33 protein-coding genes are annotated in these 46,813 nt (G+C 70.3%); 14 read left to right on the top strand and 19 right to left on the bottom strand.

The genetic code is table 11. From position 1 onward, the window contains the following. Both AB0H52_RS24870 and AB0H52_RS24865 read right to left on the bottom strand, forming a co-directional pair. The coding region (locus tag AB0H52_RS24870; RefSeq protein ID WP_357950324.1) for a molybdopterin-dependent oxidoreductase at window positions 1-1,796 on the bottom strand (1,796 nt) is incomplete at its 3' end. An 88-nt stretch (window positions 1,797-1,884) separates the two neighbouring features. Beyond that, entirely contained in the window at window positions 1,885-2,682 is a 798-nt protein-coding gene (locus AB0H52_RS24865) for a PrsW family glutamic-type intramembrane protease (RefSeq protein ID WP_357950321.1), read from the bottom strand. A 548-nt stretch (window positions 2,683-3,230) separates the two neighbouring features. On the opposite strand from AB0H52_RS24865, the gene AB0H52_RS24860 reads away from it, so the two are divergent. Then, window positions 3,231-3,464: a winged helix-turn-helix domain-containing protein gene (locus tag AB0H52_RS24860; RefSeq protein ID WP_151491423.1), complete on the top strand. Its 234-nt coding sequence runs from the start codon at window positions 3,231-3,233 to the stop codon at window positions 3,462-3,464. A gap of 158 nt (window positions 3,465-3,622) precedes the next feature. On the opposite strand, the gene AB0H52_RS24855 is transcribed toward AB0H52_RS24860, so the two are convergent. From AB0H52_RS24855 to AB0H52_RS24845, 3 genes are all read right to left on the bottom strand, one after another. Next, on the bottom strand, window positions 3,623-4,042 hold the full coding sequence (locus AB0H52_RS24855) for an ASCH domain-containing protein (RefSeq protein WP_151491422.1): 420 nt from the start codon (window positions 4,040-4,042) through the stop codon (window positions 3,623-3,625). Window positions 4,043-4,060: 18 nt separating this feature from the next. Then, a complete protein-coding gene (locus tag AB0H52_RS24850; RefSeq protein ID WP_225854648.1) occupies window positions 4,061-4,393 on the bottom strand; it encodes a carboxymuconolactone decarboxylase family protein in 333 nt (110 codons plus the stop codon). 163 nt (window positions 4,394-4,556) lie between these two features. Continuing rightward, the gene (locus tag AB0H52_RS24845) at window positions 4,557-5,441 is read right to left on the bottom strand and encodes a LysR family transcriptional regulator (protein ID WP_357950316.1); all 885 of its coding nucleotides are present in this window, start codon (window positions 5,439-5,441) and stop codon (window positions 4,557-4,559) included. Window positions 5,442-5,523: 82 nt separating this feature from the next. Here AB0H52_RS24845 and AB0H52_RS24840 point away from each other — a divergent pair, with 82 nt between their 5' ends. Next, window positions 5,524-6,768 carry an MFS transporter gene (locus AB0H52_RS24840; protein WP_357950313.1) on the top strand — a complete coding sequence of 415 codons (1,245 nt, stop codon included), beginning with the start codon at window positions 5,524-5,526 and terminating at the stop codon, window positions 6,766-6,768. 10 nt (window positions 6,769-6,778) lie between these two features. Here AB0H52_RS24840 and AB0H52_RS24835 read toward each other — a convergent pair whose 3' ends face one another. Continuing rightward, a complete protein-coding gene (locus AB0H52_RS24835) occupies window positions 6,779-7,024 on the bottom strand; it encodes a hypothetical protein (RefSeq protein ID WP_192580375.1) in 246 nt (81 codons plus the stop codon). Between the two features lie 166 nt (window positions 7,025-7,190). On the opposite strand from AB0H52_RS24835, the gene AB0H52_RS24830 reads away from it, so the two are divergent. Genes AB0H52_RS24830 through AB0H52_RS24815 form a run of 4 tightly spaced genes read left to right on the top strand, consistent with a single transcriptional unit; the run spans window position 7,191 to window position 10,442 of the window. Next, window positions 7,191-8,117 carry a hypothetical protein gene (locus AB0H52_RS24830; protein WP_151491419.1) on the top strand — a complete coding sequence of 309 codons (927 nt, stop codon included), beginning with the start codon at window positions 7,191-7,193 and terminating at the stop codon, window positions 8,115-8,117. Beyond that, window positions 8,114-8,566, top strand: a complete 453-nt coding sequence (locus AB0H52_RS24825) for an ABA4-like family protein (RefSeq protein WP_151491418.1) — start codon at window positions 8,114-8,116, stop codon at window positions 8,564-8,566. Before AB0H52_RS24830 ends, AB0H52_RS24825 begins: the two co-directional genes overlap by 4 nt. A 5-nt stretch (window positions 8,567-8,571) precedes the next feature. Further along, window positions 8,572-9,819, top strand: a complete 1,248-nt coding sequence (locus AB0H52_RS24820) for a histidine kinase (RefSeq protein WP_151491417.1) — start codon at window positions 8,572-8,574, stop codon at window positions 9,817-9,819. Then, window positions 9,816-10,442: a response regulator transcription factor gene (locus tag AB0H52_RS24815; protein ID WP_151491416.1), complete on the top strand. Its 627-nt coding sequence runs from the start codon at window positions 9,816-9,818 to the stop codon at window positions 10,440-10,442. Before AB0H52_RS24820 ends, AB0H52_RS24815 begins: the two co-directional genes overlap by 4 nt. Window positions 10,443-10,448: 6 nt before the next feature. Here the strand turns inward: AB0H52_RS24815 and AB0H52_RS24810 are convergent, their stop codons facing one another. From AB0H52_RS24810 to AB0H52_RS24795, 4 genes are all read right to left on the bottom strand, one after another. Beyond that, window positions 10,449-12,242 (bottom strand): gamma-glutamyltransferase family protein, encoded by a 1,794-nt coding sequence (locus tag AB0H52_RS24810; protein WP_357950308.1) that lies wholly within the window; start codon window positions 12,240-12,242, stop codon window positions 10,449-10,451. A 57-nt stretch (window positions 12,243-12,299) separates the two neighbouring features. Further along, complete coding sequence (locus AB0H52_RS24805) at window positions 12,300-12,686, bottom strand: hypothetical protein (RefSeq protein ID WP_151491414.1); 387 nt, start codon at window positions 12,684-12,686, stop codon at window positions 12,300-12,302. A 1,296-nt stretch (window positions 12,687-13,982) separates the two neighbouring features. Further along, entirely contained in the window at window positions 13,983-14,495 is a 513-nt protein-coding gene (locus AB0H52_RS24800) for a hypothetical protein (protein WP_151490675.1), read from the bottom strand. Then, window positions 14,492-16,363: a RyR domain-containing protein gene (locus tag AB0H52_RS24795; RefSeq protein WP_151490674.1), complete on the bottom strand. Its 1,872-nt coding sequence runs from the start codon at window positions 16,361-16,363 to the stop codon at window positions 14,492-14,494. The genes AB0H52_RS24800 and AB0H52_RS24795 overlap by 4 nt, the downstream gene beginning before the upstream one ends. 332 nt (window positions 16,364-16,695) lie before the next feature. On the opposite strand from AB0H52_RS24795, the gene AB0H52_RS24790 reads away from it, so the two are divergent. After that, window positions 16,696-18,846 (top strand): AAA family ATPase, encoded by a 2,151-nt coding sequence (locus tag AB0H52_RS24790; protein ID WP_357950304.1) that lies wholly within the window; start codon window positions 16,696-16,698, stop codon window positions 18,844-18,846. Here AB0H52_RS24790 and AB0H52_RS24785 read toward each other — a convergent pair. The 4 genes from AB0H52_RS24785 to fxsA form a co-directional block, all read right to left on the bottom strand. Then, complete coding sequence (locus AB0H52_RS24785) at window positions 18,781-19,920, bottom strand: hypothetical protein (RefSeq protein ID WP_151490672.1); 1,140 nt, start codon at window positions 19,918-19,920, stop codon at window positions 18,781-18,783. The genes AB0H52_RS24790 and AB0H52_RS24785 overlap by 66 nt on opposite strands. A gap of 93 nt (window positions 19,921-20,013) precedes the next feature. Continuing rightward, a complete protein-coding gene (locus AB0H52_RS24780; RefSeq protein ID WP_151490671.1) occupies window positions 20,014-21,015 on the bottom strand; it encodes a hypothetical protein in 1,002 nt (333 codons plus the stop codon). Between the two features lie 12 nt (window positions 21,016-21,027). Next, the gene (fxsT, locus tag AB0H52_RS24775) at window positions 21,028-24,858 is read right to left on the bottom strand and encodes an FxSxx-COOH system tetratricopeptide repeat protein (RefSeq protein ID WP_357950300.1); all 3,831 of its coding nucleotides are present in this window, start codon (window positions 24,856-24,858) and stop codon (window positions 21,028-21,030) included. A 61-nt stretch (window positions 24,859-24,919) separates the two neighbouring features. Further along, window positions 24,920-25,099, bottom strand: a complete 180-nt coding sequence (gene fxsA / locus AB0H52_RS24770) for an FxSxx-COOH cyclophane-containing RiPP peptide (RefSeq protein ID WP_357950297.1) — start codon at window positions 25,097-25,099, stop codon at window positions 24,920-24,922. 269 nt (window positions 25,100-25,368) lie between these two features. Between fxsA and AB0H52_RS24765 the strand changes: the two genes are divergently transcribed. Genes AB0H52_RS24765 through AB0H52_RS24755 form a run of 3 tightly spaced genes read left to right on the top strand, consistent with a single transcriptional unit; the run spans window position 25,369 to window position 28,709 of the window. Beyond that, window positions 25,369-26,577 (top strand): FxsB family cyclophane-forming radical SAM/SPASM peptide maturase, encoded by a 1,209-nt coding sequence (locus AB0H52_RS24765; RefSeq protein WP_357950294.1) that lies wholly within the window; start codon window positions 25,369-25,371, stop codon window positions 26,575-26,577. Then, entirely contained in the window at window positions 26,574-27,902 is a 1,329-nt protein-coding gene (locus AB0H52_RS24760; protein ID WP_357950291.1) for an HEXXH motif domain-containing protein, read from the top strand. The genes AB0H52_RS24765 and AB0H52_RS24760 overlap by 4 nt, the downstream gene beginning before the upstream one ends. Window positions 27,903-27,938: 36 nt before the next feature. Further along, window positions 27,939-28,709, top strand: coding sequence for a hypothetical protein (locus AB0H52_RS24755; RefSeq protein ID WP_151490666.1), 771 nt, complete (start codon window positions 27,939-27,941; stop codon window positions 28,707-28,709). A gap of 264 nt (window positions 28,710-28,973) precedes the next feature. Here the strand turns inward: AB0H52_RS24755 and AB0H52_RS24750 are convergent, their stop codons facing one another. From AB0H52_RS24750 to AB0H52_RS24740, 3 genes are read right to left on the bottom strand one after another with little or no spacing between them, the layout of a single operon-like run. Then, on the bottom strand, window positions 28,974-29,828 hold the full coding sequence (locus AB0H52_RS24750; RefSeq protein ID WP_357950288.1) for a serine/threonine-protein kinase: 855 nt from the start codon (window positions 29,826-29,828) through the stop codon (window positions 28,974-28,976). Window positions 29,829-29,880: 52 nt separating this feature from the next. After that, the gene (locus AB0H52_RS24745; RefSeq protein ID WP_357950285.1) at window positions 29,881-32,064 is read right to left on the bottom strand and encodes a UvrD-helicase domain-containing protein; all 2,184 of its coding nucleotides are present in this window, start codon (window positions 32,062-32,064) and stop codon (window positions 29,881-29,883) included. Then, a complete protein-coding gene (locus tag AB0H52_RS24740) occupies window positions 32,061-38,489 on the bottom strand; it encodes a DEAD/DEAH box helicase (protein ID WP_357950282.1) in 6,429 nt (2,142 codons plus the stop codon). The genes AB0H52_RS24745 and AB0H52_RS24740 overlap by 4 nt, the downstream gene beginning before the upstream one ends. 256 nt (window positions 38,490-38,745) lie before the next feature. Here AB0H52_RS24740 and AB0H52_RS24735 point away from each other — a divergent pair, with 256 nt between their 5' ends. Beyond that, entirely contained in the window at window positions 38,746-41,277 is a 2,532-nt protein-coding gene (locus tag AB0H52_RS24735) for a DUF262 domain-containing protein (protein WP_357950279.1), read from the top strand. Window positions 41,278-41,711: 434 nt separating this feature from the next. After that, a complete protein-coding gene (locus AB0H52_RS24730) occupies window positions 41,712-42,308 on the top strand; it encodes a hypothetical protein (protein WP_357950276.1) in 597 nt (198 codons plus the stop codon). A 4-nt stretch (window positions 42,309-42,312) separates the two neighbouring features. Here AB0H52_RS24730 and AB0H52_RS24725 read toward each other — a convergent pair whose 3' ends face one another. Both AB0H52_RS24725 and AB0H52_RS24720 read right to left on the bottom strand, forming a co-directional pair. Continuing rightward, complete coding sequence (locus AB0H52_RS24725) at window positions 42,313-42,780, bottom strand: hypothetical protein (protein ID WP_357950273.1); 468 nt, start codon at window positions 42,778-42,780, stop codon at window positions 42,313-42,315. Between the two features lie 3 nt (window positions 42,781-42,783). Next, window positions 42,784-43,014: a hypothetical protein gene (locus AB0H52_RS24720; RefSeq protein WP_357950270.1), complete on the bottom strand. Its 231-nt coding sequence runs from the start codon at window positions 43,012-43,014 to the stop codon at window positions 42,784-42,786. A gap of 239 nt (window positions 43,015-43,253) precedes the next feature. Here AB0H52_RS24720 and AB0H52_RS24715 point away from each other — a divergent pair, with 239 nt between their 5' ends. Both AB0H52_RS24715 and AB0H52_RS24710 read left to right on the top strand, forming a co-directional pair. Continuing rightward, the gene (locus tag AB0H52_RS24715; RefSeq protein ID WP_357950267.1) at window positions 43,254-44,798 is read left to right on the top strand and encodes a radical SAM protein; all 1,545 of its coding nucleotides are present in this window, start codon (window positions 43,254-43,256) and stop codon (window positions 44,796-44,798) included. Between the two features lie 178 nt (window positions 44,799-44,976). Continuing rightward, a complete protein-coding gene (locus tag AB0H52_RS24710) occupies window positions 44,977-46,146 on the top strand; it encodes a hypothetical protein (RefSeq protein WP_151492688.1) in 1,170 nt (389 codons plus the stop codon). Window positions 46,147-46,813 lie beyond the last annotated feature (667 nt).

Raw genomic sequence — 46,813 nt, 5'->3', positions numbered from 1 at the left:
AGCCAGTCCAGGTTCGCCATGCCCAGCCGCTGCGCCCGACCGTGCGCCGACCCGACCGCGGGGTTCTGCCCCAACAGGAAGTAACCCTTGATCTTGCCGTCGATCATGTTGAGCACCTGCTGGTAGGTGCCGTGATCGCCGGTGAGCCGGGGTAGATAGCCGTAGCAGTAGTCGTTGTCGGCGGTCGCGGCGTCACCCCAGTACGCCTTGAGCAGGTTGACGCCATAGGTGCGCGCGTTGCCCCAGAAGCCCTTCTGCCCGGGGTGCCGGATGCTGTCCACCCACTCGTCGAAACTCGGGTGGTCCGCGTGGTGTGGCATCGGCAGGTAACCGGGCAGCAGGTTGAACAGCGTCGGGATGTCCGTGGAGCCCTGGATGCTGGCGTGCCCGCGCAGCGCCATGACGCCGCCGCCGGGCCGCCCCACGTTGCCCAGCAGCAGTTGGATGATCGCGCCCGCGCGGATGTACTGCACACCCACGCTGTGCTGCGTCCACCCCACCGAGTAGACGAGCATGCTGGTCCGCTCCCGGCCGGAGTTCGCCGCCCAGGCCTGCGCCAGTTCGAGGAACTTCTCCTGCGGGATCCCGCAGACCCGCTCCACCATCTCCGGGGTGTAACGGGCGTAGTGCCGCTTGAGGATCTGATAGACGCAGCGCGGATGCTGCAACGTCTCGTCCCGCTCGGTCTCACCGCCGACCGGTGCGCCGTGCGACTCGTGCTCCAGCCCGGCCGCGGTCTCCCGCTGGGTCTCGGTGTCGCGGGTCGTCGCGTCCTGCGGGTGGCCCTCGTACCGCCAGCTGGCCTGGTCGTAGGAGGCGTTGTCGTTGTTGAAGCCGGAGAACAGCCCGTGCAGGTCCTCGGTGTCCGCGTACTCCTCGGTCACGATCGTCGCGGCGTTGGTGTAGGCGACCACGTACTCCCGGAAGTCGAGGTCGTTGTTCAGGATGTAGCGGATCACGCCGCCGAGCAGGGCGATGTCGGTGCCCGCCCGGATCGGCAGGTACGCGTCGGCCAAAGCGCTGGTCCGGGTGAACCGCGGGTCCACATGGAAGACCTTCGCACCCCGCCGCTTGGCCTCCATCACCCACTGGAAACCCACCGGATGCGCCTCGGCCATGTTCGAACCCTGAATGACGATCATGTCGGAGTTCGACAGGTCCTGCTGGAACTGGGTGGCACCGCCGCGACCGAAGCTGGTCCCCAGACCGGGGACGGTGGCGGAGTGTCAAATACGGGCCTGGTTCTCGATCTGCAACGCCCCCATCGCGGTGAACAACTTCTTGATGAGGTAGTTCTCCTCGTTGTCCAGCGTCGCCCCACCCAGGCTGGCGATCCCCAGCGTCCGGTTGAGCGGCCGGCCCTCGTCGTCGACGTCCTCCCAGGTCTCGTCCCGGGCGGCCAGGACACGGTCGGCGATCATGTTCAGCGCCGTGTCGAGGTCGAGGTCCTCCCACTCGGTGCCGTACGGTCGGCGGTAGCGGACCGTCGTCTGCCGCAGCGGACTGGTCACCAGACTCTTGCTCGCCGAACCCTTCGGACACAGCCGACCCCGCGAGATCGGGCTGTCCGGATCACCCTCGATCTGACTGACCTGCCCGTCCTTCACGTACACCCGCTGACCACAGCCCACCGCGCAGTACGGACAGACGGACCGGGCCACCGAATCAGCCGTCTCGGTGCGCGCGCTCAGCGCCCGGGAGCCAGCGGACTTGGCCGCCGCGCCCCGGCCCAGCGGGTCGGTGCCGGTGAGCTGCCGGTAGACCGGCCAACCCTCGATCCAGCTCCGCACCCCCATAGCCGCACCTTCCCGACTAATCCGACTAATGCGAACAGCCTGACATTAGTCGAGCTGTCGGATCGGGCGCAGTGGAACCGCGGGGCGGTCAGCTGGGCTGGAGCCGCCCCACCGCCTGGTCGCTGAAGGTCTTGTAACGGTGCAGCGTCCAGAACAACCAGCCGATGCTGATGATCGCCAACACGACGAAGACCAGCGAGCCGGACAACGTGTCCCAGAGGGTGTGCAGCACGACGACACCCAGGAACGTGCCGATGAACCCGAACAGCCGTCCGACGCTCGGGCTGGCCAGCAGCGCCCACAGCGCACCGGCGGTGAGCCCCGTCCAGGCGGTGTGACCGGCAGTCGCGGTCAGCCCGCGGATGAACAGCGTCTGCTCGACCGCCCCGATGTTGCCCTGAGAACTCAGCAGCGCCGTGAAGGCGTACCCCATCGTCTCCAGCGCGGCGAAACCCATCCCGGCGGCCACGCCGATGATCAGCCCGTCGGACGGCACCCGGCGGCGGTGCTGGGCCACGGCCGTGAACAGCAGCACCACCGGGACGATCAGCTTCGCCGACTCCTCGATCAACGCCACGAACAGCATCGGCAGGGCGCCCAGACCCCGCAGGGTGTCGTACTCCAGCGTGCCGGCGACCACCGTACCGATCACCCCGCCGAAGAACGCCGACGTCACCAGCACCGACGCCGGCACCTGCCACCGCCCGGTGCGGGCCTGCGCGAACGTCAGGAACGTCAGGGGGACCAGGGTCGCCCCGAGCAGGATCAACGCCGGTACGAAGTTCGGATTCTGCGTGCTGACGAGCGTCCGCAGCACCGCCAGATACAGAACCAGCCCGACGACGAACACGCCGAGCCACGCCCACCGGCGCGAACGATCTCCCATACCGCGCAGTTTGGCGGATCACTGTCACGAGGACCAGCCACGGTGCCAAGATCCGTACGACTCCGCGCGGAGGCGCGGTCCACCAACGATCGGCGGACTTCTGGTCATCTCTTCTGGAACATCAACGCCGTCACCTCTGTGGTCACCTTGATGGCCCAATCAAGCTGTGGACAGTCGTTGCGACCGCGACACTCCAGGCACCCACCTACCCGCCATGGTCGGTCGAGAGCCCGAGTCCAGTGCGCGTCCAGAACCCCCTTGGCGATGAACAGCTCAGTTGCCTTCGAGGCCGGCTCGTCGATCGGCATCGTCGCACCCTTCCCGCGATCATGGTTAGCCCCACCTGGGGGCAGAGTCCGCGCCCCGCACTCCCCAGGTGGGTCTGTCGCCGGGAACCTCGGAGTTTGCCGAAACCAGGGAACCCGACTAAGTAGGCAACTTATTCCTACTTGTAGGAGCAGGTCAAGCAAAAGCATGGAACTTGTTGGAACAGGTCCGCTCGTGATCGAATCAGGGTGCCGAAACCAGGGACCTACGGAGATCGATTCATGCCGACCGAGAGAGTGGACTACCGGCGCATCGCTACCGAGATCACCGAAAAGATCAAGTCCGGGAAGCTTGCGCCGGGTGAGAAGCTACCGTCCACACGCGAGCTGGCTGAGACGTACGGCGTGCACATTTCTACGATCAACCGGGTCATGACGATCCTCAAGGACCGCGAGCTGGTCGAGGGACATCCGGGCAAGGGTGTCTATGTGGCCGAGCCCATGCAGTCGCAGTAGAACGACCTTCGCGGCGTGCGTACGTTGCGAGTGGGTGGCCGACCCATCACATGATCGTTGGCAGTTGAGCTGTTCGACACGCCGAGCGCCGCCCTGCCGAGGTACCACTGATCGCCGCGACGATCCCGCACGCGTACGGCAGGCGACCCGGACGACGCTCAGACGACACGCACCAGCCGGAAGCGTTCGGTCACCACCAGGGTGTCGTCGTCGACCGTGAAGCCTGGATCGCCCAGCTCGGCGCGTACCTCGTCGCTGTGCCAGAACGCCTCGTGCCCCGCGCGCCACTGCGCCACCGACTCGTCGCCCTCACCCTCGTCCTGGGCGTGTCGCAGGTCGACGTCTCCGAGCCGGATCACCCGTACGTCGGTCAGCTCGATCACGGCGACCCGCCGGCCCTCGGAGTCCACCACGGCGGACCGTTGGCCCACCTCGGGCAGCGGCTCGTTCGCACGCTCATAGCCGACCAGCAGGCCGGTGGTGGAGGTCTTCGCGCCGGACAGGATCGCGGCCACGAGGGTGTCCCGCAGCGGCCCGGGAAACGCGAACTCGGCGAGCGGTAGATCATCGAGGTCCATTCGCGGAGGGTACCGACGTCAGCTTTCCCCGCTGCCCCGGAACACCTTCCTGGCGACGCTCATGGCGGACACCGCCCTCGGCCAGCCGGCGTAGAACGCCAGGTGGGTGATCGCCTCGATCAGCTCCGTCTCGGTGAGGCCGTTCTGCTTCGCGAAGTCGAGGTGAAAGGTGAGCTGCTCGGTGTTACCGCCGGCCACGAGGGCGGCAACGGTGACCAGGCTGCGGTCGCGCTTGGACAGTTCCGGGCGCTCCCACGCCTGCCCGAACAGCACGTCATCGGTGTACTCGACGAGAGCGGGCACGAAGTCCCCGGGCATCTTCTGGGCATTGGAGATTTCGTGTGCGTTCACGTCACCATTGAATCGGGGCGGGTCGCCGGGCAGGGCATGTTCGACCGAAGAGGGGTGTCGCCCGCCGAACGCTGCTTCCGATCGACCGACGACCGGGGCCGGCGGGGGTGGCGGCGTCAGGAAGCGGCGACGCCTTCCGTGGATGTGGCATCCGGCGAGGCCGTCAGGGCAGGAACTCGGCCGTCAGGCTGATCAGGGCGCGGGCGGCGGCTCCCACCGGACGGTCCACCGGGGTGGCGAGCGACGCCGTCCAGTCGAGGTCGGCGTCGGTGACGGTCAGCAGGCGCACGCCTTGCGCGTCGGCGACGGCGAAGCGGGGCAGCAGGGCGACGCCGAGGCCGTGCCGGACATGGTCGGCGCCGGTGGCGATGTCGGGGATCTCGATCGTGACGCGTCGGGTCAGTCCGGCGGCCGCGAACGCCCGGTCGGTCACGGAACGGTTGCCGTACCCGACCGGGGAGTCGATGAAGTCCAGCCCGGCGATGTCGCCGAGGGTGACCGCCTCGCGGGTGGCGAGCGGGTGGTCGTCCGGCACGACGAGGTCGAGGACCGAGCGGGCCAGTTCGGTGAGGTGGATCTCCGCCGGGGGTGTGCCGGGCAGGGACACGAACGCCAGGTCGAGCCGGCGTTCGGTGAGGGCGTCGATGAGGCCCTGGGAGCCGTGCGGGGCGACGCTGGTGTGCAGCAGCACCCCGGGGTGCCGGCGGTGGAACTCGCCGAGCAGGGCGGGCAGACGCAGGAGCCTGGTCGACGTCATCGTGCCGATGCGCAGGGTGCCACGGAGGCCGCCGTGCACCTCGGCGACCGCGTCGCGGGCGTCGCGGGCCGCGTCGAGGGCGATCCGGGCGCGCGGCAGCAGGGCGGCGCCGGCGTCGGTGAGGAGTACGCGTTTGGAGTTGCGGTCCAGCAGCGGCGCGCCCAGTTCGCGTTCGAGGGTCTTGACCGCCGCCGAGACGGCGGACTGGACGACGTGCAGGCGGGCGGCGGCGCGGGTGAAGTTCTGCTCCTCGGCCACGGCGACGAAGTACTCGAGTTGGCGGAGTTCCACACCATCAAGTATCACTCATCGCGATCGTTGCCAGCATCAACTTTCGTTGGACGTGATGCTTGGGTGGGGCGACAGTGGGGTCATGTCGTTGTCGACCCTGTCCCCCAGCACCGCCGCGCCCCACCGCACCGAGGGGACGTCCCGCCGCCACGGCCGTGGCTTCTGGGTGATCGCCCTGGCGTTCCTGACCGCGATGGCGTTCTGCACCGTGCCGACCCCGCTCTACCCGCTCTACATGGCCCGGGACGGCTTCTCCACGTTCATGGTCACCATCGTGTTCGCGGCGTACGCGGTGGGTGTGGTGATCAGTCTGCTGCTCGCCGGGCACGTCTCGGACTGGATCGGCCGCAAGAAGATCCTCATTCCGGCGCTGGCGTTGGAGCTGGTCGCCGCCGCGCTGTTCCTCGGCGATCCGTCACTGCCGGTGCTGCTGGTCGCCCGCCTGGTGAGCGGACTGGGCATCGGCATGATCACCGCGACCGCCACCGCGTACCTGCAGGAGCTGCACGCCGCGCACCGGCCCGACGCGTCCCGGCAGCGCTTCGAGGTGGTCTCCACCGCCGCCAACATCGGTGGCCTCGGCGTCGGCGCGCTGGTCGCGGGCGTCCTCGCCCAGTACGTCCACGCGCCGTTGCGCACCCCCTACCTGGTGTTCGCCGTGCTGCTGGCCGCGAGCATCGTGGCGGTCGTGTTGACCCCGGAGACCGTCGACGAACGGCTGGTCAAGCCCACCTACCGGCCGCAGCGGATCAGCGCCGACCACGGCGACCCGGCCGGGTACGTGGCCGCGGCGGCCGCCGGGTTCGCATCGTTCGCCGTGTTCGGCCTGTTCACCTCCGTCGCCCCGAGTTTCGTCTCCGGCGTCCTGCACCTGCCGTCGCGTGCCCTGGCCGGCGCGATCGTGTTCGCCGTGTTCGGTGGTGCCGCCGTGGCGCAGACCCTCACCAACCGGCTCGCCGCCGCGGCGAAGGTGCGGCTCGGGCTGCTCGCCCAGGCGCTCGGCGTGCCGACCCTGCTGATCGGGATGCACGTCGCCAGCCTGACCGCGTTCCTCGTCGGCGGTGTGGTCGCCGGCATGGGCGCCGGCGTGTTGTTCAAGGCCGCCGTCGGCACCGTCGCGGCGATGGCCGCACCCGCCAAGCGCGGCGAGGCCCTGGCCGGGCTGTTCCTCATCGCCTACCTGGGGATGAGTCTGCCGACCATCGGCATCGGGGTCGCCACCCGAAGCGTCAGCACCCTCACGGTCATGAACTGGTTCACCGGCCTGCTGGTGGTCGTGCTCGCCGGCGTGACGGCACTGTTCCGCCGCAGCACCGCAACCCGCTGACCGGGGGCGCTCAGCGCGGGTCGCGCCACCACGATCCGAGGAGGGCCGGGTCGGCGACGAAGCTTGCGACCTGCGTACGCTCCGGCTCGGTCACCGTCAGCGCGCGGAGGCGGGCGCCCCACTCGGGCACCTGGCCGGTCTTGCCCAACGCGACCGACAGCTCGATCAGCGCGGCCAGCGCCATCGCCTGCTCGATGGTGTTGCCCGACGGGTCGACGATGCTGAACCGCGACGCGCCGGCACGGAAGCGGGTCACCCGGGGCAGCCCCTTGACCAGAGGCCGGCAATTGTGCCAGCACCGGCGGCGGACCTCGACGGGTTTCCGTCTCCTACCCAGGGAGGAGGCCCGCTCCGACCGGCGGCCGCAGGCGGGGCTTCCGGTCGGACGCGAGCGGCGGGCACGGCCACGAGCATCTACAGACATGACTACCGTTCTGCGCCGGGCGACACGCTGGAACCGCCCACTGATGGCCCTGGTCTCCGTGATGACGGTGCTCGCCGTCGTCGCCGCGGTCGGCGTCCTCGTCGATCCGCGCGTCCTCGTCGGGGCGCCGATCTGGCTCAAGCCGTTCAAGTTCGCGGTGTCGTTCGTGCTGTACGGCGCGACGCTCGCCTGGATGCTCTCCCTGTTGCCTCGGCGTAGCCGGGTCGCCGAGACGGCGGTCACGGTCATCGTCACGGTGGCGGTCGTCGAGAACGCGTGGATCGTCGCTCAGGTGCTGCGCGGCCAGACCAGCCACTTCAACGCCAGCACCCCGCTGAACACCGCGCTGTTCGCGGCGATGGGCGCGGCGATCATGGTGTTGTTCGTCGCGCACCTCGTCATCGGCATCGTGGTCCGGATCCGCCGGATCCCCGACCGGGTCGCCGCGACCGCCGTCGGATGGGGGCTCGGATTGTCCCTGCTGGGCATGCTCGCGGCGGTGCCGATGGCGCTGCCGATGCAGGACCCGGGGATCGAGGGGATCGGCGGGGCGCACAGCGTCGGTGTGCCCGACGGTGGACCGGGGCTGCCGGTGGTCGGCTGGAGCACCACCGGTGGCGACCTGCGGATCGGGCACTTCGTGGGGCTGCACGCCCTCCAGGCGCTGCCGATCCTGGCGATCCTGCTGACCCGGTTCGCCACGCGGCTCGATGAGCGCACCCGCGTCCGGCTGCTGGTCGTCGCGGGCGGCGCGTACGGCGTACTCACGGTGGTGTTGACCTGGCAGGCCCTGCGCGGACAGCCGCTGCTGCGGCCGGACGCCCTCACGCTGGCCGTGGTCGCGGCCCTGGTGGTCGCGACGGCGACCGCCACCGGCCTGGTGCTGGCCCGCCCGCGCCGCCCGCAACTGGCGCTGGCCGCATGACCGCGACGCTGTTCTCCCTGACGTTCGCGGTGGCCGCGCCGTTCTGGGCGCTGATGATCCTGCTGCCCCGCTGGTCGTGGACCGCACGCATCATCGCCTCGCCGCTGATCGTGCTGCCGGTCGTGCTGATCTACGCACTGCTGGTGCTCCCGGCGTTCGGTGACGTGCTGCCGGCGGTGGCCTCGCCGACCCTGGCCGGGGTGCGGGACCTGCTCGGCACGTCCGACGGGGCGGCGGCGGGCTGGGCGCACATGATCGCGTTCGACCTGTTCGTCGGGCGGTGGGCCTGGTTGGACAGCCGGGAACGGGGGGTGCCGGCGCTGGTCATGGCTCCGGTGCTGCTGCTGACCATCCTGCTCGGGCCGCTCGGTCTGGCCGCGTACCTCGCGGTCCGGGGCCGGTGGCGCAGGTCGCCGGCCGCCACCACCGGCCCGCAGCACCTAGGCTGACCACCGTGGGCTGGCCGGGGCGACTGTTCGACATGCGGGACGCGCTCGTGCGGATGGTGCTGCTCGATCTCGCCGGGGTGGGCTACCTGCTCTTCGTCCCCCACGCCACCAGCGCTCCGACGCCGACACAGTGGATCCTCGCGGTGCTCGCGTTCACCGTGGGGCTGGCGGTGCATCGTTGGCCGTTGGTCAACCTGGCGGCGCAGGCCACCCTGCTGGCGGTCGCGATCGGCCTGGTCGACGACTTCACGATCAACCAGGTGGGTGCCAGTTGGGCCCTGCTCGAGGTCACCATGCGGGCGCGCCGCCACCGGACCATCTGGCTGTCCGCGGCGCTGCTCGTCGTGGTTGACCTGACCGACTCGATCGGCAACCCGCTCGGCCAGGTCGCCTCCGGTGCCGTCGGGCTGGCCCTGGAGGTCGGTGTGCCGGTGCTGCTCGGCCTCGTCATCCGCACCAACCGGGAGCTGAGTCGGCAGGCCGTGGAGCGGGCGGTGGCCGAGCAACGCCAGCACGAGTCGGAAAGCCGCGCGGCGCGCGCCGACGAACGCAGCGCCATCGCCCGCGAGCTGCACGACGTCGTCGCGCACCACGTGGCGTCGATGGTGCTGCGCGTCGGCGTGGCCCGGCACGTGCTCCCCGAGCTCGACCCCCGGGTGGGCGCGGTGTTCGACGACGTGCACGGCACCGGCACCGCGGCCCTCGCGGAGCTGCGCCGGCTGGTCGCGGTGCTGCGCGACCCCGATGGGGTACGCGGTGACGCGGCGCTGACCGCCATCGACCCGTCGGGGTTGCCGGCGGCGCTCGGCGCGACGGTCGACCGGGCCCGGCAGACCGGTGTCACCGTGGAGGCCGACATCGATCCGGCGGTCGGCGCACTCGACGCCGTACGGGGCCTGGCGGTGCTGCGACTGACCCAGGAGGCGTTGACCAATGTGGCCAAGCACGCCGGGCCTTCCGCGCTGGCGCGCCTCGTGGTCGCCGTCCGCGACGGCGCCGTGCACTGGGAGGTGTCGGACGACGGCCGCACCGGCATGCCGACGGCGGTGCCGACCGGCGGCGGCCACGGCATCACCGGCATGCGCGAGCGCGTCGAGGTCCTCGGCGGACGGTTGGGGGCCGGCCCGACGGAGACGGGGTTCCGGGTGCGGACCGTCCTCCCGGCGTTGACCCCCACCGTCGAGCCGTCGGCCCGGTCGGTGCCCCGCGACCGCGAGGCCACCGCCGGGTCGCCCGCACCGGAGCCGGCGTGATCCGCGTCCTGCTGGTCGACGACCAGCACCTCATCCGCTCGGGCCTGCGCATGCTCTGCGAGGCGCAACCCGACATCGAGGTCGTCGGGGAGGCCGACAACGGCCGCGAGGCCAGCACCCTCGCCGCGCGGCTCCTCCCCGACGTCGTCGTCATGGACCTGCGCATGCCCGGCGTCGACGGGATCACCGCGACCAGTCGGATCCTCGCCGAACGTCCCACCACCCGCATTCTGGTGCTGACCACGTTCGGCGACGACGACCATCTCTATCCCGCCCTGACGGCCGGCGCCTGCGGGTTCCTGCTCAAGGACGCGCCCCCCGCCGACCTGCTCGACGGCATCCGCCGGGCCGCCCTCGGCGACAGCCCGTTCAGCCCCGAGGTGCTGCACCGCCTCGTCCAGCGGGCGGTGCACGCCCGCGCCGAGACGCCGCGACCGGTGCAGGGGCTCACCGCCCGCGAACGGGACGTGCTGGCCCTGGTCGCGGAGGGCCTGTCCAACACCGAGATCGCCGACCGGCTGCACATCGGTGTGACCACGGTCAAGACCCACATCACCAGCCTGATGACCAAGACCGACAGCCCCAACCGGGTACGCCTGGCCCTGTTCGCGCGCGGCGTCTGAGGCGGGCTAACGACCGCAGGCGTAGCCCTGCATGCCGCGCGGGTTCGCCCCGGCGGCGAGCACCCCCGTCGCCGGGTCGCGGGTCACCGCGCAGAGCCGACCGAGACTCCACGCGTCGGAGAGCCGCACCTCGTGCCCGTACGACCGCAGAGCCGCCACCACGTCCTCGTCGAGCCGGTCCTCCACCATGAGGACGCCGGGCTCCATCTCGCGCGGATAGAACGACCCGGGCAGGCTGAGCGTGTGCCACGCGGGTGCGTCGATCGCCTCCTGCAGGGGCTGGCCGTCGATGAGATGACGCAGCAGCAACGGCACCTGCCACTGGTCCTGCTGGTCGCCACCGGGCGTGCCGCACGCCAGGATCGGCTCCCCGTCGCGGTGCACCATGGTCGGGCTGAGCGTCGTCCGCGGCCGGCGGCCCGGCGCCAGCGACGAGGCGAGGCCCTCCTCCAGCCAGAACATCTGCAACCGGCTGCCCAGCGGGAAGCCCAGCTCCGGGATCGTCGGCGAACTCTGCAACCAGCCGCCGCTCGGGGTCGCCGAGATCATGTTGCCCCAGCGGTCCACCACGTCCACGTGGCAGGTGTCCCCCCGGGTCACCCCGTCGGAGCGCACCGTCGGCTCCCCGGTGGTCGCGTCCGGGGCGACGGCACGACGGCCGGCGCCGGGGCGCACGTGGGCGGCCAGGTGCGGCTGCGCCCCGTCGGGGCGCCCCGGCCGCAGCCGCACCGACGCCTCCGCACCGATCAGGGCGGCCCGCTCCCGCGCGTACCGGGGGGAGAGCAGCGCCTTGGCGGGCACGTCCGCGCCGTCGCCGTACCAGGCCTCCCGGTCGGCGAAGGCGAGCTTGAGCGCCTCGACCTGGGCGTGGATGCCGGCCGCGGTCGCCGGGTCGTACGCGCCGGGGTCGTCGAGCGCGTCGAGGACCGCCAGTGTCTGCAGCAGCACGGGGCCCTGCCCCCAGAAGCCGGTCTTCGCCACCGAGTAGCCGTGCCAGTCGAGAGTGGCCGGCGCCTCCCAGGTCGCCGAGTACGCAGCCAGGTCGTCGCCGGTGACCAGGCCGGCGTGCGGGCGCCCGCTGGAGTCCTGGAACGCCTGCCGGCTGAACCGGTCGATGGCGTCGGCGACGAAACCCGTGCTCCAGGCCCGGCGCGCGGCCTCGATCTGCGCCTCCCGGTCGGCGCCGGCCGCCCGCCCGGCGTCGACGAGCCGGCGCAGGGTGCGCGCGTACGCCGGGTTGGTGAACCGCTCCCCCGCCGCCGGCGCGCTGCCGCCGCGCAGCCACAGCTGCGCGGACGTGGGCCAGTGCTCCTCGAACAGCGGGCGTACGGCGGCCACCGTGTCACCGACCCGGCCCAGCAACGGGTGGCCGGCCCCGGCGTAGTCGATCGCCGCCGGCTCCAGCACGTCGGCGAGGAAGAGCGTGCCGTGGTCGCGCAGCAGCAGGAGCCAGGCGTCCACCGCGCCGGGTACGGCCGCCGCGAGCGGCCCCGCGCCGGGAATGAGGTCCATCCCGAGGGACCGGAAGTGCGCGATGGTGGCACCGGCCGGCGCCGGCCCCTGGCCGCACAGCACCTTCGGGGTGGGGTCCTGCGCGGTCGCCACGATGGCCGGCACCTCCCCGCCGGGCCCGTTGAGGTGCGGTTCGACGACGTGCAGGACGAACCCGGCGGTGACCGCGGCGTCGAAGGCGTTGCCTCCGCGTTCGAGGGTGCCCATGGCCGACTGGCTGGCGAGCCAGTGCGTCGAGGACACCATGCCGAACGTGCCCTGCAACGTCGGTCTGGTCGTGAACGTCATGACAACACCTCGCACGGTTGCCGCCCGGGCTGGACTCGGGTGGCACGCTACCCGCAGTCAGCTGGCGGGACGCGCCTCGGACCGGCCCGACCCGCCTCGGGAGAGGCTGAGCAGGACGCCCAGCGCGAGCACCGCCACCACCACGCTGAAGATCTCGCCGGCGGGACGCAGACCGTTCGTCTGGATCAGCAGGCCGACCCCGACGGCGGGCACGCCGAGCATGGCGAACAGGATGGCGAAGAAGGTGGACACCGTCTCGGCCCGGTGCTGCGGAGCGGTCCTCATCGTGATCGTGGCGATGCCGTCGCCGACCGCCACCCCGGACGCGACGCCGAGGACCGCGGCGCTGATGACCAGCTCCGGTACGCCGCGCACCGCGATGATCGCGATCAGGGCCAGCGCCAGCACGATGACCCAGGGCAGCCGGAGCGGGTCGGGTGCCACGTCCGACACGATCCCGGCCAGCAGGGTGCCGGCGGCGAGACCGACCAGGGTTCGCGAAGATCGACACGGTGGTGGCCCGCTTCGGGTGCCGCGGGTCGATCAACTCGGCCAGGGCCGCGGTCGCCAGCCCGATGATCAGTGCGCCGAGAGGCCGGCGAGCACCCCGCCCCACGACGATCATCGCGAGGTCCACAGCGAACAGGAAGATGGCGTCGGCGACGACGGAGAGGATCAGCGCGGCAAGGATGACCGGGCGGCGGCCGATCTGGTCGGAGAGCCGCTTCCCGCACCCTCCCCCGTCGCAGCCCCTCTTCCCGCGTGCAGAATGGGTCCTGGCCCTGGCGGAGATGGGGTATCCGCGCTCTTTAGACGGGTCAGGGCCTACCTCGATTGCCCCGTGAGGTGCTGGACGACATCCCGAAGTGGCTCTCATGCCATGCCGCAGGCGGGTTCGGCGTGCCTCCGTGACCCCGGCCGTGCGCTCCCACCGCGCGCAGCCCCGCAGCCTCATAATACTGCCCGGGGACGGCGGCGGCATATCCCGACGGTCCGGGACCATGGCTTGCCGGCATGCCTCCGGGGACGGCGGCGGCATATCCCGACGGTCCGGGAACATGGCTTGCCGGCATGCCTCCGGGAACCGCGCCGTACGCCTGCCGCCGGTCCGCCCAGCCGGCCGCCGACTGGCCGAAGTACGGCATGCGGGCACGAGGCCCCAGGGCGTCCGACAGGCTCGGCAGGTTGTGGCCCGGAGCGGACGGCGGCGCGTCGGCCACCAGGGAAGGCTGCTGCGGGGCGGGAGTAGCCACCGGGGGCTGATTCGCCTCGATGCCCAGCTCTTGCAGGGTCGGACGGAGACTCGGGTCGTTCCGGCACTGATCGATCAGACCCCCGATGCGCGTCGCCAGAGGAATAGTTTGCAGTTGGACCGCGCTCTGACACATGCTCCAGCGCAGCCTGTCACCGTTCGCCTGCGCAGCCAGTTTCCAGCTCTCCAGGGTTCCTGGGGCTTGCAGCGACCCGGCTCGAACTAGATGCTTCTCGTCCTTCTTGTAAGTTCTTTCCATTTGACGGTGTTCGGTCTCGCTCAACATAATGCCATCTCCTTCGCTGCAGATCCGACCGGAGTGTTCCAGCACTACCCGAGGAACGTGACCATGAGACCTTGGGGTTCACGGTCGGAGTGTGTCCCAGGACAAACGAAGTCTGTTGGTAGCCGGCGCTGGCGCGGCCGTTTCATGATCGATAGTGGCGGTGAGTAACGTTGCCCGGCCGGCCCGACCACCGCCGGCGTGCTCAGCCCGCGGTCGCCGTCCGGCGCGCGCCGGGCGGCCACAGCACGGTGGTCGGGATGTGCCGCTGCCGGGCCCAGCCCACGGTCCGGTCGGTCGCCGCCTCGTGGCAGCCGGGCTCCCCGTCCCACACCGCCACCAACCGGTGCACCCGGCGCAGCAGTTCCCGGTTCGCGGCCACGTACGCCGCCGTGCCGGAGTGCCGGAACCCGGTGTGGATCACCTCGCCGGCCCGGCCGAGCAGGTCGTCGAAGGCGGCTCGGCCAGCCAGGGGAATCGCCCGCTCCCGGTAGTCGGGTGCCGGCAGCACCACCTCGTACGCGCCGCCGGAGGCCAGCACCGCCCGCGCGAAGATCTGGTCCGCACCGGCGGCCAGGCAGGTGACCCCCCGCACCGGGCGCTCGCTGATCCGGCGCAACTCGGTACGCAGAGCGTTGTACACGAGCCGTTCGGTGGCAGGGGTCAGGTTGATGTGCCCGGTGATGCCCACCCGGACCGGCCGCGGGTCCAGCGTCATCCGCCGATCCTCTCCCCCGACGCGCCGCCCGACGCACGCGGGGAGTCGTCCGGGCCGCCGGCCTGCCGGGGAGGACGGGCGGAGCGGTCGGGGTCGGCGGCGGTCAGTCGGATCATCTCGAAACCCGCGTCGGACAACACCTCCGGCAGCGCCCGGATCTCGTTGCGGTTCATCTCCTGGACGTCCGGCGCCAGCTCGTCCCACGGCCGCAGCGCGGGGTGCCGGCGGCGGGCGTCGTCGCGCGGCTCGCCGTACACCCAGCCCTCCCCCCGTCGCTCCCGGCACCACCGCTCGTGCTCCAGCCGGGCCAGCTCGTCGATCCTGTCGTCGATGACCCGGCTGGCGCCCGGGTCCCCCCGGCCGGCGGCGGGGCCGTGCCGGGGCGCCACCACACAACCGAGACTCAGCAGCTTCGCGGCGATGTCCTGCACGTGGGCGCGGTTGGCCCGGCGCAACGACTCGGGGAGCCAGGCCCAGTCCACCATGGCCGGCGCCGAGCCCGGGCGCACGCCGGCGCGCACCTGCGACTGGACGTACTTGTCGTGGATATGGCGGGCCAGCCGTTCGGTGAGATCCTCGGCGATCAGCTCGGCGTCGCAGGCCCGGGTCAGCACCGGGTACAGCTGGAGCCGGCCGTGCACCTCGTCGAGCAGGTCGTGCCGCCGGTCACCGTGGAACGCGGCCGCGAGCGCCGCCTGCCGGTACACCGGAACGAACACGGTGCTCTCCGCCCGCTGCCAGAGCGCCGGAGTGTCCAACGCCAACTGGAGTCCGTTGCGTTCGTCCGCGGCGCAGACGTAGAGCCGGTCGTAGCCGTGGCGCAGCATGCCCGACTCGACCAGACCGTCGAGGTCCAGGTCGTACGCCCGCACCTCGCAGGCGGCGGGCAGGAAGGGGTGCCGGGCGGTCGCCAGCTCACGTTCGACGGTAGCGTCCGGGGCCACCAGGTCGACGTGCAACGGCGGCACGGGCCGGTCGGCCGGCGCCTCGGCCTGGCGCAGCTGCCAGTGCCGCGCGCTGGCCACCAGCGCGGCGCGGCGGAAGCTGCCCCGACCGGCGATGAGGATCCGGACCGGTCGCTCCGTCGAGGAGGGCAGGGGGTGGTGCCGGTGCAGGGCCCGGGCGGCGACGTCGTCGACGTGGAAGTAGTCCAGTCGCAGCCGGCTGGAACCGGCCGCGCCCAGCCGTCGAGCCTGCAACGACAGGCACATCTCGGGGTCGTGCACCTGCACGTAGACCCGGGCCGGTTGCCGCCGGTCCTGGATCAGCCGGCTCGCCGCGTTGGCGATGGCGTGGTTGCGGTCGTCGTCGTCGGTGCAGGCGTACACGGTGTGGGCGCGTGGCAGACCGGCGCCGCGCAGCACCTCGGGGCTCGCCGGGTCGCCGGTGACCCCCAGGTAGCGGCGTCGGCGGTACTCCAGTGGCCCGAACGGTTCGGCGCGCACCACGACCACCCGCTCACCCTCGCTGAAGAGCCGGTCGGCGAGCATGTGGGCGAACTGGGAGTCACCGCAGACCACCGCGTGCCCCCGGGCCCGCCGGGCGCGCAACCTGCGGATCTCGGCGGCCAGCAGCAGCCGGCTGGCCTCCACCACCGCGAGCAGGGTGAACAGCGGGGCCGCGAACCGGGCGACCTGCAACTGCCACGGGTACGGGCCGGGATCCTGCAACGGCTCCGCGCCGAGCACGAAGAGCTGGATGTCGTAGTAGATGACGTCGTACAGGTCGTAGCCGCCGCCCGGCTCGGCCCGCAGCAGCAGGTCGAAGCCGACGTAGCCGAGCACCAGCGCGAGCAGGCCGATCACCGCGAAGACCATCCGCAGTGCCCTTCCGGCCGGGCGGTACGCGCCAGGGACCGGACCCGTCATCGACCAACTCCCTCGTCCGCGGGACCGTCGTCGCACCAGTGTCGCCCGGTGGAGGGCCAATGCCCACCGTCCGTGCGGCGCCAGCCCGCGATTCGGCGGGGCCGGGCCACCCCGAATCGTATTCGACGCAGTCGATCCGACCGGCCCATCGGCACCCCGGCTGATCGGCTCTTTTTGCAGGTGAACAGCGGAGTCGGCAGGTCCGTACGGGCCCACCTGGCTAGCCACCGAGGGTTACGATTGCAAGACGGGCCGGAGGGGGCGCACGAGTGGCTCGGCCTCGGTCCCCCGACACCTGGGGCCCAGGCCGGAGCTACCGGAGGATCACGGAGATGGACGCAATCGGAGGTCCACCGGCGACGGGCCCGGTCAATCCCTTCTCGCCGACGGCAGTGGCCCGGGTGACCGAGCAGGGCACGGGCGCGAGCACGGTGATCACCGCCGCCGTCCGCGACGCGACCGACCAGCTCGACGACTACCTGCGCACCGGCGACGGCGCCGTGGTCGCCCTCGTGGGTGACTACGGCACCGGCAAGACCCACCTCGCGGTCGAGCTGCTGGCCCACGCCCGTCGGGTCACCGGCGCCGCCGGGCAGGCGATCTACCTGGACGCGCCGGGTGACACCTTCCTGTCCCTGCACCGGCGGTTCCTGACCCGGCTGTCCCGCGACACCGTGCGTGAGCTGCTCACCGCATACCTGCCCGGCCCCGAGGGCCTCGCCTCCTCGACGGAGGAGGTGGTCCGGCGCCTGCGTGCGGACCTCGCGGAGGTCACCACCGACCCGGCCTTCGGCACCGCGCTGGCGATGCTGCTCGACCCGAGCACCGAGGCGGCCGCCTGGGACTGGCTGTCGGGTCACCCGCCGGGCCCGCCGTTGATCGCCGCCGGCGTGACTCCCAGCGCGGACGTGGAGGCCACCGCCGTCGAGGCGATGGGAGTGCTCGCTCTGCTGCACGGTCGACGACACGACCGTTTCGTGCTGGTCCTCGACGAACTCGACAAGATCCTCACCGCGGGTGGCCGGCCCGGCCCGGAGACGATGGCCCGCCTGCAACGGCTGCTCGGGGTGTTCACCTCCGCCGGGGCCCTCCTCGTGATCGCCGGGCTGCCCGACATGCTGCACCTGCTCAGCGCCGACGTGCGGCAGCGGATCGGGCCGATCGTGCGGATGTCGGCGCTGCGCGGCGAGGACGTCCGCACGTTCATCCGACAGACCCAGCTTCGGGCGTTCGGCGAGGCCCGGCTCGCGCCGTTCACCGTGGAGACCACCGAATACCTGGCCAACCTCGCCGACGGGGTGCCCCGGCGGGTGATCCGGCTCTGCTACCACCTCTTCCAGCGCGCCGCGCAGGCCGGCACGCCCGTCACCCACGTCATGGTCCGCGAGGTGGTGCGGGTCCAGTTCGACCTGGCCAACCGGCAGGACGTCGCCGCGGACGTGCGGCGGGTGCTCACCCAGGACGGCTGGTCGTACCAGCGGGATCACCTGGTCGGGTCGATGCGCGACCTGCCGGTGGACTTCTGGATACCCCTGGAGGAACGCAACGCCGGCTGCTGCGTGCTGCTCAGCGAGTCGGTCCTCAAGGCCGAGGAGGTCGACGACCTCAACCGGCGCGTCGTCGCGATCAGAGCGGCCGTCCCGGACAGCGAGGTGATCCTCGTCGTCGTCGGTCACCTGCCCGCGGAGTTCGCCGCCGAGCTCGCCGGCATGTTCAGCGTCGAACCGATCGTGCACGATCCGCAGTCGTTCGCCGAGGATCTGTCCGGCAGCGTCAAGGCCCTGATGCGCCGACTCGAACAGGCGATCGGCGCGGACGCGATGACCTCGGTACGCCAGCGCGTCGAGCGGATCCACCGGCAGCAGAGCAACACCCAACGCTCCATCGAGCATCTGTCGTACCAGCTCGACGAGATTCGGGGTGAGCTGCGCCCGGCGGGGCGGCTCGGCGTCGTGGCGGAGCGGCACGAGACGGCGACGGGGGCCCCGCCTCCGCTGCCGGGGCGGGTCGCGCGGGTGTTCGTCGAGGCCATCGCCGCGCTGGATCAGCTCACCGGTTTCGAGCGGCGCTTGCGCGACGCGTTCGACCCGCACCGGGTGGCGACCGTCGGGGGCGCCGACGGCGGGCAGGCCCTGCGGTCGCTGCTGCGCTCCCGGGACGTGCAACGGGCGGTCGGCACGTCGGTGGTCCTCCGCCGCCTCATCGAGGCGTTCCGGGAGGGGGTCGAGCAGTGGTACGACGGCCACCGCACGAACCCCCAACCGACCGACCTGGAACGGCTGGACCTGCTCTGCGAGACGTACGACGGGATCGCCGAGTATCTGCCGCTGTTCCAGTTGGACACCCTGAGCGGGCTCGCCGCCTCCGGCGCCGGCGGTGAGGACGGCACGGACCTGGCCGAGCGTTCGCGCACCTGGTCACAGGCGCGGTCGGTGTTCGACGGGCTGGGTGGTCGCGTCCGTCAGCTGCTGGTGGCCGGCTGAGCGTCGCCGGTCGAGCACCGCCGTGGCCAGGGCGTGGACGACGTTGATGACCACGATGGCCGTCGCCACGATCCCCACCGTGCCGGGGAAGTCCTGTTCGAGGACGAGGGCGAGGATCACCGCGGTGATGCCGTTCTGCTGCCCCCAGGCGAGGTAGCGCCGGTCGGCCGTGGGCAGGCCACGGGTGATCGGCACCGACACCACCAGCTGCGCCGCCACGGCCGCCAGCCCGAGCACCACACCGGGGACGACGTCGACGCCGTTCACCAGCAGCAGCCCCAGCAGGAAGGTGGCGACCAGGTACGCCGCCTGGGTGGACCGGCCGACGACGGGGCCGAGCCGGGGTCGGAAGAAGAGCCCGGCGACCGCCAGGCCGAGCATGAGGAACTGCCAGGCGGCCAACAGGACCAGCGCGATCAGCAGCGCCACGGCCAGCCAGTTGAGCGCCGCACGGACCCGAGGACCGGTCGTGTCCCCGCCGAGGCCGGCCGCTCGGAGCAGCCGCCACAGCAGCCAGGCACCCGCGGCGAACGCCACGTTGGCGAGCAGGTCGATCAGCAGCTCCAGAGGCCGGTCGCTGATCGCGCCGGCGAGCGCGCCACCGTCACCTCCGCTGAGGTCCAGGGCGAACGCCGAGACGTAGACGGTGAGCAGCACGGTGATCGGGTCGTCGAAGGACGCCCAGATGGACAGGATCGAGCGTGCCCGGGCGGAGGTGCGGTCGGGGCGGCTCATGGCGGCGACCGCGAGCGGGTCGATCTGTGCGACGGCCACACCGAGGACCAGGAACGCGGGATCGCGGAAGACCAGCACCATCACCCCGGCGATGAGCGCGGCCTTGGCGACCACGCCGACGGTGACGGCCAGCAGCACGGTGCGCAGGTGGGCGCGGACCTCGGCGAGGCTGATGTCCCGGGTGCTGCCGACCAGGCCCACCGCCAACAGGACGGAGGCGAGCAGCAGGTACGCGGGGGCGCGTTCGAGCCCGTCCACGTCGCCGGCCCAGGCCACGATGAGCCCGGCCAGGGCGGCGGCGACCACGGCCGCTGATCTCGCCAGTACGGTCACGGCCACCCAACCGACACGTCGAACCCCGTTGATCCGACATGAGGATATCGGCGCCGGCCGAGCGTCTCAATCACGAACCGCGTGGATCGGCGCGGCGGTTCAGCCCGCCGCCGAGAGTCGTCGCGCCACCGTCGCCATCTCCGCGTCCGCGACTGCGACCGAATCCTGTTCCAGGGTGACGCCGACCAGGTAGTCGTCCGGGGAGAGCCGGTAGTAGTAGACCGCGCCCATCTCCACGTCGAGCACCAGCCGGGTGACGTCCCCGGCGACGGCCCGCCGCAGATCCCGACCTACCTGCAGGGCCAGCAACGACAGGTCACCGGCGAGGCGCTGGTAGCGGTCCCGCCGATCGGCCACCGTGACCCCCCGGTTGAAGAACTGGTCCAGGTCGGGGTGGCCGAGGACGTCGACGGCCCACGCCTGGTCACCCATCCGGTGATGGCTCAGGTAGTGCAGGCCACCGGGGTGCAGCGCCGCGGTGACCGCCCCGTCGAGCGTCGTCGAGCCGGTCCGATGGGGCTGGAAATCGTCCGCCGACGCGACGGCCGGTGCCGGCTCGCCGTTCGGGTCGGCATCCCAGCCGCCGGGATTCTGCGACTGCTGCCGCAGCAGCCGGCGCAGGTCGGTGGCGAGGTGCGCGGCGGCCTGGTCGACCACGCTCACCCGGCTCGGGTCGGCCACCGCCTCGGCGTCCGCCCCCGGCACGGCGGCGAAGCCGACCACATGCTCGTTGCCGACCACCGAGTTGCAGAAGACGAGACCCGTACGGGTCTGCACGACCGTCCGGATCAGCGCACCGGTGTGCAGCTCCCCCAGTCGGCGGTTCAGCTCGCTGGCCCGGTACACCAGTTGCGCGCCGACGCGGCGGTGCGCCTCACGGCGTTGCGGCGGGTCCGCCTCGTCGTCCGGCGGCGGGGCCGACGGGTGGGCGAACAGGTCCAACGCGAAGTCGAGCACCCCGGTCGTGTAGTGGGCGACGTGGTAGACGCCGCAGCCGCTGAGCAGCAGCCCCCGGCAGAGGTCCCGCTTCTTGAGGAAACCCGGGACGTCCTGCTCGGCCGTCTCCTCGACCAGGGCGTCGCGCAACTCCGGATCGGTCACCAGGTCACTCCCTCAGCTCTGCGGCACGTCGATGTCGGTGTCGGTCAGCGCGGCGCCCGGGGTGCCGTCGCGCAACGCGCGGATCGCCGTGAGGTTGGCGGCGGCGTCCACGGTCACCGGGTGGGAGCGGCCGAGGTAGCGCAGGGCGACCCCGTGCGCCTCCTCCTGCATGGGCAGCGCGCCGTCCACGTCGCCGCGGGCGGCCAGATGCCCGGCCTGGGCGGTGGTCGCCGCCAGCGTCCACGGGTGCGCGTCGCCGAGCTTCGCCCGCAGTGAGCGCAGACCGCGCTCGCCGTACCAGACGGCCTGGTCGAACTCCTTCATGCCGCGCTGGAACAGGCCCAGATCGACCGAGCAGACCGCGGTGAAGGGGTGTCCCGGCGCCAGTTTCCGCTCGTAGCCGCGCAGGCAGCGCATGGCGCTCTTCACGGCGATCCCGGCATCGCCCGCGCGGTAGTAGTCGGTCGCCAGGCTGAGCAGGCTGCCCCGGGTGAGCGGGTGGTCCTCGCCGAGGTTCTTGACGTAGCCGCTGTACGTCTCGGTGCTGCGCTTCTTGGCCGGGATGGTCAGCCCGAGGCGGCGCTCGGTGACGGCGAGGCTGCGGTTGATCCGCAACTCGTCGAGCAGGCTCCCGGTGGGCAGCTCGTGAATGCGGGCGAGGGCCTCCCGCAGGGTGGCCAGCGACAGGTCGTACGCGCCGACCTCCCGCTCGCACGTGCCGACCTGGCACGACGCCCGCCAGGTCCGCGGGTCCTCCGGGCCGAACAGCAGCATCCGGCGATCCCGTTCCTGGCGGGCCAGTCGCAGGGCCTCCGGGGCGTCACCGGTGAGCAGGAACGAGATGCCGAGGTTGTTCACCGCCATCCGGGTGTTCGGGTGGTCGTCGCCGACCAGCTCACGGAAGCCCTTGAAGGTGGCCTGGTCCTCCACCAGGGCGTCCTCGAATCGACCCAGGCCACGCAGGTCACCGCCGCGACCGCGGCCGGCGACCAGGGTACGGAAGTGGCGCAGGCCGTAGCGGCGGCGCTGCTCGCTGAGCACCCGCTCGTCCAGGTCCAACGCCTCCTGGTAGTTGCCCAGCGCCCGGTGCAGGTTCGCGGTCTGGACGAACATCCGCATGGTCAACTGGTCGATCTCGTCGCCGTCGTCCCACCGCTCGCACGCCGCCGTGGCCAGCAGCAGCGCCGAACGCCAGGCGTCGCTGTCGTTGGACAGGTACAGGTGGCGCACCTGCTTGACGACCCAGTGCCGGACCGTCCGGTCGTCGGACTCCAACGCGCCGGAGGGGATGAGGTGCTGCTGCAACTCGTCGAACACGGCGGCGTAGCGGCTGTCGTCGGCCTCCGGGTCGGTTGGGGCGTAGCCGGCGAGGCCCCGCAGGACCTGCCGGTGCCGCTCGCACCGCTCCGCCTCGGGGGCAGCGCCCCGCAGCAGCACCTGGATGGCGCGGTGCATCCGCAGCGCCGACCCGTGCCCCCAGTCGACGTCGTAGAGCGCGAAGCGGGCGCCGACCGTGAGGACCAGGTCCACCTCACCGGCGTCGAGCAGCAGGTCGTCCGCGTCCCAGCCGGACGCGGCGGCGAGCTGGGTCAGCATCGAGGTGGACCGCAACAGCGGCAGCCCGATGCCCTCCGGGGAGAGGAAGGCGCTCAGCTCGGCCAGCCGGATGGCCAACTCCCCGAAGGGGGTGGCCCGCAGCGCCGCCAACGTGATCCGCAGGACCCGGGCCACGCTGGAGGTGTGCGATCCGGGGATGCGCTCACCGGGATCCTCGTCGGACTGGCCGTCCAGCGCGGCCAGCAGCTCCCGGACACCCTGGCCCACCGCCTCCAGGCTGGGCACCCCGCCACGCTCCAAGCCGAGGGCGCGTTGGCGCATCCAGGCCGTCGCGAGGCGCAGGGCCAGCGGCAGGTGCTCCAGCGCCACCGCTATCGACCGGGCGTCCTCGGTGCTGATGCCGAGCACCCGGCGCAGCATCGCCACGCTCTCGTCGCCGGTCAGGGCGGCGACCTCCAGCGGGGACGGCAGCCCGGAGGAGCCGTCGTCCCGCGAGGTGATCAGGACGTGTCCCGCGCCGTCCCGCGGCCGGAGGCCGGTCAGCACGTCGGCGTCGTCGGCGTTGTCATAGATCAGCAGCCAGCGCTGGAAGGCGCCGTCGGCCGCGGCGAGCGCCTTCAGGGCGGCCTCCGCCGCCCCCGTGCTGTCCACCGCCTTGATCTCGTTGGCGAGCGCCCCGAGGCCGGTCTGCACGGTCTCCCGATCCTGGGCGGGGATCCACCAGACCACGTCGTAGTCGTAGGCGAACCGGTGGGCGAACTCCCGAGCCAACTCGCTCTTGCCGACCCCCGCCCCACCGGTGAGGGTCACCGGGCCGTCCTCGCTGGTGAGGTGGTCGCGCAGCCGCTCCAGATAGTCGTCGCGGCCGACGAACGACGGATTACGGGGCGGCACGTTGAACCGCACCCGCCGGTCCGCCTCCGCCGGGAAGCGCGGCACGTTGCGCAGATCGCCGGCGGGTTGCGCGGGGGCGATCAGGCCGAGTTGGCTCAGCAGCAACGACTGCGCCCGGACGGCGTCGGCCGCCCGCAGGTCGACGACCCGCTCGGGGCCGAACGGCTCCCGCCACGCCTCGCCGGCCACCAGCACACCGAGCACCTCCGCCGACAGGTCGGCGGCGTTCGGACGCAGCCCGGCCAGGGCCGTCCCGGCGGTCTCCGCCAGATCCGGCGAGAGGACCGCCAGCACGGTGGTTTCCGGCCCGAAGTCGGGCTGCGCGCCGGGGCGTACCGCCCACAGGTGGGACCGGACTCCGGCGCGGCGCAGCTGCCCGCCGATCCAGTCCGCCCAGGGCCGGTCGACCGGGTCGTACGCGACGGCGATGTCGCCGAGGTTCTCCGCCGGCTCCAGCAGCACCGCGTGCCGGTAACGCCGGCGGATCCGCTCCGGCACCGGCGCCGCCCGGGTGACCTCACCCCCGGTGATCCACTCCGTGATCCGCTCGTACGCGGTCAGCGGGCTGTTCGCGTCGTCCGGCTCGTCGGCGAGCACGGACAACACGTCGTCGAAGGTGTCGTAGTTGTGCGCCGGCACCTCCACGATCCCCGCCGACGCGGGGCCGGGGGCGTCGCCGGCCGGCTTCTCCAGCAGCCAGGCGAAGGCTTGACGGACGTAGTCCCGGGAGCCGCCGTGCCCCGGTTCGGGGAACTCGTGCAGGGTTGGCGCGGCGAGCACCCGGATCCCCCCGGTGGCCCGCTGCTGCAGCTCCTTGGCGAGCCCCGCCGCGTGCTGCACGGACAGCCGGCGCGGTGGCATGCAGACCACCGCGACGTCGCTGAGCACCGCGCTGTGGGTGATCCCCGGCGCGCTCAGGTCCACCGGGGCGTCGATGAGGACGTAGTCGTAGTCGGTCTGCTGCAGCAGCTGCCGGATCCGGGCGGCATCCCCGGTGGGCAGCCCGTCGGTGGTGGCGCCGAGACCGACCATGCTGAACGTGGCGGTCGAACCGGACACCGCGTACCGGTAGAGGGTGCCCTGCTCGGGCGCCACCGGCGCGATCACCGTCGCCGGCGGCACCGCCGGCGCGTCCGTCGCGGGGGTGAGCACGGCGGCGAGGTCCTCGCCCAGCGTCCGGGCCGCCGCGACGGCATCCACCTGGACCGGACGCAGGAAGTCGCAGACCCGAGGGGTCTTCGGGCACCAGTCGACGGCGAGCACCTTCTTGCCGTTGCCGGCGAGGATCCAGGCGACGTTCGCCACCGCGCTGCTGCGGCCGGTGTCGTCGGCGGGTGACACGAACGAGACGATCGTGGCGACACCCGGTGTGTCATCCCTGCTGATGTTCATCGGTCTCCCCCCGGCCCGGGCGGTGGTGCGGGTCGCCGGCGTCGCCGCGGCGCCCGTGGGGTCAGTCGTCGCCATCGAGGGCACTCTCGAAGGCCGCGTACTGGTCGCCGGCCGCGGCACGGCGATCGAGCCGGACCAGCGCGGCGACGAGGACACCAGCCGGGAGGGCGTCCAGCTCGGCGAGGTCCAGTCCGGTCAGGTCGATCAGCTCCGACCGGAGGTCGTCCTCTCCGGTGTCCATACCCGACCACCGCCTGTCTCCGTGTCGCGCCGCGCCCGGTCGGCCCCACCGCCGGGCCAGACATTGACCGGTGGCCAGATCCGCTGAGTGTGCTCATGATAACCGTGCGCCGCTCCTGCGGCGGACACCCGGACGGCGGCCGGACCAGGTACGACGGGGCCACCCGGGCACCGGCCGGTCAGCGACGACACCCGGAACGTCACCTGTCGATGTATGCTCCAATCTGGTAGGTGGCCCGACCGGCGACCGACAAGACGGCGGAGCGTCTGATGCCCGGACCCGTTGGTGGCCACCCGCCGTCACTCGGCACGGTGGCCCGTTCCGCGCGATCAGAGCGTCCGGTCCCCTTCCAACAGTTCGTGGTGAAGCTGCACAGCCGCTGCGACCTGGCCTGCGACCACTGCTACGTCTACACGATGGCCGACCAACGCTGGCGATCCCGACCCCGGACGATGACGGCGGCGACCCTCGCTCGCACCGGTGAACGCATCGGCGAGCACGCCCGCCGGCACCAGATGGGCCGGGTGAGCGTCGTCCTGCACGGCGGGGAGCCGCTGCTGGCCGGGGTGGCCGGCGTCGAGCGGGCCGTCGAGCTGCTGCGGCGCGGCGCCGCCCCGGTGCCCGCGCGGATGACCGTGCAGACCAATGGTCTCCGCCTGGACGACTCGTTCCTGCGCCTGTTCGACCGACTCGACGTGGGGGTCAGCGTCAGCCTGGACGGGGACCGCACCGCGCACGACCGGCACCGGCGCGGGCCGGACGGTCGGGGCAGCCACGACCGGGTGGAGGCCGCGCTGCACCGGCTGACCGGGTCGTACCGGCGGTTGTTCAACGGGCTGCTGTGCACCGTCGACCTGCGCAACGATCCGGTCACCACCTACCGCAGTCTGCTGGCCCACCGGCCGCCGGTGGTGGACTTCCTGCTGCCGCACGGCACCTGGTCGGCGCCGCCCGCCGGTCGCCCCTCCGATCCACGGCAGGCCCCGTACGCGGACTGGCTGACCGCCGTCTTCGACGAGTGGCATGCCGACGGCGGGCAACGCACCCGGGTCCGCCTCTTCGACGAAATCATCCAGCTGCTGCTCGGCGGCTCCTCCCGCCTGGCCGGCGTGGGGCTCAGCCCGGTCGCCGTGGCGGTGGTGGAGACCGACGGGGCGATCGAAATGGACGACACCCTCGGCGCCGCCCACGCCGGCGCCGGAAGCACCGGCCTGCACGTCGACCGGGACAGCTTCGACGCCGCCCTCGACCAGCCCGGTGTCCGGGCCCAGCAGGCCGGCGCGGCCGGGCTCTGCGCGCAGTGCCGCGCGTGCGACCTGCACAAGGTCTGCGGCGGCGGCCTCTACACGCACCGGTGGCGCGCCGGCAACGGCTTCGACAACCCGTCGGTGTACTGCGCCGACCTGTACCGGCTCATCGGGCACATCCGCCGCACCCTGCGGCGGGACGTGACGGCGCTGCGGGGGGTGGCCCGGTGACGCCGGCCGGGCACCAGCTGCCCCGCACCGTCCTCGACGACCTCGCCGCAGGCGGCGGCGGGCCGGCCGCCCTCGAACTCCTGCACGACGCTCAGCACAGCAAGAACCTGCTGCTGGTCCGGGCACTGGTCATCCTCACCCATCGGGTGGACCATCCCGACCGGGCGGCGGTCGAGGCGGCGTACCACCTGGTGGGCGGCCTGTCCCGGGCCCAGCGCCGGGCGGCGTGGGGCCATCCACCGGTGGCCGCCTGGGCCTTCGGCACCGCGTCGCTGCTGAGCCGGGGCGAACGCGCGGGCGCGTACCCCGGTCTGCTCGCGGCAGTCGCCGCCGCCGCCGCGGTGCACGCCCGCGCGGACGCCGACCTGGACGTGCCGCTCGACCCGGCCATGCCGGGCCGGCTGAACCTGCCCGGCCTCGGCACCCTGCGGGTCGCCCGCACGGCGACCCGGGCCCGCGTGCGCTGCGCCGGCGGCCGCGCGGAGGTACGCTGCGCCGGCGAGCGGATCGAGATCGGGTACGACCATCCGCCCGACCACCGCTGGCGGCCCTTCCCCGCGCTGCGCGCCACCCACGGCGGCCTCCCGCTGCGGCTGCTGCTGGACACCGGAACGTGGCGGCACGTGCCGGTGGCCGTCGACGCCCATCCGATCGCCGGTTCCGTGCGCGACCCGGGCCGGTGGCAGCACCGGCTGCGCGCGGCGTGGCTCCTACTCACCGACGAGCACCGGACGCTCGCCGAGGAGGTGTCGGTGGCGCTGAGCGCGCTGGTGCCGCTCGTCGCGCCACGGAACGGCGTCCGCAGCGGCACCTTCCACCACGGGTTCGGCGCGGTCGCGATGTCCCTGCCACCGGACTCCCGCTGCGCCGCGGTCACCCTCGCCCACGAGATCCAACACCTGAAGCTGGCCGCGCTGACCGACCTGTTCCCGCTGGTGGAGCCCGGCCCGGACGACTCGTTCTACGCGCCGTGGCGGCCCGACCCCCGCCCGCTGGAGGGCCTCCTGCACGGCGCCTACGCCCACCTCGGCGTGGCCGGCTTCTGGCGCCGGCAACGGCACGTCGAACGGGACCGGACGGCCCGCCACCACGCCGAGGTCGAGTTCGTCCGGTGGACCCGGGCCGCCGCGCGGACCGTCCGGGTGCTGACCGCGCAGCCGCGCCTGACCCCGGTCGGCCGACACCTGGTCGACGGCATGGCACCCGTACTCGACCGGTGGGCGCGGGAACCCGTGGCGTCCGCCGCGGCGGACGACGCCGGACGGCTGCTCGCCACGCACCGCGCCCACTGGGACCGGGAGCGGACCGAAGCGCGACCGGCGTGACAGCGAGGCTGGCCGATCTCCTCTACGCTGTGCCGCATGGGGGACGCTAACGGGCAGCCCACCCGACGTGAATGCTTCGTCATCGCTCCGATCGGCCCGGAAGGCTCCGAGATCCGGAAACGCAGCGACCAGATCCTCAAGCACGTCATCCGCCCGGTCGTCGAGGAGCGGGGATTCCAGGCGATCCGGGGCGACGAGATCGAACGCGCCGGTCTGATCACGTCGCAGGTGCTCGACCGGATCATCCAGAACGACCTGGTCATCGCCGACCTCACCGACCAGAACGCCAACGTCTTCTACGAACTGGCCGTACGACACGCGCTGCGCAAACCGTTCGTGCAGCTGATGGCGAAGGACCAGCAGCTCCCCTTCGACGTGCAGGGCATGCGCACGATCCTGGTCGACCACACCGACCTGGACAGCGTGCACTCCGCCAAGGAGCAGCTGGGCCGCGCCATCGACTCGATAACCACCGACGCCGACATCGTCACCCCGATGTCGGTCGCCCTCACCCTGCAGGACCTGCGCGGCTCGTCGAGCCCCCACGAGACCGGCCTGTCGCAGATCATCGAGACGCTGCCGCAGATGATGGACATCCTCCAGGACCTGCAACGGCACATGGGCACCGGCGGCCCGGTCGAACCGTCCGAGGCCGACGACCACCGGCGGCTGCGTGGCCTCATCATGTCGCTGACCGACCGTGGAGTGGTCACCGAGCAGGACCTGACCGGGCTGCTCGGCGGGGCGAGCTCCAAGTTCGACAAGTGGGTGCAGCACCTCATCCAGCGCTCCGGCGGGGCTGGCTGAGCAGTTCGGATTCCGACGCGGACGCGGCGACGAGCGTGATGGCCGGGAGTCATCAATATGCCTGTGAGTCATCACGCTCACCGGCAGATCTGGCGCAAAACAGTGGCCTCGGCACCGAGCGGAGGGCCCGGTCCAACACCTCGGCAGCCTGCACGAACCGCTCGTCCTGGGCGGGCTTTCCCGCCAGCGCCCGCACCTGCTGCGGCGTCGGAGGAAGTGATACGAAAGCGGCGGGCGGTACCGTGCTGGAGGTTCCGGCGGCGATTAGCCAGGAGACTCACTGCGATCGAAGAACGGCGTGAGGAGTTGGCGAACCTCGGCGGCCGAGGCCGGCCTTTCCGCTGCATCCTTAGCCAGGAGGCAGTAGATGAGGTGTGCCAAGTCGTCGGGCACATCCGACCGATACTCAGTGATGATCGGGATCGGTGAATATAGATGGCGGCGCATCATGTCCGGGGCGTTCGCAGCCTCGTAGGGAGGGTTTCCGCCGAGCATCTCGAAAAGAATGCAACCCAAGGCGTACAGATCGGCGGCAGGCCCGACAGGGTCGCCCTGGGCTTGTTCGGGTGCGATGTAGGCGGGGGTGCCGAGCGTACGCCCGGTCGCGGTGAGGCGGGACGCTTCGACCGGGCCGAGCAGCGCGGCCACGCCGAAATCAAGCACCTTGACCACCCCCGCCGGGGTGATCATGAGGTTCTGCGGCTTCAAGTCACGGTGTACGAGGGAGGCGGCATGGGCGGCCACGAGCACCGAACAGACCTGCGCGGCAATGGAGGTCGCCTCACCGACCGGCAACCGTTCCTGCTCGGCGATGTGATCGGCGAGGACGATCCCCGGCACGAGTTGCATGACGAGGAAAAGGTCCTCATCGTGTACGCCCACGTCGTGTACGGCTGGCACACCGGGATGGTCGAGTCTGGCGGTCGCTCTCGCCTCCCGCCGGAAGCGCTTGCCCGCCGTCTCACGCTCGTCCTCCGGCACCTCCAACTGCCGGAGGAACTTGATCGCCACCGGCCGGTCGAGTCGCTCGTCAAAGCCGGCCCAGACCTGACCCATTCCGCCGCGACCAACCGGATACGTCAACTCGTACCGGTCGCCGACACGATCCCCCGCCTGCACCTACAGCCTCCCCCGCATCGCACGTCGACCCCGCCTGAGCAGGAGCCGGCAATCAGGCTAGCTGTCGCTGTACGAGCCGCCCGGTCAGAAACGGGCTGGGCGTGCCGTGCCAGAACACCGCAAGCTCGTCGCGCGAACGGGTGGCCGCGACGAAGAGCAGGGACCGGTCGCGTTGGCGTTCGCGCTGGTAACGCTTCGGGTCAGTGTCCCGGTATCTGCTGATCATTTGCCGAGGCACCAGGCCGTCACTGACCCCAGCGATGATCATCCGCTGGTACTCGAGGCCCTTGAACCGGTGCATCGTGCCGACGTGCACGCCGTCCGGCCGCTTCGGGCCATCCGGGCCGATCTCCACCACTACCAGCCCGTCGGCCTGCAAGTGGCTGATGACGTCCGCCGCCATATCCTTCGTCGGTACGCAGATGGCCACCGAGCCGTCCGTCGGGCTGCCCCAACTGCGCAACTGCTCGACAATCAGATCACGCTCCTGCGTCCACGTTGCGGCACCGTGGAAGACCGGTCGACCGCCACGAAGCAGCGACCGATAGCCGGCCAGGTCCTCCTCACCGCCGTCGAGGTCGTCATACACCTCGCCGGTCATGATCTGCAGCGCATCGGCGAGGATCTGGCGGGTGGTGCGGTAGCTCAGCGTGAGCCGGGACGACCGGCCGCGGATGTTGACACCGAGGCTGCCCAACGTGACGTGGTTGTCGTAGATGCGCTGGTGGGTGTCGCCGGTGAGGAACATGTCGTCTGGGCCTGGCGCAACCATGGCTCGGAGCATCTTCCAGTGCGCAGCGCTGAGATCCTGCGCCTCGTCGACCACCACATGGCGGTAGCGCGGGCGGTAGAAGCCGCCGGACGAGTCGTCGGCGACACCGGTGTTGTGGGCTGTGCGGTCCATCTCGAGACGGGCAGCCCGCTGTGCCACCTGACGCCAGGTCCAGACGCCGCGGTTTTCCAACCAGGTGGCGAAGCGCTCCGTCAGCTGCCAGATCTGGTCCCGCTCGATCCGGGTGAGACTGCGACCGCGGTTGGGGCGGCGGGCCTTGAAGTAGTCCGTCCGCGAGTTGAGAACCTGACCGAGGATCACCTGGGTCCACTCGGCAGCCAGGAACTCCGCCTCCCAGCCGGTCTCCCCGGTCTCAAGGAGGAACTCGTCCCACATATCAAGGACGCGATTGTCGTCTATCACGCGGCGGCTGCCACCCGCCTTGGCTTCGGCCACCACCCGGCTGGCCAACCGGTCGATGTTGACGATGTCGACGCGCGATACCAACTCCTGTCCGCCCAGCGCCATCAGTCGGGTCCGCAGGTCGGCGGCCAGGTTCCGGTTGTAGGTGGTGAGCAGGATCGGCCTGTCCACCCCCGGCGGCAACTGTCGGGCGAGATGCGCCACCCGGTGCAGTGCGACGATCGTCTTGCCGGTCCCCGGGCCACCACCGACTCGCGCCGGGCCCTTATAGGGATGCTCGACCAGCTTCCGCTGAGTGGGGTGCAGGAAGATCTGCCACCGCTCGAAGGCCTCGCCCAGCATCGCCTGCAGCGCCTCGTCGTCAGAGGTCACCTGCGTAGCGGGGCGTTCAACGGCGGCCTCGAAGTCCTCGGGGTCGACCGGCTCGTCGGCCCGGACTGGATCGGTGACCTGCTGGAGCACCTCGTCGTAGGGGGTGCCGTCGAAGAGCGCGAAGAGGACGTCGGTGGTGAGCTGGGGAGCCCGGTCGAGCAGCTCCAGAAGCTGCGCCTCGGTGGTCAACTCCCGGATTTGCGGCAGCAGCGGCTCAGAAACGCCGAGATCCAGCAGTTGGGCGTCGGTGTAGGTGTCGAAGAGCGGCTTCTGCGCAGGCTCAGGCTCGACCTCGCGCGGCACAACCCGGCCGATGATGCTGTCACCGACGGGTGCCATGTCGACGACCTCGATGCCGCCGGTGATCCGGTTGATGCGGTACGCGTACCTGGCGAGGTCGTCGTACACCTCACCGCGGTGCTTGACCGCGACGAGCAGGTAGTCGCGCCCGGCGATGTGCAGCAGGAGCGCCCGGTAGTCCTTGTTGACACGGGCGGACATCAACCGGGATTCGCTGTTGAGCGCCTTCAGATTGAGCCCGGGGTTCTCCGGATTGTGCCGAAACTTGTGCATGAACTCGTAGACCGCTCCGATGTCGGCGCGGGTGAGCTTCATGACCTCCTTGTCGGCGCGGTCCAGCATCCGCAGGGTCGTTGCTCCGGTGCTCATCGACGTTCTCCCCCGCTCGTCGCCTTGATCTCTGCCGCCAGCTCGTCCACCGACCATTCCCGAGCGGTACGGGCGTGCCAGCCCGCGTCCGCGTACGCCCGGTCACGATCTTCTGTCTCCGGGTCGCCGGACCGGCCGGTGAGCACAATGGCAATTCGCCGGTCGGGCCAGGCAAGCTCGGCCTGCCAGCCCTGATCGCCCAACTCGTAACCGATGACCGGTGCGGGCAGGTCCTGTCGGGCCAACTGCTGGACGAGTTGGTCCAGGGTGTTCTCGTCCGGGTCCAGGTAGCGCAGAATGTCCCGCCACGGGGACTCCTTGTCGAGCGTTTCGGGCTCGACGGCCACCGGCTGCGCCACGACGCCGAGCCACGTTGCCGTTTCCTCGTCGAGCGGCTGCGCGCGTTGGGCGAATACCAGCCCGGTGCCCTCGCTGACGGCCATCGAGGCCGGCTCGAAGACGTCGAGGCTGGACACAGCGAGCTGACCTGCGTCACCACCACCGTTGCCGAGGAACTGGATGACGTTGCCCCAGGCCAGCCATGCGGCCCAGCGTTCCTTGTGGCCCGCTCCGGCCACGGCGGCCGGAAGGTCGTCGACGACGGTCAACGCCGACCACGTCGGCAGGGGCCTGCTTCGCCCGTCGACGACGAGCGTCACCGGGCAGTCCGCGTTGTCCCGGGCCCGCGCGATCATGATGTGTCGCGCGTTCGGCCCGGGCAGTGGCTCTCCCCGCAGCGCGGCCAACAGTCGCTCTGCCACGCCGCCAGAGTCGGTGGCCGTGTTGTCCCGGGCCTGTTTGAGCATGCCTGCCAGGGTGGCTTCCGCCCGACGCTGCCATCGGTTGAGATCGGGATCGGCGAGGAAGCGCATCAGCTGCTCGATCGGGTTGACCCAGACGGTCTCCTCGAGCTCGTCCGGATCAGCGCCGGGAAGGAACTGCCGGTATCGCTCCCGGGCCGCCTGCTTGCTGACCCCGCCGTACGGCGTCCACCGCCCCTGCCCGTCGGTGCCGCCCCAGGTCTTGACGTCGTCCCAGGTGGCGGCGAAGACCAGGTAGCCGTGCGCGCGTAGCCGGGCACGTTTTTTGGCGTCGTCCGCGAGCCGGTTGTACTGAGACGAGGCGTGGTATTTGAAGCCGTCGAGGTAGACGGCCACCTCTGGAGACGGGGCATCGAGGCGTTTGAAGTGGACGTCGGGACGGGTGCCTCGAACGGTGTTCTGCAGCTTCATCTGCCAGTGGGTGACGCTCTGACCGTTGTCCCGGACGAACCGCAGGTCGGCGATGCGGGCACCGTCGTGATCGGTCCGCCGGTCGATCCGCAGGCCCGATTTGGGTGCCTCGCCAAGCGCCAGCAACTTGGTGAGGAAGCGCATCTCCAGCTCGCTCTCCACCTGGTGGATCAGCGAGATCTCGTCGGTACGCGTGCCCTCCTCGACGTCCCAGGTGTCGAGGAGCTTGTCCAGCATCCCCAGCGCCTCGTCGCGGCTCATCAGGGCGAAGTGCTCGTTACGCGCGTGGCGCAGGAGGCAGCGGTGACACACCGCCCGGCCTTCGTGTCGGCAGACGCAGTCGGCGATGCGCTGCCGCGCCAGCTCCAGGATCGCGCGGAACTCCTCTGGCTTGGCGAGGCGGTGCAGGTAGCCGGTGCCCTGCGGCTGGGTGTCGAAGACGACCACGAAGTTGCGCGTCCCGTCACTCTGCCCGTCCGGCATCGTGGCCGACACGGCCTGCAGGTGCGCGGGGTCACCGCCGTACTGCGCGGCGATACCGAGGCGGATGGCGGCGGCGAACGAGGCGATGCGTTCCTGTACCACCGCGGTCGCGGCGGGAATGAGGATGCGCAGCGCCTCGGTTTCCAACTCGTGGGCGAGGATCAGGTCGACGTGGGCGTCCGGGGCGGCCGGCGAGCGCCGGTACGGGCACCAGGGCCGGTGGTGCTCGGCGCCCTTCACGACAGTCGAGCCGGAGGTTTCGGCGGCGAGCTGTTGGCTCACCGCAGGGACGCCGTCGACCGTTGTCCCGCCGCAGGAGGTGCAGGTGTGGAAGCGGTTGATTCGCACCTCTTCGCCGGCGAACAGTTCGGCTGCCCGGTCGTAGCGCTGCGCGCCCAGGTTGAAGTGGCGAATCATCGCGTGCCGGCTGTAGTCGACGCCGAAGGTGTCGTGGGCATGCCGCCAGGACGAATCGACCTTGGCCGGGTCGACGTCTACGGCGACGGTGGTGGCGTAGAAACGCCGGTCCCGGTCGTCGCTGTCGTCGCGGATGCGGGCGTCGTCACGCTTGTCGCGACTCAGCACCCGGGTGGGCTGGAGGACCTGGAACAGCCGGCCGTGATCGGCGATGCCTGGGTCCGAGCAACGCGGGCAGGCGCTGGTGTCCTCTTTGGCCAGGTGGGTGCGGACGTAGCCGCACTGTGCGCAGATCCGCCACTGCTCGTACGCGGGCCGATCCGCCGGGCCGACGTCGAGCCCCGAGATCTCGTGTTTGTAGCCCCGCACGTAGTAACTGTTGCCGGGTGCGATCTCGACGAGCGCCTGGCGGGCGGGGCGCGCGTACTCGCGGAGTTCGCTGTGGAAACGGCGGTCGCCGTCGGCCTTGTCCTCCCAGGTCAGGGTGGCTTCAAGGTCGGTCCGGGAGTCGATGAGCGCGTAGTTCGGCAGCAGACCGAACTCGACCAGGGTGCCGTGGGCGGCAGCCGTGCTGACCTCCCGCAGGCGGCGACGGACCGCCCCCTCCTCCGCCTTCAACATCTTGATCTCGCGGGCGTGCTCGGGGTCGCTCGGCACCAGCGTGCCGCGGGCGATGGCGAGTTCCTGCATCCGGCGACGCAGGTCGGCCAACCGGAACTCCCAGACGTCGTCGGCTTCCTTGACCCGGTGGACGATCCCGTCCACCGCGAACTCACGCAGCTGGTCGGCGGCGGGCCGCAGGACCTCGTCTCCGAACAGCGTGAGGAACTCCTCCACCAGGCGGCCGCCGTCGCGACGGCCAGCCTCGGCGAGGCCGGTCAGCCACCCGGTCGGGCCGAACAGCACGTGCGCCCGTCGTGGCATCGGCAGCACTCCGGCCAGGCGGCCACGGGCGGCAAGGTCGATCAGGTGGGCGAGGTATTGACGGCGCAGGATCTCCACGGCAGAGAGGAAACAGCCGGGTGGGACGATCTGTCCGGCGATCATGTCGCGCGGATCGGTGAGGTAGTAGCGATCCCGCTCGGATCGCCCGACCAGGGTCAACACGAGCGCGTTGCCGCTCTTACGCCCGGCGCGACCCGCTCGCTGGACATAGTTGGCCGGGCCGTGCGGGAGCGACGCGAGCACCACCGCGGAGAGGGCGCCGATGTCGATACCCATCTCCAGGGTGGGCGTGCAGGAGAGCACGTTCGGGTCGGTGTAGCGCTCGCCGTCGCGGAACTGCTTCTCCACCGTCTCCCGCTGGGCGCGGGTGAGCATGCCGGTGTGTTCGCCGGTGACGACCCGGAACACCGGGCTGTCCAGGTAGAGCCGCCGGTAGTAGTCGGCGGCGGCGGTGTCGTCATGGGCGGCCTGGAGTTGGCCGCGGCAGCGGTACTGGCGGCACGGCTGGCCGATCCAGTCGGCCACCCGGTCGGGGTGCTCGGTCTGCTGCCAGTGGCAGGTGTCGCAGCCGACCCCGGCCGTCGCGGCGGACGCGTCGTCGAGTCGGGTCACCCGCAGGTGGCCGGGCATCAGCCCGTAGACCGTGTTGCCGTCCTCGGTGTCGCCGGCGGCGACCACGTCGGCGGCGGCGAGGGCCGGCAGCAGCCGGCTGAGGAAGCCGGCGGCGTCGCCGGAGTCGAGGCCGAGGCAGCGCGACGTCCAGTCCTGGTACCAGTTTCCCCGCGCGGTGATCACGTCGAATTCCGAGCGGGACTTCGGCGTCGCGAGCAGGAACGCGGGCGCGGACAGGCCCTTCGGGAACGCCGGCATCCCGGCGGGCCGTCCGCCCCAGATCTGCCACCGGGTGCCGCCGCGCTTGAGGTACGGCACCAGCCACTCGTGGAACACCGCACCCCGGGTCCGTAACCGTTCCAGCAGACCGCGGAGGAAGGCGAGGTAGCGGGCGTCGTCCGGCGCCATTCCGGCCAGGTGACCGGGGCCGGTGAGGTGGACGTCCCGGCAGATCGCGGCGGCTCGCGCCGGATCGTCCAGTGCAACGTCGACGGCGACGCTGCGGGTCAACTCCAGGGTGCGGCCCTGGCGGGAACGCAGCCCGGTCTCCATCACGGTAGCGAAGACGAGCCGTTCGCTGATCAGCTCCCAGGTCTCCCGGCTTCCGTTGTGCTCGCCGGCGAGCAGGCTGTCGACTCCGGGCTGATCGTGCAGGTCCGGCGGCACGACGGTGGAGAGGATCTCCGGCTTCGCCGCCTCCTCGATCATCCTGACGAAGAGGTCGTCGAGCCCGATCGACTCCCCGGCGTTCAGCCGGCCGGCGAGCAGGGAGCGCAGCGAGAACGAGTAGGACCGGTTGGCGACGAAGCCGGCGCGGTGCGCGGCGTCCTGGACCGAGTCGTTGAAGAGCAGCGTCTTCTTTTCGGCCTCGTCGAGCTCCCCACCGGTGAAGAGTTGCGTGATCGCCACCGAGGCGAGGGTGGCCAGGCCGGCACCGAGGAAGCGGATGCCGTGGTCGAGCTCGCAGGACGGGCAGCGATCCTTCTCGGCTCCATCGATGTCGAGCACGTCACCGAGCACGACAATCGCGTCGTCGGTCGGCTTGCGGTCGCGCTGCTCGTCGAAGGGGCGCACCCGACGGCCGTACTCCAGGACCAGCAGGCCCCGGGAGCGCTGGCGTACCTCGTCGTCGGTCGCGGCGATCAGCGCGCGGACCCGGCGCTTGTCCCGACCGACGCTGGCGCGGTAGATCTTGTCCGGGTCGGTCTCCAGCTCCTGCGGGTCCTTCTCCGGCGACAACGCCATCCAGCCGGAGCGACCACAGTGCCGGCAGTAGATGGCCGGTAACCGTGGATAGCGATTGTCGGCCACGACCACGTCGGCGTCGGTGGCGTACGGGTCCAGCTCGCGCGGCGCTTCGCCGTACCAGCCGAAGGCAGCCTGGTGGGAAGTGCCGCGCAGCAGGCGGGAGACGGCGCGTACCCACAGGTGGGTTTCGATGTTGAGCAGCGGGCGGCCGGGAGCCTCCGGGCTCTGCGCGACGGAGAGCAGGCCGACGAACCGGGCGAGAGCCTTCGCCGTGATCTCCGGCCGGGTCTTCATCACGCTGCCCCAGCCGGTGGCGTTCTTTCGGGGCAACACGTCAATGATCTCGTCGAGGGTGCACGGCCGCGTCTGGAGCGAGTCGAGCACCGCCTTCGTCAACGGATGCTGGCGCAGCAGATCACCCAGACGCGTCGGATCGTCCAGACAGCGCTCACCGACGACCAGCTCGGCGACCTCGGACATCATCTCCTCGGGGTCGCGGTCGTCGACGGCGGCAAGCTGCTCCGGGCTCGGCAGCGGCAGGCTGAAGTCTTGGCGAGCGATGAACTCGCGAGCCTCGTAGCGGTCCTCCCCTACCAGCGACCCGGCGTCGAAGGCAATGCCGAAGACCTGCTCGGCGACCTCACGGATCGCGGTCCGACCGTCCCGGCCACCGCCCTCGCCGAGCGTCGCGGAGGTCGCCACCGGGCAGATCGGCCCGAGCGGCCGGCCCGGCTCGTCGAGGTCGAGTGCGGCGGCGAGCCGGCGCAGCAACATCGCCACGTCGGTGCCCTGCGCGCCGTCGTAGGTGTGGAACTCGTCCAACACCACGTACGCCGGCTCGGACCCCTCCCACAGCGGCAGGTCGTCGGCACGCTGGAGCAGCAGATCGAGCATCTTGTAGTTGGTGATCAGGATGTCCGGCGGCGTGCGACGCATCTCGGACCGCTTGGTGAACACGTGCGCGTACTCGATGGCCGCGACGTCGCCGATGTAGAGACCGGCGGTGACCTGGCTGAGCGCCGGGTCGGAGAGCAGCTCGTTGATGCGTTGAGTCTGGTCCGTCGCGAGGGCATTCATCGGATAGAGCAGGATCGCCTTGATCCCGGCCCGGCCCTGCTGCTTCTGCCGCCGGCAGTGGTCGAGCACCGGGATCAGGAACGACTCTGTCTTACCCGAGCCGGTGCCGGTGGTGATCAGGGTCGGCTCCGCCGCCCTGCCCTTCGTCGACAGGCGGGCGAACGCGTTCGCCTGGTGCAGGTAAGGGGCGAAGCCGGCCGGCGCCCAATCGAGGTGCGCCCGCCAGTCGCCCTCCGCCGGGCGGAAGGGGGTGCGAATCCGCAGGTACGGGCCGCGGAAGATGCCCTGCTCCGGGTGGGAGAGAAAACCCTCCAAACCCTGGCGTACGCCGTCCTCGGTCAGACCGAAGGTGGTGGTCAGGTACTGGGTGAGGGTCCGACGCAAGGTGTCGGCAGCGATGGTCGGCCTCATGAGCGGATCACCGCCGCATGCTACTTCACCCCTTACCGCGGTTGACCTGCCCGACAGCCTCTCGGGGACAGAGTCAGATTCGCGACAGCCACCCGCCGGATCGAACGTCGAGCACCGCTTCCACCACGACTTACGTTGCGGCCAAGCACCCCTACCACTCCGCGGCACAGCAATGAAAGGGTGTACGGCTCTTTGTGATCCGCCTTATGATCACGGGCCGGAATGGGTCCGGAACGGATGAGGTGACGGCTTCCCGATGGTTGCAGCGGCACAAACGACTCTGCAAGGCCTGCTCGAAGGCACGAAGCAATACCAGGTGCCCCTCTATCAACGCACCTACTCGTGGCAGGACCACCACCTGGAACGCCTGTGGGACGACATTCTCCGGCTCACCGACGACCGTGCCGAAAACCCGAAGGCAACTCATTTCATCGGGTCGCTGGTGCTGGCACCCAGTCCCAACAACGGTCCCGCCGGCGTCGGCGTGTTCCTGGTGGTCGATGGCCAGCAGCGGTTGACGACCCTCTCCATCCTGCTCTGCGCCATTCGGGATCACCGCGCGCTCACCGAGGACGACACGCACCGCGACCGACTGACCGGCCAGTATCTGATCAATCAGTGGGTGCCCGAGCGACGGTTAAAGCTCGTCCCCACCCAGGCCGACCTCGACGCCTATCTGGCTTGCGTGGACTCCTCGGCCCAGGCCGGTGGAGGCGAGGTCGGTGCCGCCTACAAGTTCTTCCGCGACAGACTGGCGAGCCCTGCCGTCGCAGCGAAGGTGAACCACCTGGAAGACGCGGTGCTCTTCGGGTTGGCGTTGGTCTCGGTGATCGCGCACCTTGAGGACAACGTCTACCGAATTTTTGAGTCGCTGAACAACACCGGCCTCAAGCTGACCCAAGCCGACTTGCTGCGGAACTACCTGTTCATGCGTCTGCCGAACCGCAGCAAGACCGTCTACGACGCGCACTGGCTGCCGTTACAGAAGCGGTTCAACTCGACCGAGTTAGAGAACTTGTTCTGGCTGGATCTGGTGCAGCGCGATCCGCGGATCACGCAAGGTGACACGTACGCGCGACAGCAGGCGCGGCTCGACCGGCTCAGCACGGAGGACGACGTCGAGGCCGAGGTACGTCGGTTCGGTCACCTGGGCACGCTGCTGGAGATCATCCTGCATCCCAGCAAGGAGCAGGACCCGGGCGTACGCCTCCGGCTGGAACGTTTGCAGGCTTGGGGCAGCAGCACCGTCAACCCACTGCTGCTGCATCTGCTGGAACGGCGCAGCCTGGGCACCGCGACCAGCGCAGAGGTTGCCTCCGCGATGAGGTACGTAGAGAGCTTCCTGGTTCGGCGGCTGCTCATTGGCCGCGCTACGGCCAACATCAACCGCAACCTGGTATCCATCGTCACCGAGATGAACAAGGACCTGCCGGTCGACCAGGCTGTGCACGCCTACCTGTCAGACGGGCGCAAGTACTACGCGACGGACGCCGACGTACGTCACGCGGTCCGGTCGCTACCGTTCTACACCAACGGGCGGGCGTCGCAGCGTTCGCTGGTGCTGCGCTGGCTGGAGGAGTCGTACGACAGCAAGGAGCCGGTCTCCCCGGCGAAGCTGACCATCGAGCACGTCCTGCCGCAAAGCATGGGTCCAGAGTGGCAGCGCATGCTCGCTGCGGACCTCGATCCGCACGAGAACGTCGTCGAGGTTCACGGTGCCCTGAAACATACTTTGGGCAACCTCACCCTGACCGGTTACAACGCCGAGTTGGGCAACAGCCCGTTCGCGGTCAAGCGGGTCGACCTCGCCAAGAGCGGTGTCCGCCTCACCCAGGACATCATCACCTGCGAACGCTGGGGGCGACCGCAGATTCACGCCCGCGCCGACACCCTCGCCGAGCGGATCATCAACCTTTGGCCGGGTCCCACCGGATCGACGGTGGATCAGTCTGAGGTGCGCTGGGACCTCATGGAAACGGCGCTCGCCGCGATGCCGGCCGGATCCTGGACAACCTACGGGGACCTCGCCGCCTTGATCGGCACCGCGCCCCAGCCAGTCGGCAACCGGCTGCGCGCCGTCCCGGTGACTAATGCTCATCGGGTGTTGCAGGCCGAGGGAACGAAGGCCGGTGGATTCCGTTGGCCCGACGGACGAACGGACGACCCGATCGCGGCGCTACAAGCCGAAGGGGTGTTGTTCGACCAGCAGGGTCGGGCGGACCCGACCCAGCGCATCGACCTCGATGAGCTGGCGCAACTGAGCGGCTTAGCCCCCGACGAACTGCCCCGACGGCTGCCTCGGCCGCGACCTGGTGACGGGCAGTCCCGTGCCGACCGCTTCGCCGAGCAGCTCGGAGTGTTGCAGGACGTCGTCGTCGCCGGAGCCGCCCTGACGCTGCTCGACCGATGGACCGAGATGGGCGGCACGCTCCTCTACGGCGGTGGAGCGGAGACGTCCTGCTTCCTGATGGCCCGCGAGCGTGGCCACCGCGACGGCGACATCTGGCCTGTGACGCTCTATCCCAGCGGAAAAGTCGAGGTGGTCTTCCAACACCTGGCCAGCCGCTTGCCGTTCGACGACGTGACGCTGCGTGAGCAATTCCGGCAACGACTAAATCAGCTTCCCGGCGTGAGCATCGCCGCCGCGAAGCTCAACCTACGCCCCAGCTTCGCCCTGACCGTCCTCGCCGACAGCGCCGCCGCCGCAGCCCTCGTAGAGCACCTGCAGTGGTTCTACGAGCAGACCCATCTATCCGAGCAAGAGGAGGACGAAACCCTCACTGTCTAGCGAAAGGCCAGATGTCTTCTCCGATATGTCGACCTGCCTTCGCAGCAATCGAGGTGGTAGCCGTGTCCGCGCTAACCAATGAGGTAAAGAACGCCAAGAGCCCGGTGGCCCGTTGGCTCCGCGCGAGGTTCCCGCACCACCACGATGTACAGGCCGACTACCGGGAGGCCGTCGGCCTGGCCCGGCTATTGCCGTCTCCGACGGTTGCGCTCGGGACGCAAGGCGCCGCTATCGACTGGTGGCTGCGGTTCATGATCGACCCGTCCCCTTCGGTCAGGCTTGCGATGGCCGGTCTCCGCTCAGGGCGCGCGCCATGCGGACGGGCTGGCCTGGAACTGCTGCACGACCTGGGTGCCGTCGATCACGACGGCAATCACGCCGGGCCAATCCGCCCGGCCCGGTTCAGGAAGCGCTCTGACGAGTGGTGGGCACGGATGTCCTACGCGCTCGCTCTTCTGGTCGAGCTGTACCGGGCGGCTCGGGTCGACGGATCACGCCTGATGCAGCTCGGCCCGGACAGTCGGGCGTCGGACCTGCTGGCACTGGCCAACGCCGACGAGGTCGCCGACCTGATCGCGATGCGCGACCTGGCCGTGGAGAAACTGCTACCACGGTTGCCGTCTGGGCCCGTGGCCACCGGTTCGACGTTCGAGGGCAGCGTCGACCTCAACGCTGACGCCGATCTCATCGTCGGCGGAGTGCTCGTCGACTTCAAGGCCACCCAGGGAAGGGCCCGGCCGGACGGCAGCCGTGCGGCCGCACTCACCAGAGCCGAAATCGACCAGTTGCTGGGGTACGTGCTGCTGGACTACTCGGACGCCTTCGCCCTGCACTCGGTGGCCATCTACGCCATCCGCTACGGACATTACCGGGCATGGCCGCTGGACGAGCTCTGCGCGGAGCTCGCCGGGCGGCCGATTGACCTCGCAGCGATGCGGCAGGAGTTCGCCCAGGTGGTGCGGGTCGAGTTGCCGGGTTACCGCAGGGCGTCGATCGTCGACCGGATCCAGCGGCGGGTCGCCACCAGTTAGTCGGTCACCAGTCGCGGGCCCAGTCCGGTGGCGGTACGACGGTGAGCTGTGGCTCACCGCTGATCGGTTCGAAAGCGTGCACGACGCGCAGGTCCCCGTCGGCCGCAGCGTCCTCGTCGGTGAGGACCCGACCACTGCTGCCATCGGTGCTGACCAGCAGCCAACGGTCGGGGTAGATGCCACCGTCGTCGACCAGCGACCGCACCCCGAAGGTGCGGGCCAGGGTGGCCGCCAACTCTCGCTCCCCCTGATTGGTGGCGTCGGCGAGCTCGGTGTCACCGGTCAGGATCCAGCCGAACTCCCCGTCCTCGTAGGGAGGATTGAGCATGGCGACCGGCCGAGGGTCATCGATCGCCCGGTCCTCGATCCGGCCGACGTAGACCGCGTCCGGTGAGATGCCGTAGTCCTCGCTCAGGAATCGGCGTAGCGCTTCGGCGGGCAGTTCCTTCTCGAAGTGGATCTGATAGCGCAACGCTCACCCCCGGTAGCTCTTGTGGTGGCGGAAGACCTCCGGCGCCCGCTCCTGCGCGGCCTCGGTCAGGAACGGATTGCGGTCAATCGCGGCTCTCGCCTTCTCGATGTCGCCGCCAGCGGCAATGTACTCCTTCAGCGTGCCGTACTCGGCGCGGTTCAACTGCGTTAAGCCAGGGCCAGCCTCGGGAAAGACCGTGCCGCTCGGCTCAACTGCATAGGTGCGGCCGTTCACCTGATAACGCTTCCGATCTGGGTCCCAGGTGGCACGGCCAGCTCCGATGTCGTCCAGGTCCTTGGCGACGTCCGTGCCGGGAAGGCCGACAGTGTTGACTTCCTTCCGCGCAGCTGGGTGCCGGAGGGCACGTCGCGGCGGCCGAACTTGGCGGTCGACATGAGTAGGCACAGAGGCTTCCGGTACGGAGCGGCCCCTGACACAATCGGGTACGCGAACCTCCGGGACGGGGAAGCAGAGTGGTCCAACCTGCACCATCCGCGCTATTTGTCGCTCCGGCCTATGACCACGGCGAGTACCGCTCAGCCGAAAGTTTGGGTCTCCGCGCCGTCGCGGCAGTGCTTGAGCGCCTGGATGTTCAGGTGCAGGTGTTCGACGAATGCCCGACGCCACCGCCCGACCTGGTGCGCGAACTCGCGCAAAGGGCCACCTTGATCGGCATAGGCGTCCTCTTCACCCGGCAGACTCCCGACGCAATAGGTCTGGCGCGACATCTGCGCCAGTACGCGCCGAACGCGTATCTCACGATCGGTGGCCAGGGGCTGCAGTTTCTCTGGGAAGAGGTCTTGCGCGACTGCCCCGAACTCGATTCAGCATGCATGTACGAAGGTGACGAGACGATTGCCGAAGTCTGGGCCAGGCTGATGCGCGGCCAGGGCGACGGTGGCGTCAAGGGCCTGCAGACGCGACAGGATGGTCGGATCGTCACGGAAGGGCCTCGACCTCCTGTCGCAGCGCTCGATGATCTGCCCTTCGCCTTTCGCGACCCGTCACCGGTGGCGTACCGCGGCGGGCACGCCACGATGTCGACGAGCCGGGGGTGCGCGGCGCACTGCACGTTCTGCCAGTCTGGCAACTACGCCAACCGCTACCACAGTCTGCCGAAGTGGCGACACCGCAGCGCCGCGTCGGTCATCGACGAGATCGTTCACCTGCACGAGACCCACGGTGTCAAAGCGATAAGCATCGTCGATGACGACTTCCTGGGCGGGGCCGGTCAGGGCCGGGAACGGGCCGTTGAGTTCGTACGACACCTGGGCCAACTCCCGTTCCAGATCACCTATTCGATCGAGTGCCGGGTTGACGAGATCGACGAGGATCTGCTGGGACGGCTGCGCGAGGTCGGGCTGCGGCACGTGCTGATCGGCATCGAATCGGCTACCAGCTCCGACATCCGGCTGTTCGCGAAGAGGACCAGCAATGATCAGGTTGAGGCAGCCATAGCAGCGCTACGCCGGTTGAACATCGACTTCTCAACCGGCTTCATCATGTTTCAACCGATGTCCACCCTCGCCGGCATTGCCGAAAACCTCAGCTTCCTCGCCCGAAGCCGGGTCACAAGCTACTCCCGACTCACCAATCGCCTGGAGTTGTACCCCGGAGCACCATTGCTGCGGTACTACGAGCGGCACGGCGTGGCCATGCACACCGAAAAGTACCGGGTCTACTACGAGTTCACGGATCCACATGTGTCCCACCTGTACACCGGGATGCGGAGGGCTCTCGCGCCGTTCGAAGACATCGAGGCCGCCTGCGATACGGAGAAGTTTCGCGCTGCCCGGGGAGATAACGCCGCGTCGTTCGAGCGCCTCCGCTCGCTGCGAGCGCTCTCGGACGAGAGCACAAGCTGCATGATCGTCGCAGCCCAGCGATGTCTGTCCGAAGTCGTGGATAGCGGATTGGAAGCCTCATTCACCCAGGTCGCCGCGGAGGTCATGAACGAGACGTCGCGATTGACGGCTGCCCTTCGGCAGCAGTCAGTCGGGCCGAGATCCACCAGCTGAGGATGAGCGGAGGTGATGGTCATGAAGCGTGGTGAGGGTTGGGTCAACGGCAACGGCGGTGGCGGCTGACCACCATCGTTGTGGGATGCCATCAAGGACGGCAAGGACGGCGTGACTGTCCCGCGCCTGACGGAACGGGACAGCCATGCGTCAAGGAGCGACAGGGGCGAGGGTTTCATTGAGCACGGCCACACGTGACTTCCTGTACGGCGGCATGTATCTCTCCGCATGCCGATTCGCCAACATCGATCGCTTTGTCGAGCGAGTGGGCGCGGCAATCGACCTGGCGGCGGCAGCTGATGCAGCGTCCGCAGCAGCGACACTCTGCGACTTGGCCGACTCCATGTCACCCGATGGGCCGCTCCACGACGACGAAGCCGCGCTGGGCACGCTGATGGCGGACGACCTCCGGGCAGTTGCCGCAGTGCAGGTCCCTCAGGCCGAGACCGCCGTGCACGATCGGGTCACCGCAGCGGGCGGCGACATCACGGCCAGACTGACAGGTGCGGGGCTCGACCTCGGCGATTCGGATCTCTACGTGGTGGACGATTTCCCGGCACCCTTCGACCAGTTCGGATGGGCCGCGTTCGCGCCGGACCGGGAGGACGAGGAGCGTTACGGCATCCCGTCCGGGGTCTACTTCCGCCGTGACGGCCTGCGGCCGCTCTACAGCGAGGCCCTCTTCGCCCACGAAGTCGTTCACACAGTGCCGGGCCGGGTCGACCCCGAGGTCTACGCCATGGGGCTGGAGGAAGGAATCGCCGAGGTACTTGGCACCTGCTTCGCAGCGACGGCCGCCGTGCCACTGCACGCACTGCGCAACATCCTGGTGTATGGCCGCCACGGGGCCGAGCGACCAAAGTTGTGGTCCCTCTACCGCGATCACACCCGGCAGGCATTCCTGCTCTACCAGGAGTTCGGCATTGACGGTCTCATCGAGCTGGCGCATCGGGGACGCGCCAAGATCCATGAGGCGGAGGTAGCCCTCTTCAGCGGTACGTTCCGAACACTGGACCTGCCCCGCGGCAACTGGGACGACGACACGACCTGGCTGCTGGAATCCTTCTGCAACGGATACCTGCCGTCCCACGTTTTCACGCCTCTTGAGGTCGTGCTCATCGATCACGTGGACGAGCAGCGTTCTCTCACGGAGATCTGCGCGCGGGCGAACGTGCCGGCCATCGTCGGCGTACCGCTGCTCAAGCGGCTCGGCAGCGAGTCGGCACTGTTCGTGCGAGACGGCGATCGAATCGGCTACTCCAACGTCCAGCACTACCTGTCGATGGGCGAATCGGCCGGCCTGCCCGTCATCAGGTACCTTCCGCCACTCGGTAAGGCGCCCCAGTAGTGGAGCCTTCATCGCCGCATTCGACGAACCCTCGGCGCACTCTGCCCGGAGCGCTCGCCGACCTGTACCGCAGTCGTGGCCTGCTGCTCGGCTTCCTGGCAACGGCAGTGGGCCTGTTGCTCATCCTGATCGCGCCATCCGGGGACCCCACCATCACGACTGGTCCCGGTGGCAGGGCTGTTGCGTTCTCGCGGCGCGGGGCGCTGAACAGGGATTTCGTGGGGTGAGTGGCCTCTGTGGAGGCGGATGAAGCGGGTGAATCCCTCAAGGTGATCATGGAGTTCTTGACGCTGCACGACCACCGAGGAACGTCACCCGCCGATGACATCATCTCTGATGTGCGCACTGACCGTGACAACCCCCGGCTCCGACACGCTCTCACCGCCGGTCACCGACAGTGAACATGCCGGGCTCATCGAAGCCCTGGGCCGGATCCCGGACCCGCGTAACCGCCACGGGCCCGGTATCCCCTCGTGGCGCTGCTGAGCGTCGCGGTCTGCGCGGTCCTGGCCGGTGCCACCTCGTTTGCCGCCAGCCCTAGTCACAGTCTGAGGCCTCCACAAGACGGGGCGCAGGGCTGTTGCGTTCTCGTTCGGCGAGCCGGTGAGCTGGGATGATGCCGGGTGATTGGCCTATGTGGAGGCGGTTGAAGCGGGTGAAGCCCTCA

The organism is Micromonospora sp. NPDC050695, from assembly GCF_040654415.1.
GTDB lineage: Bacteria > Actinomycetota > Actinomycetes > Mycobacteriales > Micromonosporaceae > Micromonospora.
The sequence above is the reverse complement of the archived record's forward strand: the minus strand, read 5'-3'. Positions and strand labels throughout refer to the sequence as shown.

What these genes read in the sequence shown, in the direction of transcription:
- AB0H52_RS24865 (WP_357950321.1), bottom strand. Translation starts at nt 2,682, where the DNA reads ATGGGAGATCGTTCGCGCCGGTGGGCGTGGCTCGGCGTGTTCGTCGTC.
- AB0H52_RS24860 (WP_151491423.1), top strand. Translation starts at nt 3,231, where the DNA reads ATGCCGACCGAGAGAGTGGACTACCGGCGCATCGCTACCGAGATCACC.
- AB0H52_RS24855 (WP_151491422.1), bottom strand. Translation starts at nt 4,042, where the DNA reads ATGGACCTCGATGATCTACCGCTCGCCGAGTTCGCGTTTCCCGGGCCG.
- AB0H52_RS24840 (WP_357950313.1), top strand. Translation starts at nt 5,524, where the DNA reads ATGTCGTTGTCGACCCTGTCCCCCAGCACCGCCGCGCCCCACCGCACC.
- AB0H52_RS24830 (WP_151491419.1), top strand. Translation starts at nt 7,191, where the DNA reads ATGACTACCGTTCTGCGCCGGGCGACACGCTGGAACCGCCCACTGATG.
- AB0H52_RS24825 (WP_151491418.1), top strand. Translation starts at nt 8,114, where the DNA reads ATGACCGCGACGCTGTTCTCCCTGACGTTCGCGGTGGCCGCGCCGTTC.
- AB0H52_RS24810 (WP_357950308.1), bottom strand. Translation starts at nt 12,242, where the DNA reads ATGACGTTCACGACCAGACCGACGTTGCAGGGCACGTTCGGCATGGTG.
- AB0H52_RS24800 (WP_151490675.1), bottom strand. Translation starts at nt 14,495, where the DNA reads ATGACGCTGGACCCGCGGCCGGTCCGGGTGGGCATCACCGGGCACATC.
- AB0H52_RS24795 (WP_151490674.1), bottom strand. Translation starts at nt 16,363, where the DNA reads ATGACGGGTCCGGTCCCTGGCGCGTACCGCCCGGCCGGAAGGGCACTG.
- AB0H52_RS24790 (WP_357950304.1), top strand. Translation starts at nt 16,696, where the DNA reads ATGGACGCAATCGGAGGTCCACCGGCGACGGGCCCGGTCAATCCCTTC.
- fxsT (WP_357950300.1), bottom strand. Translation starts at nt 24,858, where the DNA reads ATGAACATCAGCAGGGATGACACACCGGGTGTCGCCACGATCGTCTCG.
- fxsA (WP_357950297.1), bottom strand. Translation starts at nt 25,099, where the DNA reads ATGGACACCGGAGAGGACGACCTCCGGTCGGAGCTGATCGACCTGACC.
- AB0H52_RS24765 (WP_357950294.1), top strand. Translation starts at nt 25,369, where the DNA reads ATGCCCGGACCCGTTGGTGGCCACCCGCCGTCACTCGGCACGGTGGCC.
- AB0H52_RS24755 (WP_151490666.1), top strand. Translation starts at nt 27,939, where the DNA reads ATGGGGGACGCTAACGGGCAGCCCACCCGACGTGAATGCTTCGTCATC.
- AB0H52_RS24745 (WP_357950285.1), bottom strand. Translation starts at nt 32,064, where the DNA reads ATGAGCACCGGAGCAACGACCCTGCGGATGCTGGACCGCGCCGACAAG.
- AB0H52_RS24740 (WP_357950282.1), bottom strand. Translation starts at nt 38,489, where the DNA reads ATGAGGCCGACCATCGCTGCCGACACCTTGCGTCGGACCCTCACCCAG.
- AB0H52_RS24735 (WP_357950279.1), top strand. Translation starts at nt 38,746, where the DNA reads ATGGTTGCAGCGGCACAAACGACTCTGCAAGGCCTGCTCGAAGGCACG.
- AB0H52_RS24730 (WP_357950276.1), top strand. Translation starts at nt 41,712, where the DNA reads ATGTCCTACGCGCTCGCTCTTCTGGTCGAGCTGTACCGGGCGGCTCGG.